The 47,652-nt window shown below is 52.4% G+C and carries 44 protein-coding genes, 2 tRNA genes and 2 pseudogenes (1 of these 48 cut by a window edge); 20 read left to right on the top strand and 28 right to left on the bottom strand.

Annotated elements, in window-relative coordinates:
* Both ACTHTK_RS04875 and ACTHTK_RS04870 read left to right on the top strand, forming a co-directional pair.
* A pseudogene (locus tag ACTHTK_RS04875) lies at nt 1-1,253 on the top strand (sel1 repeat family protein); the annotation flags it as partial.
* 176 nt (nt 1,254-1,429) lie between these two features.
* Nucleotides 1,430-4,717 (top strand): DUF2339 domain-containing protein, encoded by a 3,288-nt coding sequence (locus ACTHTK_RS04870; RefSeq protein WP_440378443.1) that lies wholly within the window; start codon nt 1,430-1,432, stop codon nt 4,715-4,717.
* An 86-nt stretch (nt 4,718-4,803) separates the two neighbouring features.
* Here ACTHTK_RS04870 and ACTHTK_RS04865 read toward each other — a convergent pair whose 3' ends face one another.
* The 4 genes from ACTHTK_RS04865 to dndC are packed head-to-tail and all read right to left on the bottom strand — an operon-like array spanning nt 4,804 to nt 9,806.
* Nucleotides 4,804-6,405 (bottom strand): FtsK/SpoIIIE domain-containing protein, encoded by a 1,602-nt coding sequence (locus ACTHTK_RS04865; protein WP_070587965.1) that lies wholly within the window; start codon nt 6,403-6,405, stop codon nt 4,804-4,806.
* A gap of 11 nt (nt 6,406-6,416) precedes the next feature.
* The gene (locus ACTHTK_RS04860; protein ID WP_440378442.1) at nt 6,417-8,471 is read right to left on the bottom strand and encodes an AAA family ATPase; all 2,055 of its coding nucleotides are present in this window, start codon (nt 8,469-8,471) and stop codon (nt 6,417-6,419) included.
* Between the two features lies 1 nt (nt 8,472).
* Nucleotides 8,473-8,697, bottom strand: coding sequence for a DNA modification system-associated small protein (locus tag ACTHTK_RS04855; protein ID WP_070587968.1), 225 nt, complete (start codon nt 8,695-8,697; stop codon nt 8,473-8,475).
* Nucleotides 8,694-9,806, bottom strand: a complete 1,113-nt coding sequence (dndC, locus tag ACTHTK_RS04850; RefSeq protein ID WP_107723957.1) for a DNA phosphorothioation system sulfurtransferase DndC — start codon at nt 9,804-9,806, stop codon at nt 8,694-8,696. The genes ACTHTK_RS04855 and dndC overlap by 4 nt, the downstream gene beginning before the upstream one ends.
* A 66-nt stretch (nt 9,807-9,872) precedes the next feature.
* Here dndC and ACTHTK_RS04845 point away from each other — a divergent pair, with 66 nt between their 5' ends.
* Together ACTHTK_RS04845 and ACTHTK_RS04840 are read left to right on the top strand one after the other, a co-directional pair.
* Nucleotides 9,873-10,124, top strand: a complete 252-nt coding sequence (locus ACTHTK_RS04845; RefSeq protein WP_004518984.1) for a helix-turn-helix domain-containing protein — start codon at nt 9,873-9,875, stop codon at nt 10,122-10,124.
* Nucleotides 10,121-10,597, top strand: a complete 477-nt coding sequence (locus ACTHTK_RS04840; protein WP_063068390.1) for a hypothetical protein — start codon at nt 10,121-10,123, stop codon at nt 10,595-10,597. The genes ACTHTK_RS04845 and ACTHTK_RS04840 overlap by 4 nt, the downstream gene beginning before the upstream one ends.
* A 255-nt stretch (nt 10,598-10,852) precedes the next feature.
* On the opposite strand, the gene uvrD is transcribed toward ACTHTK_RS04840, so the two are convergent.
* Both uvrD and gap read right to left on the bottom strand, forming a co-directional pair.
* Entirely contained in the window at nt 10,853-13,060 is a 2,208-nt protein-coding gene (gene uvrD, locus ACTHTK_RS04835) for a DNA helicase II (protein ID WP_440378441.1), read from the bottom strand.
* Nucleotides 13,061-13,160: 100 nt separating this feature from the next.
* Entirely contained in the window at nt 13,161-14,189 is a 1,029-nt protein-coding gene (gap, locus tag ACTHTK_RS04830) for a type I glyceraldehyde-3-phosphate dehydrogenase (protein ID WP_440378440.1), read from the bottom strand.
* A gap of 776 nt (nt 14,190-14,965) precedes the next feature.
* On the opposite strand from gap, the gene ACTHTK_RS04825 reads away from it, so the two are divergent.
* From ACTHTK_RS04825 to ACTHTK_RS04815, 3 genes are all read left to right on the top strand, one after another.
* Entirely contained in the window at nt 14,966-16,501 is a 1,536-nt protein-coding gene (locus tag ACTHTK_RS04825; RefSeq protein WP_107723799.1) for a sodium-dependent transporter, read from the top strand.
* Entirely contained in the window at nt 16,501-16,593 is a 93-nt protein-coding gene (locus ACTHTK_RS04820; protein ID WP_036493939.1) for a methionine/alanine import family NSS transporter small subunit, read from the top strand. Before ACTHTK_RS04825 ends, ACTHTK_RS04820 begins: the two co-directional genes overlap by 1 nt.
* Nucleotides 16,594-16,901: 308 nt before the next feature.
* Nucleotides 16,902-17,363 (top strand): hypothetical protein, encoded by a 462-nt coding sequence (locus ACTHTK_RS04815; protein WP_440378439.1) that lies wholly within the window; start codon nt 16,902-16,904, stop codon nt 17,361-17,363.
* Nucleotides 17,364-17,443: 80 nt separating this feature from the next.
* Here ACTHTK_RS04815 and ACTHTK_RS04810 read toward each other — a convergent pair whose 3' ends face one another.
* The gene (locus ACTHTK_RS04810) at nt 17,444-18,139 is read right to left on the bottom strand and encodes an LrgB family protein (RefSeq protein ID WP_003748143.1); all 696 of its coding nucleotides are present in this window, start codon (nt 18,137-18,139) and stop codon (nt 17,444-17,446) included.
* Between the two features lie 15 nt (nt 18,140-18,154).
* The gene (locus ACTHTK_RS04805) at nt 18,155-18,628 is read right to left on the bottom strand and encodes a CidA/LrgA family protein (protein ID WP_004518974.1); all 474 of its coding nucleotides are present in this window, start codon (nt 18,626-18,628) and stop codon (nt 18,155-18,157) included.
* 14 nt (nt 18,629-18,642) lie between these two features.
* On the opposite strand from ACTHTK_RS04805, the gene ACTHTK_RS04800 reads away from it, so the two are divergent.
* Both ACTHTK_RS04800 and mgtE read left to right on the top strand, forming a co-directional pair.
* Nucleotides 18,643-19,536, top strand: coding sequence for a LysR family transcriptional regulator (locus ACTHTK_RS04800; RefSeq protein ID WP_440378438.1), 894 nt, complete (start codon nt 18,643-18,645; stop codon nt 19,534-19,536).
* A 244-nt stretch (nt 19,537-19,780) separates the two neighbouring features.
* Nucleotides 19,781-21,253, top strand: coding sequence for a magnesium transporter (gene mgtE / locus ACTHTK_RS04795; RefSeq protein WP_004518972.1), 1,473 nt, complete (start codon nt 19,781-19,783; stop codon nt 21,251-21,253).
* Nucleotides 21,254-21,402: 149 nt separating this feature from the next.
* Here the strand turns inward: mgtE and ACTHTK_RS04790 are convergent, their stop codons facing one another.
* Nucleotides 21,403-21,669 (bottom strand): SemiSWEET family transporter, encoded by a 267-nt coding sequence (locus ACTHTK_RS04790; RefSeq protein ID WP_004518970.1) that lies wholly within the window; start codon nt 21,667-21,669, stop codon nt 21,403-21,405.
* Nucleotides 21,670-21,887: 218 nt separating this feature from the next.
* Between ACTHTK_RS04790 and ACTHTK_RS04785 the strand changes: the two are divergent.
* A pseudogene (locus ACTHTK_RS04785) lies at nt 21,888-22,417 on the top strand (IS1595 family transposase); the annotation flags it as partial.
* Between the two features lie 20 nt (nt 22,418-22,437).
* On the opposite strand, the gene ACTHTK_RS04780 reads toward ACTHTK_RS04785, so the two are convergent.
* Nucleotides 22,438-22,821, bottom strand: a complete 384-nt coding sequence (locus tag ACTHTK_RS04780) for a hypothetical protein (RefSeq protein WP_004518967.1) — start codon at nt 22,819-22,821, stop codon at nt 22,438-22,440.
* 207 nt (nt 22,822-23,028) lie between these two features.
* Between ACTHTK_RS04780 and thiE the strand changes: the two genes are divergently transcribed.
* From thiE to ACTHTK_RS04765, 3 genes are all read left to right on the top strand, one after another.
* On the top strand, nt 23,029-23,646 hold the full coding sequence (gene thiE / locus ACTHTK_RS04775; RefSeq protein WP_440378437.1) for a thiamine phosphate synthase: 618 nt from the start codon (nt 23,029-23,031) through the stop codon (nt 23,644-23,646).
* Nucleotides 23,647-23,688: 42 nt separating this feature from the next.
* Nucleotides 23,689-23,883 carry a sulfur carrier protein ThiS gene (gene thiS, locus ACTHTK_RS04770; RefSeq protein WP_070814602.1) on the top strand — a complete coding sequence of 65 codons (195 nt, stop codon included), beginning with the start codon at nt 23,689-23,691 and terminating at the stop codon, nt 23,881-23,883.
* A gap of 118 nt (nt 23,884-24,001) precedes the next feature.
* On the top strand, nt 24,002-24,790 hold the full coding sequence (locus ACTHTK_RS04765) for a thiazole synthase (protein WP_049332237.1): 789 nt from the start codon (nt 24,002-24,004) through the stop codon (nt 24,788-24,790).
* 70 nt (nt 24,791-24,860) lie between these two features.
* On the opposite strand, the gene ACTHTK_RS04760 is transcribed toward ACTHTK_RS04765, so the two are convergent.
* The 9 genes from ACTHTK_RS04760 to ACTHTK_RS04720 all read right to left on the bottom strand — a co-directional run bounded on the left by ACTHTK_RS04760 (nt 24,861) and on the right by ACTHTK_RS04720 (nt 30,737).
* Nucleotides 24,861-25,628 (bottom strand): uracil-DNA glycosylase family protein, encoded by a 768-nt coding sequence (locus tag ACTHTK_RS04760; protein ID WP_440378436.1) that lies wholly within the window; start codon nt 25,626-25,628, stop codon nt 24,861-24,863.
* Nucleotides 25,622-26,065, bottom strand: coding sequence for a ribosomal protein S18-alanine N-acetyltransferase (gene rimI / locus ACTHTK_RS04755; protein ID WP_440378435.1), 444 nt, complete (start codon nt 26,063-26,065; stop codon nt 25,622-25,624). The genes ACTHTK_RS04760 and rimI overlap by 7 nt, the downstream gene beginning before the upstream one ends.
* Nucleotides 26,062-26,769: a tRNA (adenosine(37)-N6)-threonylcarbamoyltransferase complex dimerization subunit type 1 TsaB gene (gene tsaB / locus ACTHTK_RS04750; protein ID WP_440378492.1), complete on the bottom strand. Its 708-nt coding sequence runs from the start codon at nt 26,767-26,769 to the stop codon at nt 26,062-26,064. Before tsaB ends, rimI begins: the two co-directional genes overlap by 4 nt.
* 129 nt (nt 26,770-26,898) lie before the next feature.
* Complete coding sequence (locus ACTHTK_RS04745) at nt 26,899-27,573, bottom strand: glutathione S-transferase family protein (RefSeq protein ID WP_440378434.1); 675 nt, start codon at nt 27,571-27,573, stop codon at nt 26,899-26,901.
* A gap of 8 nt (nt 27,574-27,581) precedes the next feature.
* Entirely contained in the window at nt 27,582-27,977 is a 396-nt protein-coding gene (locus ACTHTK_RS04740; protein ID WP_440378433.1) for a hypothetical protein, read from the bottom strand.
* A complete protein-coding gene (locus tag ACTHTK_RS04735; protein ID WP_440378432.1) occupies nt 27,978-29,144 on the bottom strand; it encodes a beta-ketoacyl-ACP synthase III in 1,167 nt (388 codons plus the stop codon). It abuts the gene before it with no gap.
* 19 nt (nt 29,145-29,163) lie between these two features.
* On the bottom strand, nt 29,164-29,466 hold the full coding sequence (locus ACTHTK_RS04730; RefSeq protein ID WP_440378431.1) for a GNAT family N-acetyltransferase: 303 nt from the start codon (nt 29,464-29,466) through the stop codon (nt 29,164-29,166).
* Nucleotides 29,444-30,352 (bottom strand): dialkylrecorsinol condensing enzyme, encoded by a 909-nt coding sequence (locus ACTHTK_RS04725; protein WP_440378430.1) that lies wholly within the window; start codon nt 30,350-30,352, stop codon nt 29,444-29,446. Before ACTHTK_RS04725 ends, ACTHTK_RS04730 begins: the two co-directional genes overlap by 23 nt.
* Nucleotides 30,353-30,661: 309 nt before the next feature.
* A tRNA-Phe gene (locus ACTHTK_RS04720) sits at nt 30,662-30,737 on the bottom strand.
* Nucleotides 30,738-30,941: 204 nt separating this feature from the next.
* Between ACTHTK_RS04720 and ACTHTK_RS04715 the strand changes: the two genes are divergently transcribed.
* Complete coding sequence (locus ACTHTK_RS04715) at nt 30,942-31,502, top strand: hypothetical protein (RefSeq protein WP_049336656.1); 561 nt, start codon at nt 30,942-30,944, stop codon at nt 31,500-31,502.
* 47 nt (nt 31,503-31,549) lie between these two features.
* On the opposite strand, the gene coaD is transcribed toward ACTHTK_RS04715, so the two are convergent.
* The 3 genes from coaD to ACTHTK_RS04700 form a co-directional block, all read right to left on the bottom strand.
* Nucleotides 31,550-32,062 carry a pantetheine-phosphate adenylyltransferase gene (gene coaD, locus ACTHTK_RS04710; RefSeq protein WP_049345008.1) on the bottom strand — a complete coding sequence of 171 codons (513 nt, stop codon included), beginning with the start codon at nt 32,060-32,062 and terminating at the stop codon, nt 31,550-31,552.
* 106 nt (nt 32,063-32,168) lie between these two features.
* Complete coding sequence (locus ACTHTK_RS04705; RefSeq protein WP_107723788.1) at nt 32,169-32,855, bottom strand: Bax inhibitor-1 family protein; 687 nt, start codon at nt 32,853-32,855, stop codon at nt 32,169-32,171.
* Between the two features lie 163 nt (nt 32,856-33,018).
* Complete coding sequence (locus tag ACTHTK_RS04700; protein ID WP_003682648.1) at nt 33,019-33,294, bottom strand: oxidative damage protection protein; 276 nt, start codon at nt 33,292-33,294, stop codon at nt 33,019-33,021.
* A gap of 128 nt (nt 33,295-33,422) precedes the next feature.
* Between ACTHTK_RS04700 and glnE the strand changes: the two genes are divergently transcribed.
* The 5 genes from glnE (at nt 33,423) to ACTHTK_RS04675 (ending at nt 41,091) form a co-directional block, all read left to right on the top strand.
* Nucleotides 33,423-36,107, top strand: a complete 2,685-nt coding sequence (glnE, locus tag ACTHTK_RS04695) for a bifunctional [glutamate--ammonia ligase]-adenylyl-L-tyrosine phosphorylase/[glutamate--ammonia-ligase] adenylyltransferase (RefSeq protein WP_440378429.1) — start codon at nt 33,423-33,425, stop codon at nt 36,105-36,107.
* Nucleotides 36,108-36,389: 282 nt separating this feature from the next.
* Nucleotides 36,390-37,484, top strand: coding sequence for an FAD-dependent oxidoreductase (locus tag ACTHTK_RS04690; RefSeq protein WP_440378428.1), 1,095 nt, complete (start codon nt 36,390-36,392; stop codon nt 37,482-37,484).
* 167 nt (nt 37,485-37,651) lie between these two features.
* Complete coding sequence (gene glyS / locus ACTHTK_RS04685; protein WP_440378427.1) at nt 37,652-39,715, top strand: glycine--tRNA ligase subunit beta; 2,064 nt, start codon at nt 37,652-37,654, stop codon at nt 39,713-39,715.
* A 162-nt stretch (nt 39,716-39,877) separates the two neighbouring features.
* Nucleotides 39,878-40,957 (top strand): iron-sulfur cluster carrier protein ApbC, encoded by a 1,080-nt coding sequence (gene apbC, locus ACTHTK_RS04680; RefSeq protein WP_440378426.1) that lies wholly within the window; start codon nt 39,878-39,880, stop codon nt 40,955-40,957.
* A 58-nt stretch (nt 40,958-41,015) separates the two neighbouring features.
* Nucleotides 41,016-41,091: transfer RNA gene (locus ACTHTK_RS04675), tRNA-Lys, on the top strand.
* A 194-nt stretch (nt 41,092-41,285) separates the two neighbouring features.
* On the opposite strand, the gene ACTHTK_RS04670 is transcribed toward ACTHTK_RS04675, so the two are convergent.
* The 5 genes from ACTHTK_RS04670 to ACTHTK_RS04650 all read right to left on the bottom strand — a co-directional run bounded on the left by ACTHTK_RS04670 (nt 41,286) and on the right by ACTHTK_RS04650 (nt 46,219).
* Nucleotides 41,286-42,539 carry an ABC transporter permease gene (locus ACTHTK_RS04670; protein WP_107723783.1) on the bottom strand — a complete coding sequence of 418 codons (1,254 nt, stop codon included), beginning with the start codon at nt 42,537-42,539 and terminating at the stop codon, nt 41,286-41,288.
* Complete coding sequence (locus ACTHTK_RS04665; RefSeq protein WP_440378425.1) at nt 42,536-43,450, bottom strand: ABC transporter ATP-binding protein; 915 nt, start codon at nt 43,448-43,450, stop codon at nt 42,536-42,538. Before ACTHTK_RS04665 ends, ACTHTK_RS04670 begins: the two co-directional genes overlap by 4 nt.
* Before the next feature lie 27 nt (nt 43,451-43,477).
* The gene (locus tag ACTHTK_RS04660; RefSeq protein ID WP_440378424.1) at nt 43,478-44,221 is read right to left on the bottom strand and encodes an SH3 domain-containing protein; all 744 of its coding nucleotides are present in this window, start codon (nt 44,219-44,221) and stop codon (nt 43,478-43,480) included.
* An 80-nt stretch (nt 44,222-44,301) separates the two neighbouring features.
* The gene (locus ACTHTK_RS04655) at nt 44,302-45,300 is read right to left on the bottom strand and encodes a BtrH N-terminal domain-containing protein (protein WP_440378423.1); all 999 of its coding nucleotides are present in this window, start codon (nt 45,298-45,300) and stop codon (nt 44,302-44,304) included.
* A gap of 70 nt (nt 45,301-45,370) precedes the next feature.
* Nucleotides 45,371-46,219 carry an RnfABCDGE type electron transport complex subunit B gene (locus tag ACTHTK_RS04650; RefSeq protein WP_199903872.1) on the bottom strand — a complete coding sequence of 283 codons (849 nt, stop codon included), beginning with the start codon at nt 46,217-46,219 and terminating at the stop codon, nt 45,371-45,373.
* A 187-nt stretch (nt 46,220-46,406) separates the two neighbouring features.
* Between ACTHTK_RS04650 and ACTHTK_RS04645 the strand changes: the two genes are divergently transcribed.
* On the top strand, nt 46,407-46,874 hold the full coding sequence (locus ACTHTK_RS04645) for a YchJ family protein (protein WP_107723778.1): 468 nt from the start codon (nt 46,407-46,409) through the stop codon (nt 46,872-46,874).
* Nucleotides 46,875-47,138: 264 nt separating this feature from the next.
* On the opposite strand, the gene ACTHTK_RS04640 is transcribed toward ACTHTK_RS04645, so the two are convergent.
* Nucleotides 47,139-47,652, bottom strand: the 3' portion of a protein-coding gene (locus tag ACTHTK_RS04640) for an inositol monophosphatase family protein (RefSeq protein ID WP_440378422.1). It continues 275 nt past the right edge of the window; only the last 514 of its 789 coding nucleotides appear in the window; its start codon lies beyond the right edge, outside the window; it ends in the stop codon at nt 47,139-47,141.

Below are 47,652 nucleotides of genomic sequence, written 5' to 3'. Positions count from 1 at the left end.
AGCGGTTGCGCCTTGCCAAACAGTTGGAGGGTGAAAACGGTATCCAGAAACAGAACAATGCCCAATCTTGGCTAGGTCGTTGCTATTTTGAACAAGCGAAGAAAGCCGAAGGCAAGGGTTTAGATAATAAAGAGAGAATTTCTTTTCAGCAAAGAAAATGGCAAAGATATTTTGACTGGAAAGTGAGGAAAATACAGGAAGATTTATCTAAAACCGATGTGAAAAGAAGCTTAACTAGAGTTATATCGGCTATTCTAGCAGTTTTAAATATTACGCCTAGAGAATTGGGAGCAATTCCCATTGCACATTACACTTCGTCTGTTGTATGTGAAAAATTATTTAGTATCGGTAGTGATAAAGAGACTAGTCCGATGAGGATGGGTAGCTCCACTTATATGAACGACCCTACTGAAGGAGAAGGGCTGTTAGAGTTGCTGAATCTTCAGGATTTAGAATTGGATAATAAGGTTGATTGCCCTGTTTATAATGCTTTCTTTACCTGCTTTTCCAGTCGTGTCAACGATTTGAACCAGTTCCGTCTGTATGGTAAAGAAAATGGTGTGGAGGCATCGGGCTGTTGTCTCGTATTTAATAAAAGAAGGCGTTGGTTGAAAGATCCAGACATTTCAGCTTCATTTCGAAGTCTTACAGACACATCGAATGAATCCACTGAAATATCAGCAGGAGTGTCAGACTTAGTAGATGCTAACTTGCCGCTTTATCAGGTGGCTTATATTGCTTATCCAGATGAATATATTGCTGAAGAAAAATGCAAAATTTGGTTATTGAATAAAAACAACCTAAAATTTGGCATTCGATTAAAGCCTGTAGGGGAAAATCCAAGTTGGCATCAACTTCGTATGGGAAAGCTTGAAGAAGCATTGAGGCAGTTAATTAAAAGTTTCAAGGGTAAAGCTAAAATTGATGATGAAGACAAAAAAGCTTTGGAATATATCCGCTATCTGTTTAAAGATTTTGCTTTCCGCGACGAGGAAGAGTTTCGCCTGCTGAAAATTGAACAAATTGGTTCTAAAGAAATTGAATATTGTCAGGATACAAAATCTGTCTATCTGCCTTACGCTGATATACGCGATATTGTTGATGAAGTAATTTTGGGGACGAATTACGAAAAGAGTGGAAATCATCGCAAGGCTGAAGTGTTTCAGCACTTAATGCGCAAGCATTATCCAAATGTTAAAGTGTCCCGCTCATCGTTGCCGATCAATGCCAATCCGCCGATTAAGAAGGATTAATCAATCCAAGGCCGTCTGAAAATCCCTAAACATTTTCAGACGGCCTTTTTCTATGCTGATTTTCTATATTCTATTCGCCGTATGCTTTTATTCTCGGCCTTTTGTCTCTTTTTTTCATGAATAATGTTGCCGGTGTTACAATCGGCATATTCTTATTGTTATCAAACAGGTGTTTTATGCAGTTTTTCGGCCTGCTTATTCCTATTATTATCGGCTATTTTGTTGATGAGATGTTCACCGGCGTCATTATTGGGTCGTTGTTTTGGCTGGTTGCTTGGTCGATTGCGAAACAACGCCAAGAAGAGCGTTTGGCTGAATCTGCTACGGCAGGCGACAGGATGCAAAAGCTGGAGCAGGAAATCGAGCTGCTAAAACAGCGTTTGTCGGTGTTGGAGCATGAGGTTGTCCGTGATGAGGCGAAGGTAGGGCAGGGGCTTGAGGTTCGGCCTGTTGCCGATGTTCAGACGGCCTCTGAGCCGCTTCATGTTCGGGTTGAGCCTGAGGCGGAAGCTGCGCCTGTTAAGCAGAAAATTGAAGAGGTGTTTGCCCCTTCTTTTTCTATACCTATTGATCTTGTACCTACCAAAGCTTCTGCTTCATCTGAGCCTGTTGTGGAAGAAGTTGTCGAGGCGGTTGCTCCGGTTGCTGCTAAACAAGAAGAGCTGCTTAAGGAAGAGGCTGTTGTTGCTTCGATGCCGTCTGAAAGCGAAGAGGCGCCATCGCGTCAATTCGTTATCCATAAAGATAAGGTGGAAGGCGGAGAGTATAAGTTTTCCGACAATCCGATTGTCGCTTGGTTCTTGCGCGGCAATCCGCTGTTAAAAACCGGTATTGTGGTGCTGTTCCTCGGCTTGGCGTTTTTACTGCGCTATGCTTCCGAGCGGGTTCATGTGCCGGTGGAGTTGCGTTATCTGACTGTGGCTGGCGCGGGTTTGGCGGCGGTGGTCGGCGGCTGGAAGCTGCAAAGCCGTAAGCGTGAATATGGCTTGGTGTTGCAGGGTTTCGGCGTGGCGGTGATGTATTTGACGGCGTTGGCGGCGTTGAAACTGCATCCGCTGCTGCCTGTGTCGGTCGTGTTCGGGCTGATGGTGGCGATGGTTGTGCTGATGGCGTGGCTGGCGGTAAGGCAGAATGCGCAGATTATGGCGCAGGTTGCTTTAATCGGCGGTATGGCCGCGCCTTTGCTGACTTCAGACGGCAGCGGCAATTATTTGGTGCTGTTTTCTTATCTTGCCCTGCTCAACGGCGGTGTGGCCGCGATTGCTTGGTTTAAGGCATGGCGTCAGCTGAACCTGACGGGTTTTGTTGCTACTTTTGCCATTGCCGCGCTGTGGGGCATGCGAAGTTATACGCCGCAACATTTCGCCACTACCGAGCCTTTCTTGATTTACCACTGGCTGCTCTATACCTTTATCGCGTATCTGTTCGCACGCCGTAAGCTGACGGAAAACAGCGAAGACGGCGTTACGCCGATTGCCGACAATGCGACTTTGGAAGAAATCGGCAAGAGTATTTATACACACGGCCTGCGCGTGCATGTCCTCGACCATACTTTATTGTTTGGCACGATGGCGGCGGCGTTCGGCCTGCAATACCGCATGGTGGAGTATTGGCCGTCTGCGGATGCGCTTTCCGCATTGGGTTTTGCCGCTGTTTACGGACTGGCCGCGCTGCTGCTGAAACGTCAGCAGGGGCTGTATATTTTGCGTCAGGCATTTTTTGCGTTGGCGGTGTTGTTCCTCACGATTGCCGTTCCGCTTTATTTTGAACCAAGCAATACAGTTATTTTGTGGAGTGCCGAATCCGCGCTGGTTTATTTCTTCGGTCTGCGCCAACAGCGTCCGCATATCCGTTTGGGTGCGCTGATGGTTTATCTCTTGGCGGCGCTGATTCAGTTGGGCAATTATCAGGGCTTCGGCACGGATACCGTTCTGGAAGGGCAGTGGTTTACAACGGTTGTGGTGTTGCTTGGCGGAGCGGCGATTTATTTGCTGTGGTATTTCTCGCGTCGCGAAGGTTCGGCGCAATGGGAAAAATCCGTTCAGACGGCCGTGTTGTCTGCCGCCTTGCTGTACATCTCTATTTTGCCTTTGCTCTTCTTGGCCGAGCGCGGCAGCATTGTCGCTCTTTCCGCTTTGGCGGCGGCGTGGGCATTCTGTCGGCGCAAACACGAGCCGAATGTGTTTATCACATTTACCTTGGGCAATGTATTGTTCGCCCTGTTGCTGCAAGCCGGTATTATTTATGAATCCCAAGGTTTCCTGAGCCATCTGTACCTTATTGCCGCTACGCCTTTGCTGTTTGCGGCTGCCTACGCGCTGCAATATCCACGCGTGTCGGTTGCAACCGAAAAGCCGGAAGGAAACGAGGTTTACTTTGCGCAGGTTACAGGCTGGATCATCCTGCTTACTGCGTTGGCAACAGGCAGCTATGCCCTCTATATGCAATGGACAGGCGAGGAAACCCTGTTTACCCAGTTGTGGTTGTGGCCGATATTTGCCGGCCTGCTGCTGTTTGCCAAACGTTTGAAATGGGAAGAGCTTCTGCAAACCAATTTGGCATTCTTGCCATTGTTTGGCCTGCATTTCCTCTCCTACCATACCGAGCATGCGGTGACAGCCGCCGCAGCCTTGCCGCTTGTGGCCGCTACCGTATTGAACTTCATCATTCTGAACAACTATCCGCGCCATGATCTGGCTTGGTTGCATAAACTCAATATCACGATACTCGGCGTGCTGTGGACGCTTTGGACGGCGCTGTATGTCGGCGAGCGTTTTTACGGCGTTTGGGCGCAGCTTTCGTGGCTTGTCGTGCCTTTGGCGATGTGGATTGTTTTCCATACGCAACGCCACCGCGAATTTTTCAGACGGCATCAAGCCATTTATCAGCATTTTGCTATGCCGTTGTGCGCCCTTGCCGCTGCCTGTTGGATGCTGTGGACCAACTTCTCCACGCCGTTCCAACCTTCGCCGTTGCCGTATATTCCCGTGCTTAACCCATTGGAACTCGCCTGCGCCGGTATGCTTTGGTTTGCCCTGAAATCCCTGCCTGAAGCCTTACCGCCCGAGCTTCGCCGTACCACGGCAACCGCAGTCGCCGCCTTGGCATTTATGCTGATCAGCGCAGGCGTGATGCGCGTATGGCATTTCTACGATGGCATCACTTGGCGTCTCGACATCATGCTGCAATCCTTCGGCCTGCAAGCCAGCCTCTCCGTCGTTTGGGCAGTAACCGCCATCATCTTGATGGTACTCGGCAACCGCCGCACACAGCGTTCCTACTGGATGACAGGCGCGACGCTGATGGGCATCGTGGTCGTCAAACTCTTCCTGATCGAGCTTTCCAACAGCGGCGGTATCGAGCGCATTGCCTCCTTCATCATCGTCGGCCTGCTGCTGCTTCTGGTCGGCTGGTTTGCCCCCGTTCCGCCCAAAGCAGAGAATGATGGTGAACCTAAAGCCTAATCACTAATCCCCAAAGGAAAAGGCCGTCTGAAACCCCATTTAAGTTTCAGACGGCCTGAGACCTTTGCAAAGGATGGTTGAACAAATTATACATTATACCCGTGCAGAAAACGTGCTGCTTCATTGTTCCATTTGACCAAATGATCGCCTTTGGCCGTCAGGTTTTCAGCACCGCGCTCGCCCAAGATAATCTCGGAAGACTGGCGTTTGCCTGTTTTCAACGCAACTTTGGTCGGCAGGTTGTCACGTAGGCGGCCGCTGAGTGTTTTCGCATCGGGGCGTTGCGTTGCCAATAACAGATACATTCCTGCGGAGCGCGCTTTTTGTGCCAGCCGTACCAAATGCCCTTCTGCGTCACTGCTGACATCGATAAGGTCGGCCAGTTCGTCAATCACGATAACAACATATTTTGGACGGGCGTGCTGTGGGACTTCTGCAATATCCTTTGCAGCGTATTCGTCCATCAGGCGGTATCGTTTATCCATCTCGTCAGCAAAAGACGACAATATTTCAGCAGCTTCTTCCGCATCGCTGACTATGCGCCCCTGCCATAAATTCGGACGGTCTTTGAAGGCGGCGAAATCCGCAGAAACTTTGCAATAACACACGACGATTTCCGTTTCATTCTGAGGAGCGAGTTCGAACAGGGAAGCCAGCATTGAGCGCACCAGTACCGATTTCCCAGCCCCCGTTTCCCCGCCTACCATCACATGCGGCGCGGTGGCAAAATCTTGAAACACGGGTTCGCCGCGTTCGTCCAAACCGATACACACTGGCAATCTGAATTGCTGTGCCGATGCGCGGTATTGCTGTAAGGCCGTCTGAAACTCACTTTGCCCGTATTGCCGCCAAGTGTCTTGCGGGCGCAGGATATTGATGTGCCATGTATTGGCTTCGCCGCGTATGCGTCCGCAGCGCATTTCGTCATCGCCGATGCCTAATTCGGAGCAAATCTGGCTGTGGTATTTTTCCAAATCCACATAGCGGTCGAACTGCACGCGCAGGCAGTCGTAGCGTACGCCGCCGTATTCTGGTTGTATCGTGCCGCCCTTGCCGACTGTTTTGTCCAGTGCGGTTTTGAGTTTGATGCAGGTTTGTTCTTCCATAGCGGAAGCGGCCGGGTGCAGGCTGCCTGAAACGGCCTGTGTAGCACCGTCCGAACCACCGTCTCTGTGTTGCGCCGCCAAGCCGGCCAGTTCGTCAAAGAATATTTTTTTGGCTTCCACGATGCTGCCGTCACAGTAGTCCAAGGCTTTCCGGTAACGTTCCTCCAGCAGTTTCGCGCCGTTGTGCCATGCCAGTTGGATGTAGGTAAACAGGTCTTTTTTGGTGAATTTCTGTTCCGGCACTTCATCAAACATGCGCTGGCTGATGTAGGCTAGCCAAAATTTTTCTTCGCCTTTTTTGCCGTTTTGATTAAAGCAAGTGTTGAACGATGCGATTTCCAAACCACCGTCCATGCCGGGTTTCTTTTCCCAATCTTTGATATTTATATTTTTGGTTTTGGCAAAGCAGAAGGCGATGCACAGCCGCGCCCATTCATGGTTCTGCATTTTAGGCAGCACGCCGTCGCTTTCGAGCCGTTTTAGGATTTTGGCCGCTTCACCGCTGGATTTGATGTGGGTGTTTTCAGTCAGCGTTACCCAGTATTTGTCATTGCAGATTTTGTCGTCGTCCAATTCGTACATAGCGTTTCCCTTTATTCAAAATAGGCGTGCGGAGTAACGGTGGCGCATTTTCCACCGCCTTGCAGGATTTGAGAACGGATAAGGTAGCTCTTGCCGATGCATCCTTGTGCGTTGAGCTTTTGATAGGTTTCGGAATCGATTTCGGCACTCTGCACCAGAATAATCACTTGGCGGTTTAAATTCATCCAGTATTGCACTAGGTTGTCGCAATGGCGCGTGTCCAAAGATGTGAGCGGGGTATCGACCACGAAGGGAACTTGGTAATCGGTAATTTCAGCCAATGCGACAATCAGGGTCAGAACCAGTATTTTCTTTTCACCGTGGGAAAGCGGCTGGAAGTCGATAGCCATGCCGTTTTGACTGTACAGCGACAGGTTGCCATTTTCGTCGATTTCGATGTCGTCGATTTGTTTGTCATGGGCGATTTTCTTGTGCAGGCTGTTTACGGTTTTGCGGAATGCATCCAGTTTACTGCGGCGTAGTTGCACGGCCAAGTCGTCTATCAGGCGGCACACGGCCTCGGCACGCTCGGCCTTTTGCTGTTTGGGCAGGCTGTCTATCAGTGCCTGTTGCAGGGTTTCCCATTCGGTTTTCAGGCGGTTGACTTCGGTTTGGCTGCGCTCGATGCTGTTTTGCACGCCGCCGAGTTTTTGGTTGGCTTCGGCCAGCTCTTTCTGAACACGCTCCAATTCTTCGCGCAGGCGGTCGGAATCGACAAGCCTGTCTTTCTGCTGTTCGTAGCAGCGTTTCAGTTCGGCCAGTGTGGTTTCCTGGCGATTTTTCTCTTTGTTTAGGCTGCCGAGGTCGTTGTCAGGCGATGTGATGCGGGCGATGTTTTCGAAGGCAGCCTGAAAGCATGAATCGTCCAAGTAATTGTGCTGCATGGGGTCAGATGCATCTGGCGGCAGTTTATCGAACAGAACGTTCCATGATTCGTTCAGAGCACGTTTGAGCAGTTCGTCTTTCAGGATTTTCGGCGTCAGTAGTTCCAGCGTGTTGGGATTGTTGGAAAACGCTTGCCAGAATTCTTCCAACCGGTGCGCGTTCTGCTCTTTGCCCTGCTCGTGCAGCAGGCGGCGGTAATCACCGTGAAGCTGCGTTTTCAGGGCGGTGATATCGCTTTCAGGCAGTAGGGCAAGCGGCAAGGCTAACAAGGCTGCCTGAATGTTTTGGTTCAGTTGGGCGGTTTCGGCTTCACATTGTTCGATTTGGGCAATCAGCTCTTTGGAATGCTGAGTGCTGCCCGCGCCCCGCAACCGCATCTGCAAGTCGTCCTGCCGAGCTTCGGTTTCCTGCTTCTGCCGCTGCCACTGTTGCAGGGTTTCGGTATGACGCGCCAACTCTTCAGAGGCAGCCTGAAAACGGCGTTCGGCTTCAGAAAGCTGCTCTTTTTGCCTGCCACCCGCCTTTTCGCTGTATAGCTTCTGCCCGTATTCTCTCACCTCTGCCTGCAAGGCTTTAAGCAGGTCGATGCCCAAAAGTTTGTTCAGTGCGCCGCTCATCCAGCCGCCCGCACCAAACTGCTTGGCGATATTGACCAATTGTTCGCCATCAAAAAAGAAAAAAGCAGAATATTCTGACGGCAGGCCGTAATCTTCCAAATATTCTTGGATTTCTTCACCGTCTATAGGTTTTTTCAGGCCGTCTTTGCCTATGTAATACAAAAGCAGCTGGTTGCTTTCTTCCTGATAGAGGCCCAAATGGTCGAAATACCATTTACGAACAATACGGATACCCCGTTCGCCAAAGGCATAGCTTTCCATCAAATCCATTTCCAGCACTATTTCATAAGAGCGCGCAAAGGCGGCAGTGGCTTCCTTATATAAGGACTGACTGATGAAATCGCGGTATTTGAATCTGCTGTCGACCAAACCGGCACGCTGGAAATTGTCAATCGCGTCTTTGTCATACAGGCACAGATATATCGCTTCCAGCAGCGTAGTTTTGCCGTGCCCGTTTTCCGCCCCGACCAAAATCAGGTTTCGCCCTTTTTCAGGCGGGGGAAATTCAAATTCAGCTTCGGCGTAGGACTTGAAATTCTTCAGTTTTATTCGCTTGATATACACCTTATTTCCCCCATAAATCCTGTTGTTCGAAGATTTTGTCCAGCTTCTGCTTCATGCCGCCGTATTTGTCACCCTTGCGCCGCACCTGGCGCGCCCAAGCAAGAAGCTCCGCCGCCGCTTCCATTTTGACATTGTGTTTTTTTGCGGCCACTTCCAGCAAATGGCGCGCGTCGTGGTCGCGCCACAGCAGTAGGTCGGCAATTTGTGCTTCGGTTTCCGGGTTCATCGTCTGTCTCCTTGTTTCAAAATATCTTCCGTCCAAATCTGTTTGATTAGGTCGATTTCGTCCTGCGAAATCAGTTCTTCGCCGAAAGCAGCCTGCACTTTTAGCAGCTTCGCCAGCATTTCCTGCCGCGCCGTTATGGTGAACGGGCCGGGGATGTGTTTGCCGCCTTTGAACGTAAGTTTTCCGTTGCGCCGTTCGGCCTGGCGGTATTCGGGTTTGTTGCGGATGTCCACCAGCCAGTCGCGGTATTCAATTAACGGTGCAAATTCGGTTTTCCCCGCATCCACAAATCCTTGCAGGCTTCTATCTTTATTGACCACCGTACACGTCCAACAGCCGAAACGGCTAGAGTTGGTGCCACAGCCAGGGGCTTCTTCCTGCGACAGTACAATCGGGCATTCGCCGCCAGCGGCTTCGCGGTAGAGCTTGATTAAATCGCTGTGTGCGCCTCCCCAGGGCGGGTCGTTGGCAGCAAGGAATTCCCACACGTCGTCGGTACTCAAATCGACAATCGGTCGGTACACCAACGCGTTTTTCAAATCACTGTGCGGGGTCAGATTGCTGTTTTCCAAGTTTTGGTGGCTTTCGATACTTGCTTTGCGGGTGGCAGATTCGTCTTTGCGCACGCCCAGTACGATGATGGCTTTGCCGTTTTCGTTTACTTTTTGCAGGATGTAGCCGCTAGTAGGCTGGATTTTCAGGCGGTCGGTGCACCAGCGCATTGAGCGGTTGGGCGTGGGGTAGCCTTTGCCGATGAGTAGCGTCCAAAAGGTGTCCTGCAATTTCGGCACGGTGATTTCGCCGCTGACGGGCAGCCTGAAAATTTCAGCGGCACGCAGAATTTCTGCCAAAGATTGGCGCATGTGTTTCACTACCAGCGGGCTTTCCACCAGCGTGTCGTTGGAAATGAAGAACACCTGCCGCGTCCGCAGCATCGGCGGCAGCGAAAGCAGCATGTCAAACACCAAATGGGCGACAAGGGTGCTGTCCTTGCCGCCTGAAAAGGTAACAATCCAAGGGTAGTGCTGCGTTTCGCTCAAATATTCTTCAGTGATGTTTTGGCGTATAGCGTCGAACGGGTTGGCAGGGTGTATGGGTATTACGGTCATTTTATACATATTTCTTATTTGCACCTAAAACAGGTGCATGCGTGATTGTACCTAAAATCGGAGCGCATGAGAAATATTCGTTTGTCGGTACACTCTGCCGAACACACCTATTTGCGACAACTCCTTATCCGCAGAAGATTGGATTTGGGGTTGTCGCAGCGTGCATTGGCGGAACGGATGAATGTGGTGCATTCGTTCGTAGGAAAAGTGGAAACAGGTGACAGGCGGCTGGATATCTTTGAGTTTATTGATTATTGCCGCGCATTGAATTGGCAACCGGAGGAGGTATTGCAAAGTTTGCAGAAGGAAGCGGTATGAAAGATTTGGCAGCATTATTAAAATATGCGGAACAATTCCGCAGCCTGCATACAAGTTTTACACAAGCAAACAACCGTGCCCCGCATAAATTCATCCTTCTATACAGTTTATGCCTGCTGTATGAATCAGGCAGCCTGCACACAGAAAAAATTGATTTTTCGGATACGCTTTTGGAAGAATGGCAGGCAATATTCAGACAGCAATGGCAGCGGTGGGTGGCAAACGCATACCACCAAGAAAATTTCGGCATGCCGCTCTACCACATGAGGACCGAGCCGTTTTGGTATTTTTGTGTCAAACCTGGTATGGAAGATGCATTCGAACAAAAAAACCGCATGAAGGCTTTATCCAGCCTGCGTCAAACTGTTTCGGGCGTAGAAATCGATGCACTACTCGCACGGCTGCTTCGGCAGGCCGAAACGCGGGTGGTGCTGCAGGATGTGCTGTTGGCACAATTGTTTGAAATCTTATGAGCAGGGAAACGAGTGAAATTTAAAGTGCAGGCTGCTTTTTCATCGCCCCAAAAGCAGCAGCCGTAGGTCGGATTCTCGAATCCGACATTTTCCAACAGCGTTTTTTTCGGAAACGATAGACGCGTCAATGTTTTTGTTGGATACGAGTATCCAACCTACATTTCTACTTCTGGATTCCCGCCTGCGAGGGAATGACGGCGGAGGTTTCGGCAAAATTGCTCCTCCCGTTTTCAGACGGCCTCTGCCATCTCCCTTCTACATCTCTTCCAGTTTTGCAAACTTGGTGTCCAACTCTTTCACGCCCTGTTTGCCGAAGTTGATGGTCAGTCGGGCGGATTCGCCTTTGTCCACGGCATCGATGATGACTCCGGTGCCGAATTTGGCGTGGCGGACATTTTGGCCGATGCGGAAGCCTGCGTAGGTTTGCGGCTGTTTGAAGTTATCGATGATTTTGTCCCGTTGTACGGTGGTTTGGCGCGTGCTGCCGTAGCTGTCGTAGGCGGGTTTTTTGACCGACAGGTAGTGCAATACTTCGGGTGGGATTTCTTCGACGAAGCGGGAGACGATGCCGAATTGGGTTTGTCCGTGCAGCATGCGTTGTTGCGCCATGGTGATGTAGAGGCGTTTGCGGGCGCGGGTGATGGCGACGTACATGAGGCGGCGTTCTTCTTCGAGGCCGCCACGTTCGGCAAGGCTCATTTCGCTGGGGAAGCGGCCTTCTTCCATGCCGGTGAGGAAGACGGCGTTAAATTCCAAGCCTTTGGAGGCGTGGACGGTCATGAGTTGGACGGCTTTTTCGCCTGCGCCTGCTTGGTTTTCGCCGGATTCGAGGGCGGCGTTGCTGAGGAAGGCGAGGATGGGGAAGGCGGGGTCGTCTGAAATGTTTTCAGGCAGGGTTTCAAAGTTGCTGTCTTCGGGTTTGAACTCGATGGCGGCGTTGACGAGTTCGTCGAGGTTGTCGAGGCGGTCTTGGTTGTCGCCTTTTTGGGTTTGGTAGTGTTCGGTCAGGCCGCTGTCTTTGAGGATGCCGACGATGATTTCGGACAGTGGCATTTGTCCGACTTGGTTGCGCAGTGCTTCAATCAGGCGGACGAAGGCGGCGATTTTGGTGGCTTTTGCGCCGGCATTGCAGGCTGCCTGCCAGAGGGTGATGCCTTGTTCGTTTGAGGCCGTCTGAAGGTTTTCGATGGTGCGTGCGCCGATGCCGCGCGGTGGGAAGTTAATCACGCGCAAGAGGGCGTTGTCGTCGTCGGGATTGACGGCGAGGCGCAGGTAGGCGAGCGCGTGTTTGATTTCTTGGCGTTCGTAAAAGCGCAGGCCGCCGTAGATTTTGTAGGGGATGCCGCTGCGGAACAGGCTTTGTTCGATGACGCGCGATTGGGCGTTGCTGCGGTAGAGGACGGCGATTTCGTCCAAATCCCAGCCTTCGCGTTCGAGGGCTTGGGTTTCGTCCACGATGAATTGGGCTTCTTCGAGGTCGGTAAAGGCGGAGTAGTAGCGGATTTTGTCGCCTGCTTCTGCGTCGGTGCGCAGGTTTTTGCCGAGGCGTTCGTCGTTGTTTTCGATGACGGCGTTGGCGGCGGCGAGGATGTTGCCGACGGAGCGGTAGTTTTGTTCGAGTTTGACGGGCGCGTCGATGTGGAATTCTTCCATCAGCGCGGTCATGTTGCCGACGTTTGCACCGCGGAAACGGTAGATACTTTGGTCGTCGTCGCCGACAGCAAAGACGGCGGCGTTATTGCCGGCAATCAGTTTCAGCCATGCGTATTGCAGTTTGTTGGTGTCTTGGAACTCGTCGACCAGAATGTGGTTGAAGCGGTTTTGGTAGTGTTGGCGCAGGATTTCGTTGTTTTGCAGCATTTCGTAGCTGCGGAGCATGAGTTCGGCGAAATCGACCACGCCTTCGCATTGGCAGATTTTGTCGTATTCGGCGTAGCACTCAATCATGCGGCGTGTGTGCGGATCGGGCGCGCTCAAGACGGAAGCGCGCAAGCCTGATTCTTTTTGCGCGTTGATAAAGCCTTGCAGCGAACGCGGCGCGATGATTTCTTCGGCGATGTTGAGGCTTTTGAGCAGGCGTTTGATCAGGGAAAGCTGGTCGCCGCTGTCGAGGATTTGGAAGGAAGAGGGCAGGCCTGCATCGCGGTGGTGCAGGCGTAAAAAGCGGTGGCAGAGGCCGTGGAACGTGCCGAGCCACATGGCGCGGACGTTGACTGGAATCATTGCGCCCAAACGGGTTTGCATTTCTTTGGCGGCTTTGTTGGTAAACGTTACCGCCATAATGCTGTGCACGCTGGCTTGTCCGCTTTGCAACAGCCAGGCGATACGCGTGGTCAGCACGCGCGTTTTGCCGCTGCCTGCGCCTGCCAAAACGAGGGCGGATTGCGGCGGCCAGGTTACGGCGGAGAGTTGTTCGGGGTTTAAGCCTTGCAGGAGGTTGGGGGCGGATTCGTTGGGAAACATGAAGAGGCCGTCTGAAAATAAATGGGAATGCGATATTTTAAAGGAAATACAAAAGGCCGTCTGAAAAGATGTTTCAGACGGCCTTTGTGTTGGAAGCCGATTAGAACGGACGTACTTCCAAACCGAACATACGGCGAGCGGTGTTCAGCATTTGGCAGCTGAAGCCCCACTCGTTGTCGTACCATGCGAACACTTTAACCATTTTGCCTGCGGTGACTTTGGTCAGCGTAGAGTCGAATGTGCTGGCTTGGGTAGTGTGGTTGAAATCCATGGAAACCAGTGGCAGGGTATTGTAGGCCAATACGCCTTTCAGACGGCCTTCTTCGGAAGCGGCTTTCATCAGAGCGTTGATTTCTTCGGCGGAAGTGTCGCGACCTGCTTGGAAGCTCAGGTCAACCAAGGAAACGTTGACGGTCGGTACGCGGATGGCGAGGCCGTCCAGTTTGCCTTTCAGGTCTGGCAATACCAAACCGACGGCTTTTGCTGCGCCGGTTTTGGTCGGAATCATGTTTTCCACGCCGCTACGCGCACGGCGCAGGTCTTTGTGGCGTACGTCGGTTACCGTTTGGTCGTTGGTCAGCGCGTGGATGGTGGTCATCACGCCGTTTACGATACCGATGTTTTCGTTCAACACTTTGGCAACAGGCGCCAGGCAGTTGGTGGTACAAGACGCGTTGGAGATAACGGTCATGTCGTTGGTAATTACGTCGTCGTTTACGCCGTAAACGATGGTTGCATCAACGTCATCGCCTCCGGGAGCAGAAATCAGCACTTTTTTCGCGCCGCTTTCCAAGTGGATTTTGGCTTTCTCTTTGCTGGTGAACGCGCCGGTACATTCCATTACTAGGTCAACGCCCAATTCGCCCCATGGCAATTCGGCTGGGTTGCGGGTAGAGAAGTAAGGGATTTTTTTACCGTCGATGATGAGGTGTTTCTCATCGTGGGAAACTTCAGAGTTGAAGCGGCCGTGAACAGTGTCGAATTTGGTCAGGTGAGCATTGGTCTCGATGCTGCCGCTGGCATTGATGGCAACGATGTCGAGTTGGTCTTGCAGTTTGTAGTCGAAAATAGCGCGCACTACTTGGCGGCCGATGCGGCCGTAACCGTTGATGGCAACTTTGATACCCATGGCTTTTCCTCTTCTTTTGGGTTTGGGTTGTGGATTGAATGGCGGCAATTATAGCAAAAATGTAGTGTTGTGTAATTAATGTTTTATTGAAAAATTTAGGTTCGATTATTTTTGATTGTAGATGATTAGAGTAGAAATGCAGGTTTAAATTTAATGTTATTTAATATTTTTTGAAATTTTATTTTTATTAATTCCATTTTTTGGTGTTTTATGTTCGTTTTAAATCATGGTAATGAAGGAAACGGGAAAAGGCGGATTGTTTTTGTTTATATTAAACGGAATTTTGGGACGGTTTCTTGATTACAACATGCAACAGTGAAATTTTCAGACGGCCCGGATTGGACGGAAGGAAAACAGGCCGTCTGAAACATTTTGATGACGGGGGATTTGAATGCGTTGGGTTGCCGCTTTTCCTTACTGGATAAGGAAAAGGCGGTTTGCGGCGAGGGCGGCTGTCAGTGGGAAGGGGAGGGAAAAACGGGGCTTGGGTGTTGCGTTTGGCTTGTATATAAAGAAGTGTATGAAGATTTTAGTCGTAGTGCATGAAGATTTTCCTTGCGATTTTAATGCAATACTGACTTGCCAACAGTGTTAAATTTTTTTACGATAAGGTCAGATTATGTTTGCATGGCCATAAGCGGTGCATTCTTTAAATACCGGATATTATCCTTGTCCGAATATCTATTTTAACCGGCCGGTTTGTCCGGCCTGATTTCTAAATATATACGCGCAAGGCCGGGAGGCCTTGACGACACTCGATTTTTAAGAGGTTCATTGTGTCAAATTCTCAATCCAGCGAACGCGCGACGTTTAGCAGTCGCCGTGCCTTTATGTTTGCCGCCATCGGCTCGGCCGTGGGCTTAGGCAACATTTGGCGTTTCCCTTACATCGCCTTCGACAACGGCGGCGGTGCTTTCGTCCTCCCTTATTTGGTTGCGCTGTTGACGGCGGGTATTCCGCTGTTGCTGCTCGACTATGCCATCGGCCACCGTTACCGCGGCTCGCCACCTTTGGCTTTCCGCCGCCTCGGCCGTTTGTTTGAGCCGATGGGTTGGTGGAACTTCCTGACCAACGTCATCATCTGTATCTACTACGCCGTGATTGTCGGCTGGGCGGCAAGCTATGCCTATTATTCTTTGACTTCGGCATGGGGTGCGGATCCGCAGGCATTCTTCTTCAAAGACTTCCTGCAAATGGCCGATGCCAAAGACTTGGGCTTGGATTTTGTTGGCAAAGTTGCCGGTCCGTTGATTGCCGTGTGGGTGTTTACGCTGGCGATTATGGCTTTGGGCGTGCAAAAAGGCGTAGCCGGTGCATCCACATTCTTCATGCCTTTGTTGGTGGTGATGTTTGTCATCATGGTGGGCATTGCGCTGACACTGCCGGGTGCGGCAAAAGGTTTGGACGCTTTGTTTACGCCTGACTGGAGCCGCTTGGCGGATCCGAAAGTCTGGGTAGCCGCATATGGCCAGATCTTCTTCTCGCTCTCCATCTGCTTCGGCATCATGATTACTTATTCTTCTTACCTGAAGAAAAAAACCGACTTGGGCGGCACAGGCTTGGTTGTCGGCTTTGCCAACAGCAGCTTCGAGTTGCTCGCCGGTATCGGCGTATTCGCAGCATTGGGCTTTATGGCGCACGCGGCAGGCAAAGAAGTCAGCGAAGTGGCATCCAACGGTATCGGTTTGGCGTTTATTGCGTTCCCGACCATCATTAACCAAGCGCCGATGGGTGCGTTGATTGGTGTATTGTTCTTCGGCTCGCTGGTGTTTGCCGGTGTAACTTCCATGATTTCCATCGTTGAAGTGATTGTGGCCGCGATTCAAGACAAAATGAACATCGGCCGTGTCAGCGCAACGCTGATTGCAGGCGTTCCCATGGCGATTATTTCCACCTTGCTGTTCGGTACGACCACCGGCCTGCCTGTGTTGGACGTATTGGACAAATTCATCAATACTTACGGCATTGTGGCTTCCGGTTTTGTTTACGTTTTGGCGATTGTCTTGTTGAACAAGCTGCCGGAACTGCGCAACCACTTGAACGCGCTGTCTTCCATCCGTGTCGGCAAAGTGTGGACCGCCAGCGTGGTGGTTACTGTCGCTATGCTCGGCTATATGCTTTATCAGGATACTGCCGGCCTCTTAAAAGAGAATTACAGCGGCTATCCTGACAGCTTCCTCAATATCTTCGGTTGGGGTATGGTGGGCGCCATCCTCGTATTGTCAGTCTTGCTGTCGTTCTTGCCGTGGAAACACGGTCAGGGCTTCAACGTCAAAGACGAACATGAACACGAACGTGAAGGAGAAGAATAATGAGCACTTCAGCTATTGTCATGATGCTTGTCGCACTGATTGTCATTTGGGGCGGATTCATCGTCTCCGTCCTGCGCCTGCCTAAAGAATAAGGCTTGAGCAAATGAAAAGGCCGTCTGAAAGTCATTTTTCAGACGGCCTTTTTGCCGCATGGCAAGGGGACGGAAGAGGGGGAATCATCTTGGTGGACGGCATGGGCGAGATTTTTAATAATGGATGACCAGGTATGATGTATAAATTATATCTATTTGTTTTAAAAAGATTTAAATCCGATTATCGTGTTAATAAACCGTTGTTCCCTTCAATCTTTGCCCGCTGTTTTCTTTGTTTTAGAATAAAGTCCGCAATGCCTTTATGAGGCATTAGGTACAGTATCCGTTTATTTGTTAAGGAGAATTTTATGGCTAAAGTACATCAACCAAGTAAAGAAGGTGATTCTGAAGATTTTGTTATCCGCCTCGATCCGCGCGAATGGGACGGTACTTTTTCAGGAGAAGGCAAAGGTCCTAATGACAGCTATGATGATGACCATACCATCCGCCTCGATCCGCGCGAATGGGATGGCACTTTTTCAGGAGAAGGCAAAGGGCCTAATGACGGCTATGATGATGACCATATCATCCGCCTTGATCCGCGTGAGTGGGAAGGTTTCGAGCCTGCGCAGCCGGCCGCGAAGCCGATATTGGAATCCAAAGCTTTCGATGGTGATGAACTTTTGAGCCGTGCGTTTGGTGAGGCTGATCCTCTTGATTCTTCTGTCGGTCTTTCCTCAGACAATGCGACCTATTCAAGCAATGGTACAGGTTCATCTGCGTTGGATACCATTCATGATTTAGCAGAGGCTTCTATTTTCAAACTGTAATCGTTCCATAATATAAAAGGCCGTCTGAAACCAATATATGTTTCAGACGGCCTTTTTGTGTATGGTCATCAGGACGAAGCCTAACTCATCATCCAAATTACCAAATGCACCATGGTCGGGCCAAACAATACCATAAACAGTCCGGCCAAAATCATGGTCAGGCTGGCCATCACGCCTTCGGTTTCGTGGCGTTGTCCGGCGCGCGATGTGCCGAAGCCGTGGGCGGCATTGCCGAATGCCACGCCGTTGGCGGTGTGGAAACGGATGCGGGTGAAGGCCAAAAACAGGTCGCCGAATATCATGCCGACAAAGCCGGTGATGATGGTGAACAGGGAAACGAGCGAGGCTGAACCGTGGATTTCGCTGGCGAGGACGACGGCAAACGGCGTGGAGATGGAGCGCGCCATTAGGCTGTTGGTTACTTCGTTGTTGAAGTGGAACATATGGCTCATGAGGAATGCGCTGACTACGCCGACAAACATGCCCACCATAATGGCGATGGAGAGGATGGGCAGCTGGCGGCGGATGACTTCGCGGTTTTCATAAATGGGGACGGCAAAGGCAACGGTAACCGGAGTGAGCAGGAAGACGATGCCTTGGGTATATTTGTGGTAGGTGTCGTAATTGACGCCGAATGCCAGCAGCAGGAGGATGGTGCTGACGGAGACGGTAACGACGGGGGAGAAAATCATTAAGGGTTTTTTGCGGTGGATTTTTTTGGCAACGACATAGGCAAAGCAAGTCCAGATGAAGCAGGCGAGGGCAGTGTAGTCCATTTTTATTCTCTATTTTTAGGAGTGGAGTTTTTTGTAGAGGCGGCGTTTCCAGCGGTAGCAGAAATCGAGAGTCAGGGCGGTGCTGATCATCACGAGCGCGGTGCCGACGGCGATGGTCAAAATCAGCTGCCAACCTTCGGACATCAGCAGGTCTTGATATTGCAAGACGGAAACCATGATGGGGATGAAGAAAAAGACGAGTTCGCCCAATGCCCATTTTGCGCCGCGATCAACCATGCCCGGGCGGATGATGCCGAGCCCTAAAAGGGCGAGCATGAGGAACAAGCCCAATACGCCTGAAGAAACAGGCAGATGCGTGAAGCGGACGATAAGGTCGGAGACGCCCCATACTGCGCCGATGATGGCAAGCTGCAAGGCCGTCTGAAAAAATCTGGTGAGGGAATCCATGATATGGGTGTGTGTTGAATGAAAGGCTTGATTATAGAAACCTAATTTCTGCATAATATGAATTATTAAACGAATAATCATGCCTTAGAGGAATAATGGATTTCAAAAGCCTGCATTGTTTTGCCGAACTCATCCGCCTGCAAAGTTTTTCGGCCACGGCTTCCGCGTTGAATTTGACGCAGCCGACGGTCAGCAAAATCATCCAGTCTTTGGAAGAAGAATTGGGCGTGCCGCTTTTGTGCAGAGAAAACGGACGCAAAAAGCGGCAGGTGCAGCCGACCGCAATCGGCGAAGAAGTCTATCGCCATGCGTTAAACCTTTTACACGAACGCGATTTGCTGCTGGCCCGCGTTGACGATTACCGCCATGTCAAAAGCGGGACGCTGCGTTTGGGTTTGGCCTTGTTCGGCAGCGATTTGCTCAGTCATGCGCTGTTTGATTTCCACCAAAAATGGCCGGACATAGAATTGTCGTTTTTGGAACAAGGTTCGCTCGCCATCGAGCAATCCCTGCGCAACAACGAACTCGATGCCGGGCAGCTGCTCGCGCCGGTTCACGAAGACTTCGACAGCATCACGTTGTGCGACTATCCGCTGGTGGTCTTGATGCCGAAAAATCGGGCGAGACACGATGCGCTGACGCTCAAAAGCCTGCAACACGAGCCCTTCATCCTTTTTGGTGCAGGCTTTTCCCTCAACGAAACCATTCAGACGGCCTGCCGCAATCAAGGTTTTACGCCCAATGTTGTCTGCCGTACCGGACAATGGAATTTGGTTGCCGACATGGTGGCGCACAATATGGGCATTGCCCTGTTACCCGAATACTATGCCCGAAAAATCAATCCCGATGTCTTTGCCGCCATTCCTTTGGTCGAACCCGAAATCCGTTGGCAGCTCACCATGGCATGGAAGAAACACCAACGCCCGACGCCGGCCTTAAGGGCTTGGTTGGCCGTGGTCAGGGAAGCGTTCGGCAGGCGAAACAAATAAAATCAAATCATCAGGCCGTCTGAAAAAAAGGGTGTCGCTATCACCCGGTTTCAGACGGCCTTTCCCGTTAAAAATGGTAAAACGGCCTAAAAAAGAGTAGAATATGCACCGTTTACAACTCTGCGCCTCTCAGCAGGCTCGAATTATGGACCTTCCCAGTTCGCCTTTGAACTTCCCATCAGACACACAACAACCATAATCATCCCGCCGAAATGCCTTCCCGCGTCCGGCGGGCGGAGCATTTATGAGCATCGAACAAACCCCTCCGAATCTCGACCATACCCCCGACAATGAAGCGGTGGAAGACCGCATTTCTGACGATCGAATCTCTGACGATATCGACCGCATCCACGCCTTATGCGAAATCCTCGAGCCGTCCTTCGAACAAATCGAAGCAGGCGTGCCGATTGAAGACGAAAGCCTGCGCGACAAGTTCACCGAGCTGACCGTCCTCTTGGCCGAATTGCACCCTGCCGACGTGGCCGCCGTCTTGGAATCCCTGCCGCCGCGCGAGCGTAACATCGTCTGGCTTTTGGTCGCTCCGGAAGACGACGGCGAAGTGTTGTTGGAAGTATCCGACGCTGTACGCGAAACGCTGATCGAGTCCATGGACAAAGACGAGCTGTTGGCCGCCGTCGATGATTTGGACGCGGACGAATTGGCAGAGCTGGCAGACGACCTGCCGCACCAAGTGGTGTACGAAGCGCTGCAAACGCGTGATGAAGAAGAACGCGAGCAGGTCAAAGCGGCGATGTCTTACGAAGACAACCAAGTCGGCGCGATTATGGACTTTGAATTGGTCAGCATCCGCGCCGATGTGGCGTGTGAAGTCGTATTGCGCTACTTGCGCCGTTTCGACAGCCTGCCCGACCATACCGACAAGATTTTCGTGGTCGATGAAAACGACGTGTTGCAAGGCGTGCTGCCCATCCGCAAACTCTTGGTCGCCGACCCCGAAGACATGGTGGCGGACGTAATGGCCACCGATGTCGTGCGCTTCCGTCCGGAAGACGACGTGGAAGAAGCGGCGCAGGCGTTTGAGCGTTATGACTTGGTGACCGCGCCGGTTGTCGATGAAAACAAAAAGTTGATCGGCAGGATCACCATTGACGAAATGGTGGACGTGATCCGTGAAGAATCCGAAGCCGACATGTTTAACATGGCCGGTTTGCAAGAAGAAGAAGACTTGTTCGCCCCGATTTGGGACTCGGTGAAAAACCGCTGGATGTGGCTCGCCATCAACCTGTGTACCGCCTTTATCGCCAGCCGCGTAATTGGCGCATTTGAAGGCAGTATCGAGAAAATCGTCGCACTGGCCGCGCTGATGCCTATCGTCGCCGGCATCGGCGGCAACTCCGGCAACCAAACCATCACCATGATTGTCCGCGCCATGGCGATGGGACAAATGACCAGCACGCAGGCAGGCCGCCTGCTGAAAAAAGAAGTCGGCGTCGCCCTCGTCAACGGCATTATTTGGGGCACGGTAATGGGCGTGATTTCATGGCTGCTCTACGGCAACATCGGCATCGGTTTGGTCATGGTGGCCGCGATGACCTTGAACCTTTTGCTGGCCGCGACCGTCGGCGTCCTCATTCCCGTCATGATGGACAAAGCCGGACGCGACCCGGCATTGGGCAGCTCGGTGCTGATTACCGCGGTTACCGACTCCGGCGGCTTCCTGATTTTCTTGGGATTAGCAACCATGTTCCTGTTGTAATAGGAAAAAAAAGACGTGTTCGATACGTCCTTTTCAAACCGTTTAAAAGGCCGTCTGAAATTTCAATTTTCAGACGGCCTTTGCTGTTTTTTAAAGCTTTACATCATGAGGGCGTTTAGTTTTGGGGCTGACGTAGATTAGCCCCTTGTTTAAAGCGAAGTCAGAAAAGTCAGAAATCCCAATATCACGCCGACTGCGTTGGGTATAATCAGAATCCAGTCTTTCCGGGGTTCTTTGCTCCAACCGTATAAAACCCAAATCAGACAGGATACTGCTGCAAACAGGGGTTGCCACGGCTGCGCCTTTGCCCCTTGCATATTGGCGATAATTTGGGGGATATAGGCGACAAATACGAAAATACCTATTGCCGCTCCTATGCTGCCGACAACGGTATTGAATTTTGCTTTGCTTATCATGCTGGTAAGTCTCCTTTTAATATGAAAATCGAGGCGGTAGATAATATGGGCAGGCTGATTCAGCCGAGGGAACAGCCGCAGCCGCAATGATGTTCGTGGCCTTGGCCATGTTCGTCCGAATCTTCGGCAAGCAGGGCTTCGTAGTCGCCGCTTTCAATCAGGCTGACCAGTTCTGCCGGACTTTCCGCGCCTTCTACCTAGTCGCAGGATAAATAACTCTATTCTACCGCAAAATATGTATGTCATCATCCATCATTTGGCCTTGGCTGCCGATGAGGTTTTCGAGGGCTCTGTCGAGCTGGACGAAAGCTATTTCGGCGGACAGCGTAAAGGCAGACGTGGTCGAGGTGCGGCAGGAAAAGTGGTTGTCTTCGGCATTCTGAAACGCAACGGACGGGTCTATACCGTTGTGGTGGATAATGCCAAGTCTGAAACGTTATTCCCTGTCATCAAAAAGAAAATCATGCCGGACAGCATTGTTTACACGGATAGCCTGAGCAGCTATGATAAGTTGGACGTGAGCGGTTTTATCCATTACCGCATCAACCATTCCAAGGAATTTGTCGACCGTCAGAACCACATTAACGGCATTGAGAATTTTTGGAATCAGGCAAAACGTTTCTTGCGAAAATACAACGGAATCGATCGCAAATCTTTCCCGCTGTTCTTGAAAGAATGCGAATTTCGATTTAACTTCGGCACACCGTCTCAACAGCTTAAAATCCTGCGAGATTGGTGTGGAATTTAGGGCTAATCTACGTCAGCCCCTTAGTTTTTGATGACGTTTACGGCGTAATGGGCAGTAGTGTTACGGCGGGCTTGGGCGCGCATCATATAGACCTGCACTTTATATTTGCCCGATTGGGTAGCGATACCGTCAAATTTATCGCCTTGTGCCGAACCGTTAAATACGGCTTCATCGTCTTTGGGTGCCCATACGTTGAAATAGGCGTTAGGGCTGCCGGTTTTACTGATGCGCAGGCGGTCGCCCTTGCGTACGGAGAACAAATGCTCGGCGGTTTGATAGCCGGTGATTTTGCCGGAAAAACGCTGCTTGGTTTGTTTGTGTGCCGAAGCTGGTTTTGAAGCTTCCGCTTTAGGCGTGGCGGCATTTGAATAAGTGGTAAACAGTAAGGGAAGGGCGGCTAACAAGAGAAATTTTTTTCATGGGTTGGGTCTCCGAATGTGGGGCGCCAATATGGCACTCATTTTGATAACCCATCAGTATGTTCATATTTTTATAAAGCCAAAGCCGAATAGGGCAATATTCATTTTTTCAATCAGGCCGTCTGAAAACAAATATTATTCAGACGGCCTTTTCTGATAATATAACAACGAATTATTCCTTTCGGAGCCGTTATGACCTTCCCGCCACTCAAATCTCCCCTGAAATTTTACGCCGTTGTTCCCACTGCTGACTGGGTCGAGCGCATGGTCAAAGCAGGTGCCGACACGGTGCAACTGCGCTGTAAAATCCTGCATGGCGACGAGTTGAAACGTGAAATCGAACGTTGCGTCGCCGCCTGTCAAAACAGCGCAACCCAGCTTTTCATCAACGACCACTGGCGCGAAGCGATAGAAGCGGGCGCATACGGCGTGCATCTCGGACAGGAAGACATGGACACCGCCGACCTTGCCGCGATTGAAGCCGCCGGTTTGCGCTTGGGCTTGAGTACGCACTCCGTTGCCGAACTCGACCGCGCCTTGTCCGTACACCCCAGCTATGTCGCCAGTGGCGCGATTTTCCCGACTACGACCAAACAAATGCCGACCGCGCCGCAAGGTTTGGACAAACTGCGCGAATACGTCAGACAGGCACGCGGTACGCCCGTCGTTGCCATCGGCGGCATCGATTTGAACAATGCCGAAGCCGTACTTGCCACCGGCGTTTCCTCACTCGCCGTTGTCCGCGCCGTGACCGAAGCGGAAAATCCCGAAGCGGTGGTTAAAGCGTTTCAGGCTTTGTGGAATGAATAAGGCCGTCTGAAAATAAGAAGTCTGACAAGAGGAGCAAACATCATGAAGATTATATTGAACAATGAAACCATCACATTAAACGGCACAACCGTTGCCGACCTTATTGCCCAAACCGTGCCGCAAAAGCCTTTTGCCGTCGCCGTGAATACTGGATTTGTCGCCAAAGGCGCGTATGCGGAAACGGTTTTGAACGAAAACGACAAAGTCGATATCGTGCGGCCGGTAGTCGGCGGCTAGGCGGTTTGCAATCAACAGGTCGGGTATTTGCGCCCGACTTTTGCCTGTTTGAATATCGGGCAGGGTTGCCCGATTGCCTTATGCTTAAAATCTAAAAAACAATACAAAGGAATCCATCATGTTTACCCTATACGGAGAAACTTTCCCTTCACGGCTGCTGCTCGGTACGGCTGCTTATCCGACGCCGGAAATCCTCAAGCAGTCTGTCCAAATCGCGCAACCGGCGATGATTACCGTTTCATTGCGCCGCGCCGGCAGCGGCGGCGAAGCGCACGGGCAGGGTTTTTGGTCGTTGTTGGAAGAAATGGGTGTGCCTGTGTTGCCCAATACCGCAGGCTGTCAAAGCGTGCAGGAAGCTGTGACCACTGCGCAAATGGCGCGCGAAGTGTTTGATACCGATTGGATCAAGCTCGAACTTATCGGCGATGATGACACGTTGCAGCCGGATGTGTTCCAACTGGTTGAAGCGGCGGAAATCCTGATTAAAGACGGCTTCAAAGTGCTGCCTTATTGCACCGAAGATTTGATTGCCTGCCGCAGATTGCTTGATGCAGGCTGTCAGGCGTTGATGCCGTGGGCGGCGCCGATTGGCACGGGTTTGGGCGCGGTTCACGCCTATGCGCTGAAAGTCCTGCGCGAACGTCTGCCCGATACGCCGTTGATTATCGACGCGGGCTTGGGTTTGCCTTCGCAGGCGGCGCAAGTGATGGAATGGGGTTTTGACGGCGTGTTGCTGAATACCGCCGTTTCCCGTAGTGGCGATCCGGTCAATATGGCACGCGCTTTTGCGCTTGCGGTCGAGTCCGGTCGTCTGGCTTATGAGGCGGAACCTGTGGAGGCGCGTGAGAAAGCGCGCGCCAGTACGCCGACGGTGGGTCAGCCTTTCTGGCATTCGGCGGAATATTGATAAACATTAGGGCGTGTCGAACACGCCCTTTTTTGTTGGTGAAAACTTGATTTCAGATTGAACAGAATGTTCAGACGGCCTTGGCCAAAAGCTGTTTCAGTGGCTTTAAGATTTGCCATGCCTGCGCTTTGAGTTGCGGCTGCATCAGCAGGCGGGCGGGGTGGGGAATGACGAAATGCGGCCGCTCTGCACACAATTCGTTCATCAGCCCGAGCATGTCGGGGCTGTCGAAGATTTTGCCGAGAAATAAGACTGCGCGCGCTTGCGAAGCGGTCAGCTCGTTTTGCATTTCGGCAAGCTCGGAGTGGATGTGTTCGGCATCGGGCAGGGCGGTGAACACGGGCGCGGTTTTGACCCATGCGGTTTTATGCGCCTGCTCGGGCTTGAGGCCGATGGCGGCGAGGATGTTGTCGAGAAGCGTGCCGACGTCGCCGCTAAACAGCGTACCGTGCAGGCTATCTTCGGTGGACGGGCAAATGCTGACCACCATGATTTCAGACGGCCTGATGGTTACGTCAAGACGGGGCAGATTGTCTGAATGCGCGGCTTTTTCTGTTTTTGCCGGTGTTTCGGCAATGGCTTTGGGTGATGCTTCGGGAGCGCGGACAGCAGGTTTGGCCGTTTGCGCTGTGGCAATGGCGGCAGTGCGTGCCTGATTGGCACCTGCGGATAAAGTACGCACGGCTTGCGCGGTATCGGCAGCAATGGCTTTGGGGCGGACGGGTGCGGCTGATGCTGCGGTTTGAGGCGCGGCATGGATGATTTTGGCGTTTTGGTTCAGCCACATCGGGCCCAAGCCCAAGGCTTCGTGCAGGTGCAGGTAGCGGCTGCTTAACATGATTTCTCCATCAATACGGCATCTTCGCTGCCACCGTCGGGCAGGACGTAGTAGTTTTTGCGGCGGCCGCAGGTTTGGAAGCCGTGTTTGCGGTAGAGCCGTTGCGCGGTTTCATTGTTTGCGCGGACTTCGAGCAGCAATCGGGTTGCGCCTTGCTGTTGCACTGCGTTTTGCCAGTGTTGCAGCAAGGCGGACCCAATGCCTTGGCGGCGGTATTCGGGCGCGACGGCAATCAGGTGCAGCTCGGATTCGTCAAATACGGTTTGCCATACGATAAAGCCGGTAATTTGGTGGTCTGCCTGGCTGAGCCAAACGCTGTCGGGATGGTGTTGAACCGCTGACTCAAACTGCTGCGCCGTCCACGACGAAGGATTGCCTTGTGCGTCGATGGAGGCAAGGATGGGGCAGTCGGCAAGTACGGCTGGGCGCAGGTTCACGGTTTGGCCTTTTGTTGGGCTTGCTCTTGCGCGGTCAGGGCAATTTTGTTGCGGACGTAGAGCAGCTCGGCGTGCGCTGCGTCAGCAGCAGGATAGCGGCCGCTGTGGGCAAGTTTGAGATAGTCGGCGGCGGTCGGCATATCGGCCTGACCGTCAAAAGGCGGCTTGTCGGCGAGGGCAAAGGCATTGCCGATGCCGCCGGTAGGCGTTTTGCCTTCGGGCGCGGCAATGGCGGCGGCTTTGCCAACCGTATAGTCGCTCAAGCGGACGTGGTTTTGCGTATCAAACCATGCGTAGAACACTTCGCCCATACGCGCATCGGTGGCCGCCAGTACGCAGCTTGATGGCGGTAGCAGCGAAGCTGTGGCATCGAGGCAGGGAATGCCGATCATGGGCGTGTCAAACGGTGTGGCCAAACCTTGTGCAACCGCCGCGCCGATACGCAGGCCGGTAAATGCGCCGGGGCCTTGTGCATAAACGATGCAGCCCAAATCGGCAGCCGTGATGCCCACTTCTTTGAAGAGGCATTCGATTTGCGGCAGGATTTGTTCGGATTGCTTGGTGCCGACGTTTTCGTGGAACAGGTAGATTTCGCCTTGATGTTCCAATGCGATAGACAAAAAGGATGTGCTGGTGTCGATGGCAAGAGTCGGGCGGTTGTCGGTTGGCATGGTGTTATTTTTTAGAAAGATATGGATTGCCATTATAGTGGAACAGCGAGGGGGAACAAAGCACTCGGGCGGCGCTTGGGTAAAAACGCCGTTTACCGCAAAGCTGTTCGATAAGTGAACCAAGGTTTCAGGCCGTCTGAAAACGTTTCAGACGGCCTTGTTTTATTTGTCGAGTTTCAATAAAGGCGAACCTGCTTTTTCAACGGCGCGGCGGTAGGCTTTATGCGCTTCGATGCGTTGCAAATAAGCGCGGATATTGGGGTAATCGGCAAAATCGAAGCGGTCGGCCGCGGCTTGCAGCGGATAGCTCATCATGATGTCGGCACCGCTGAGGCTGTTGCCGACCAACCATTCGCGGTTTTCCAACTCGCTGTCGATATGGGCAAGATGCAGCGCGGCTTGCGGATGGATAAAGCTGCTTTTGACGCTGCCGCTGATTTTGCGGGCAATCGGTTTGACGAAAAACGGCATGGGCGCGCTTTCAATTCGGCGGAACACCAGTCCGAGCAGCAATAACGGCATCAGCGAACCTTCGGCATAATGCAGCCAGCGTTGATATTGCCAGTATTCGCGGCTGCCGCGTTCGGGCATCAGACGGCCGTTGCCGTAGGTTTGAATCAGATAGTCGGTAATCGCGCCGCTTTCCGCCAAGATAAAGCCGTTATCATCCAATAAAGGCGATTTGCCCAAGGGATGGATGGTTTTGAGTTCGTCAGGGGCGAGCAAAATGTCGGGATGGCGGCGGTAGGTTTGTAGACGGTAAGGCGTACCGAGGATTTCAAGCAGCCAAACAATGCGCAGGGCGCGGGATTGGTCGAGCGAATGCAGGGTAATCATGAGGGGCTTTAAATATTGGTTTGTTTGAGGCCGTCTATGCTGATTTGGCAGGCATCGGCGTATTTTTGCAGGGTTTTGGCCGATAGTTTGACGAATACTTCGGGGCGGAAATGCCGCCGCAGCTGCCATTTCCATACGCCTGCCGCCATGGCTAAGCCGGTTTCATCATAACGGCAGCGGAACATATGGTAGTACAGCGGCGAATATTCGCCTTTTTCGACGGCTTCGCGCGCGGCCTGCGTTTGGGCATCGAGTTCACACACCGCCATTTCGGTGGCGTAGGCTTCGTCCTGCCAACCGTTGCTGGTGGCCGCTTCGTAGTGGCCGTCGCGGGTGCCGTAGATGACTTTGCGGTGGCCGTGGTAGCTGGCGCTGTTGTCTTGAGGAATGTCGTCAATCTTCATTCAGACGGCCTTTACTGCTTCCAAAAGCATGAAACATGTTGAAAAACGGCCGCTTTCCGGAACGTAACACAGGATTTTTTGGCCGTGTTCGATGGGAAAGGTGCGCATAAATTCTTCAAGGATGATGTAAATCGAGGCCGAACCCGTGTTGCCCTTACTGTGCAGATTGGTAAACCATTTTTCCTGCGGAATGTCGAAGCCGATGTTTTTCAGGCCGTCTGAAAGGCGGTCGCGGAAAAAGCCGGAAGAGTAGTGTGGCAGGAACCAATCGATTTCTTCGGCGCGGATGCCGTGTTTGGCGGCGATTTGGGAGAGGGGTTTTTCCACTGTATAGCGGACGATGTTTTCGTTCAGCAGTTTGACGTCTTGTTTGACCGCCATCAGGCTGTGGCGGCGGCCGTAATCGGCATCGGCGTGTTTCCAGCCTTCAAATACGCCGTCGCGGAATTCTGCGCCGGCATACATGCAGGGCGGCATTTCGTTGGCGTAGGAAAGCAGGTCTATCCAATGGATTTTCAGGCTGAGGCCGTCTGAATTGGGGCGGTCGGACAGATACACCGCGCCTGCGCCGTCAGACAGCATCCAGCGCAAAAAGTCTTTTTCAAACCCGATTTCGGGGGACGCGTTTTCCAGTTTTTTATGGTCGGTTTCACTTTGGAATACTTCGCCGCGCATGACCGCCGAGGCGTTTTCGGAAGCAACGGAAACCGCATGTGCGTGTTCGCCGGTGCGTACGGCGTTGTAAGCGTGTTTCATCGCCGCCACACCTGCCGCGCATACGCCTGCCATGCTGAACACTTCGCAAGGCGGCATATCCAGCAAACCATGCACCATCACGCCGTGTCCGGGCATGGTTTGGTCGGGATAGGAAGTGGCGCATGCCAGGCTGCCGATGGCTTCTGCTGGAACGCCTTGGGCAAACAGTCCGTTGACCGCTTCGGCAGCCAATTCGGCATTGGTGTGCGTCGTCCGGCGACTTTCGGGATCGATGGCGTAATGGCGCGACAAAATACCGTTGGAACGCAAAATCATACGGCGCACGCGTGAAGGTACATCGCCTGCCATGCCGAGGACGGCTTCCATTTCGTCATTGCCGACGGGGGCATTGGGCAGGAAGGCAGAAACGCGGTTGAGATAAACGTCTTTGAGTGTGTTATTCGATGTCATGATGTGTTTGTCAAAATATTCAACCGATAAACCGCGCCGCGTAGTCGCAGCTTGCAGTCAACGGGATGTAGTGTGTTTCGGCGTACTCCATCAGCGCGCTCACCAGCAGTTTGGCAATGCCGCGATGACGGAAGTTGGGCGAGACCTCGGTATGGTTTACGTCCCAGCCGCCGTTGTGTTCGGTATAGCTGATATAGCCTGCTTCCAAACCGTCAATGTCGATTTGAAAGCGACGGCGTTCGGGGTAGTGGATAACTTCGGGCATGATGGATTCCTGGTTTGAAGCCGTCTGAAACAGATTATCTGCCTGACGGTTGTTCATAATAGTCCGCCAGCTTTTTCAGACGGCCTTTGAGCAGCGGATGCAGCAGTTTTTTCAAAATTACACTGATGGGTAAAACCACCAAAATCATCGCCAATAAAAAGACGATGTAGAAGCACAACAAGGCACGGCGCAAGAGCGGAGAAATACGGCCTGCCGCCATCAAAAGCTTGCCCCAGATGAAGAAGCTGCGACCGGCGGCGCGTTCGCTGAAAATCAGTTTTTCATTCACTGTCGCCGCACCCATATTTTGAAACAGGGTTTCGTCCAAAGGCTGTTGGTTCAATAGTGTATCGCGCAATTTCGTCCCAAACCGCGCCGCATCCGCCAATTCTTCTTCAGCAATGCCGGCGGAGGGCAGGGAGCGGAAATAGCGTTTGTCGCCGGTCAGCATCCATGCGGGCGTGGTAATGAAACTTGCCGCGCTGTTGCAGTCATCGATTTTTACGATGTTGCCGATGAGTTTGGCGCCGTTTTGTTTCAGCAAAGATTTCATTTTTTCCTGCGCGCCCAGCCACATATTGCGGCAGCCGATAAGCGTGATGACCGGTTTGCCGTCTAACAGGCGGCGCGTTTCTTCGCGTTGCAAAAAGGCGGTAATCGGTTGCGAAGGAGAGAGGAACCAAACGGTGTAGGCAATAACCACCACATCGTAATCTTCGGATGGAATTTGCGGTGGCAGAATCGGGGCGGGTTTTAAATGGACGGTTTCAGGAAAAGTATCGAAAAAACGCCAAAACGGCCATGGAAACGGAAATGCCTGCTCCGGTACGATATTGACGCAATCGACCTGTATCCCGGCTGTTTGCAACGGCGCGGCAAAATTTCGCGCCAGGCTGGAGAGCTGCCCCGTTTGCGAGTAATGCATAATCAGCACTTTTTTCATTATCTTCCCTGCAATGAGTAAGTTATGGTTGGTTTGGACGGTATTATATAGTAAACCGACCTGCCTTGAACTTTATTCATATTCAGTATGTTCACGAAGGTTTCAACCGATTTGGATGGAAGCGCCGTATTCTGTCGGAATGGAGCGGAGAAGCGGATTTTTATGCCATGCCAACATGAACAACGGCCGTCTGAAATTTTTCAGACGGCCTTGTGTGGAAATCGGGACGCATGGTCTGGAACGGGATTTGCGCTTAAAACATGCGTGCAAATTGTATAGACAAAAAAATAACCGCTTCAATGCGGTTGGTGGTGGCCAGAGGCGGAATCGAACCGCCGACACACGGATTTTCAATCCGTTGCTCTACCAACTGAGCTATCTGGCCTTCGCGTGTTTCGTTGCGAGATGTGAATTAAACCAAATTTCGTTGCCTTGTGCAAGCGTTTGTAGGCTTTATTTTTGAGGCGGTAAATTAAGATTTTGTTTTGTATTGAATTATTTTTCGTTTTAATTGGCGGTTTTTAGGTTTGCTGGTTTGATTTTCAGACGGCCTAAGATACAATCGGCTTTTTTGCTTTGGATTTATGCCATGCTGTATGTGTTTGTTCGTGATATGTGGGATGTTTTGCGTTTGCGCTATCGTTCGCCGGAGACGTATTTGTATTCACCTTTGGTGATGGCGGCGGTGTTGCTGCTGTTGGGTGTGGTGAACGCGGCCAGCATGTCGCCTTTGTTTGGCAGTGGCGCGGCGGCGGTGTGCCTGTCGGTGATTTTGGTGATTGTGAAATGGTTGGTGTTGAGCCGCTCGATGCGCAAGGTGCTGCATTATTACGGTGCGCCCCGGTTGCCTTTGTGGGGCTTTATTTTGGTGTCTGAGGCTTTGCTGCTGCCGCTGTTGCTGGTGTTGTATGTGCCGGCGTTGGCTGCGTTTGCGCTGCTGTGGCAGGCTTGGGTTTTTGTGGTGCAGGTACGCGGTTTGATGTGGATGGGGAATGCGACGGTAGGCCGTGTTTTGGTGGGCTATCTGTTGTATGGTATCGGCGTGCTGTGTGTGGGTACGGTGATTTTGATGCTGTTTATTGCCGCCGGTTGGTTGGACATGGAAACGTTGAATCAAAACCTGCAGGCGTTGACGTCTGCCCGTAAATAATCAATGAAAATTGGAAGGCCGTCTGAAATGTTCGGACGGCCTTTGTTTTATGTGTTTGTTTCGTGGTCTTGCAGGATTTTTTGATAGACGGGGTCGGGGAGGTAGCGGCCTATCATGTCGCGCCAGCCTTGTGGGCCGACCAGGCCTTTGACCATGGTGGAGGATACTTCGGCTATTTCGCGCGGCGGCATCAGGAAGACGGTGGAGATTTCGGGGGCGATGTCGCTGTTGATGTAGCGCATCGAGCGTTCGTATTCGTAGTCGGCGGCGGAACGGATGCCGCGGACGATAAAATTGGCTTTGGCTTCGCGGGCATAATCGACCAAAAAGCGGTTTTCAAACACGCTGATGCGGACATTGGGGAAGGGGTGGGTAATGGCATCGAGCATGGCGCGGCGTTCTTCTATGGTGTAGGTGCTGCGCTTTTCGGGATTGGTGCCGATGGCGACAATGAGTTCGTCAAAGAGGGATTGGGCTTCCTGTATCATCCACAGGTGGCCGAGGGTGGGAGGGTCGAAGCTGCCTGCGTACACTGCACGGCGCGGAGTGGTCGTGGTCATTTTGGGTTGGGAATGGGGTTTGTGTACGTTCAGGATAGGGGAGTTTGCCGGTGATGTCAAAAATCAAAAAGGCCGTCTGAAATTTCAGACGGCCTTTGCGGCTTTATCAGTCGTCACCGCTAATAGAGATGAGGATTCTCAAGAGGCTGCTGAAAATGTTGTAGATGGAGATGAAGATGGTCAGCGCCGCGCTGATGTGGCTGTCTTCACCACCGTCGATAACGGCACGCACCTGCCACATAATCATCAGGGAACTGAAGACAACGAAGCCGGCCGCGATGGTCAGGCTCAGGGCAGGGATGTTGAGGAAGATGTTGGCCACAACGGCAATCATGAGCACGATGGCGCCGGCACCGAGGAAGCTGCCGAGTTTGTTCATGTTCATTGTGGTGCGGCGTGCCATAGCGGACATGGTGAAGAATACACCGGCGGTCATGGCGGCGGCTGTGCCGACGATTTGCGCGCCGTTGTTAATAGACAGGGTGTATTGCAACATAGGGCTAATGGCAAGGCCCATACCGAAAGTGAAGATCATCAACAGGGCTACGCCGACGTTGCTGTAACGGTTTTTCTCGATCAGGAAGGTCATGCCGTAGAAAAAGCCGAAGAAGGCGGCCAGGGCAACATAGTATGAACCGAACATGGCGAAAATGTTAAAGCCTGTTTTGGCGGAAAAGAATGCGCCGGCAATGGCAGGAATGAAAGACAGGCCGAGCAGGCGGTAGGTTTTTTGCAGGACGGTATTTTTGGCAACCGAGCCTTGCGAGGTATAGTCGTAAACGTCGTTTTGCATGGCGTTTGCTCCAGTGTGGATTGAAATAAATGAAATTTGGATTCTAACAGAGAATCATGGGTTTGTATGATTTATCTGTTCTATTTGCCTAATATGCGGGGCAATCGGGAATTTTAAAGGCCGTCTGAAAATCGGGTTTCAGACGGCCTTGGCTTTTCAATGCTTATTTAGGCTCTTGCGGAACGTAGCCTTGTACGGCATCTGCTCCGTCGCCGAAGAAGTATTGTTCCATCTGCTGGGCGAGGTATTCGCGCGCGCGCGGATCGGCAAGGCTTAAGCGGTTTTCGTTGATCAGCATGGTTTGGTGACGGGTCCAAGCCATCCATGCTTCTTGGGAAACGTTTTCAAAAATGCGTTTGCCCAATTCGTTGGGCAGCGGCGGAAATTTCATGCCTTCGGCTTCTTTGCCGAGTTTGACGCAGTGAACCATACGGGTCATGGTGGTTTCCTTATGTGGGGTTGCAAAGGTTGGTATTTTAGCCGATTGCACGGATAGGGGAAAGCGTGGGTTTCAGACGGCCTGAAACCTTGCTATGATGGTCTTTTCTGTTTATTCAGGCAAAGATTATGAACCGCCTCGATACTGCCCGCCGTTATTCCCTTTTTCTCGCCCGCCAGCTCGACAACGGCAAACTCAAGCCTGAAATTTTCCTGCCCATGTTGGACAAGGTTTTGACCGAAGCTGATTTTCAAGCTTTTGCCGATTGGGACAAAATCCGCGCGGAAGAAAACGAGGAAGAATTGGCGCGGCAGTTGCGCGAGTTGCGCCGCTATGTCGTGTCGCAGATTATCGTGCGCGATATAAACCGCATCAGCGATTTGAACGAAGTAACCCGCACGATTACGCTGTTTGCCGATTTTGCCGTCAATACCGCATTGGACTTTTCCTACGCCTATTATCGGGATATGTACGGCACGCCGATCGGGCGTTATACGAAATCGCCGCAGCATTTGAGCGTGGTAGCGATGGGCAAGGCGGGCGGCTATGAGTTGAACGTGTCTTCCGACATCGATTTGATTTTCGTCTATCCCGAATCGGGCGACACCGACGGCAGGCGCGAACGGGGGAATCAGGAGTTTTTCACCAAAGTCGGGCAGAAATTGATTGCATTGTTGAACGACATTACCGCCGACGGGCAGGTGTTCCGCGTCGATATGCGGCTGCGGCCGGACGGCGATTCGGGCGCGCTGGTGTTGAGTGAAACCGCGCTGGAGCAATATCTGATTACACAGGGGCGCGAATGGGAGCGTTATGCGTGGTGCAAAGGCCGCGTGGTTACGCCGTATCCGAACGACATCAAATCGCTGGTGCGCCCCTTTGTGTTCCGCAAATATCTGGATTACAGCGCGTATGAAGCGATGCGCAACCTGCACCGCCAAATCCGCAGCGAAGTCAGCAAAAAAGGTATGGCGGACAACATCAAACTCGGCGCGGGCGGCATCCGCGAAGTCGAATTTATCGCCCAAATTTTCCAAATGATACGCGGCGGACAAATGCGCGCGCTGCAACTGAAAGGCACGCAGGAAACGCTGAAGAAACTTGCCGAGCTGGGCATCATGCCGTCTGAAAACGTCGAAACCCTGCTGGCCGCCTACCGATTCCTGCGCGACGTCGAACACCGCCTGCAATACTGGGACGACCAGCAAACCCAAACTCTGCCCACCTCGCCCGAACAGCAACAACTGCTCGCCGAAAGCATGGGTTTCGACAGCTATGCTGCTTTTTCAGACGGCCTCAATGTGCATCGGAACAAAGTCAATCAGTTGTTCAACGAAATTTTGAGTGAACCCGAAGAGCAAACGCAAAGCAACAGCGAATGGCAATGGGCATGGCAGGAAAAACCCGATGAAGAAGAACGGCTAGGCCGTCTGAAAGAATATGGGTTTGATGCCGAAACCATCGCCACGCGGCTTGACCAAATCCGCAACGGCCATAAATACCGCCACCTTTCCGCCCACGCCCAGCCGCGTTTCGACGCCATTGTGCCGCTGTTGGTACAGGCGGCGGCCGAGCAACCCAACCCGACCGACACATTAATGCGGCTGTTTGACTTTCTCGAAAACATCAGCCGCCGCTCCGCCTATCTCGCCTTCCTCAACGAACATCCGCAAACCTTGGCTCATCTGGCACAAATCATGAGCCAAAGCTCATGGGTGGCGGCGTATCTGAGCAAATATCCGATTTTGCTGGACGAACTCATCAGCACGCAGCTTTTGGATACCGCGTTCGACTGGCCGGCCCTTGCCGCCTCACTTTCAAACGATCTCAAAGCCTGCGGCGGCGACACCGAAGCACAAATGGACACACTGCGCCATTTCCAACACGCCCAAGTCTTCCGCCTAGCCGTTCAAGACCTTGCCGGATTGTGGACGGTAGAATCACTTTCCGACCAGCTCTCCGCACTTGCCGACACCATCCTTGCCGCCGCCCTGCCGTGCGCGTGGGCGGATATGCCCAAAAAACACCGTGATGCGCCGCAATTTGCCATCATCGGCTACGGCAGACTGGGCGGTAAAGAGCTCAGCTATTCCTCCGATCTCGACTTGGTCTATCTTTATGACGACCCTCATCCCGATGCAGGCGACGTGTACAGCCGCCTCGCCCGCCGCCTAACCAACTGGCTTTCCGCCGCTACCGGCGCAGGCAGCCTCTACGAAACCGACCTGCGCCTGCGTCCCAACGGCGATGCAGGTTTCCTCGCCCACAGCATCGCTGCCTTTGAAAAATACCAACGTGAAAACGCATGGACATGGGAACACCAGTCCCTCACCCGCGCCCGTTTTATCTGCGGTACGCCTGATGTTCAGATGGCCTTCGATCGTATCCGTACTGAGATGCTGACCGCTGAACGCGACCAAACCGTTTTAGCAGGCGAAATCATCGAAATGCGCGAAAAAATGTTTCCCACCCACCCGCCTGCCGACAGCAACGTCAAATACGCGCGCGGCGGCGTGGTCGATGTTGAATTTATCGTCCAATATCTGATACTTGCCCATGCCCGCCAGTATCCGCAACTCCTCGATAACTACGGCAACATCGCCCTATTGAACATCGCCGCCGACTGCGGCCTCATCGACAAAACCCTCGCCGAACAAAGCCGCACCGCCTACCGCTTCTACCGCCAGCAGCAACACAACACCAAACTGCGCGATGCCAAAAAAACCGAAGTAACGGACGAGTTGCTGACCCACTACGGCAATGTGCGAAAACTATGGCAGGAAGTATTCGGGGCAGAAGTGAAGTTCGGATAAGCAGGCAGGCGTATTTAACGCGTCAATATAATTTGATTTGCCGTCGCAACACACTCACTTCAAATAGTAGGTTTTATGTAAGGAAGATATTTTTATAAAAGCTGATTGGCAGCTTGAAGCGGTAACTGTCGGGTATAGAGGGAAGCTTTTTGTTTGCGTATTACTGATTCAGTTTGAGCATGGTATGCAAAAACTGTTCTCATTTTGTGTCGATATTGTGATATAGCAAAACAAGTTCTAAAATATGCTGCTTATTTATATATTAAAAACAAGGAGAAACTGATGTCTAAGGTTACGGTACTCGGTGGCGGTCTGTCGGGCCGTCTGATGGCGTTCCAACTGGCAGAGCAGGGCATTTCGGTCGAGTTGTTTGAGAAAGGCGAACGCAACGGCGCGCAAGCCGCCGCTTATGTTGCCGCGGCCATGCTGGCGCCGTCTGCCGAAGCGGTGGAGGCAACGCCCGAAGTCATCCGTTTGGGCAAACAAAGCATTGCGCTTTGGCGCGCGATTGTCGGCCGCCTGAATACGCCGGTGATGATACAGGAAAACGGCAGCCTGATTGTCTGGCACACGCAGGACAAGCCGCTTTCTGCCGAGTTTGCCCGTCATTTGAAGCGCGGCGGCGTGGCGGAACATGAAACCATACGTTGGAACGCGGATGAAATCGCAGCCAACGAGCCGCAACTGGCAGGGCGGTTTTCAGACGGCCTGTATCTGCCGACAGAAGGGCAGTTGGACGGACGGCAGGTATTGAATGCGTTGGCCGATGCTTTGGAGTCGATGAATGTAGCGTGTCATTGGTCGTGCGAACGCGAAGTCGAAGATTTGGCAGCGCAATACGATTGGGTCATTGACTGCCGCGGTTATGGTGCAAAGAGCGCGTGGAACAGGCCGTCTGAAAGCGTTTTGCGCGGCGTTCGCGGCGAAGTGGCGCGCGTTTACGCCCCCGAAATTGAGCTGTCCCGCCCCGTGCGTCTGCTGCATCCGCGCTATCCTTTGTATATCGCGCCGAAGGAAAACCATATTTTTGTGATTGGTGCGACCCAAATCGAAAGCGAAAGCCAAGCGCCGGCCAGCGTGCGTTCCGGTTTGGAACTTTTGTCCGCGCTGTACGCCGTGCATCCGGCATTTGGCGAGGCAAACCTTTTGGAACTGACCACCGGCCTGCGCCCGACTTTAAACCACCACAACCCCGAAATCCGCTTCAACCGCGAACGCCGCCTGATTGAAGTCAACGGCCTGTTCCGCCACGGCTTTATGATTTCCCCGGCCGTTACCGGCGCGGCCGTGCGTTTGGCCGGTGCGCTGTTTGCCGGAAGCGACATTCCCGAATACGACGAAACCAGTGGTTTGCCGTATATCCGCGCTGCGAATTGAAGCTGTTGCGGACGAAGTGGCTTGAAAATCGGGCAAATTGTTTGTGAAAGACAGCCACAGGCCGTCTGAAAATGATAAAATCGCCGTCAATTCAATTAACCTTGCGTCTGAAAACCGCATGATGCCGTATTCAGACGTCAACCAATTTCCTATTTAACGATAAGCACATGACAACCCAAACCCTTTTAATCGAACTTCTCACTGAAGAACTCCCGCCAAAAGCCCTCAATAATTTGGGCAACCATTTTGCCGCTTCCGTTGCCGAAGGCTTGGAAAAGGCGCAACTGATTGACGGCGCAGCCGAATACACTGCCTACGCTTCTCCGCGCCGTTTGGCCGTTCAAGTCAAAAACGTGAAAGCCGTTCAAGCCGATCAAAAAATTGTGAAAAAAGGCCCTGCCGTGGCGAATACCATGAAAGACGGTGCGCCGACTAAGGCTTTGGAAGGTTTTGCGCGCGGTGCGGGTGCGAAAATCGAAGACTTGACCATCGTCCACGACGGCAAGCAAGACGTGTACGCCTACGAATACGTCCAAACCGGCAAACCGCTGGGCGGGCTCTTGGAAGATATTATCAATCAAGCGGTTAAGAAACTGCCGATTCCGAAAGTGATGCGTTGGGGCAGCAGCACGTTTACCTTCGTGCGCCCTGTTCACGGGCTGATCGTGCTGCACGGCGGCGACATCGTAAACGTCAACGTCTTGGGCCTGCAAAGCGGCAACAAAACATTGGGTCACCGTTTCCTCTCCAGTGGCGAAATCGCCATTGAAAATGCCGACAGCTACGCCGCACAAATGCGCGAGCAAGGCAAAGTGGAAGCATCGTTTGCCGAACGCAAAGCCGCCATTCAGACGGCCTTGAACGAGCAGGCAGGCCGTCTGAACGCGACCGTTGCCGCCGATGAAGCATTGTTGGACGAAGTGACCGCATTGGTCGAATGGCCTGTGGTATTGGAAGCCGGTTTTGAAGAACACTTCCTCGCCGTACCGCAGGAATGTTTGATTCTGACCATGCAGCAAAACCAAAAATACTTCCCGCTGCTCGACCAAAACGGCAAGTTGATGAACCGCTTCCTGCTGGTGTCCAATCTGCAAACCGAAGATTCGTCACACATCATCCAAGGCAACGAACGCGTTTTGCGCGCGCGCCTGTCTGATGCCGAGTTCTTCTACAAACAAGACCAAAAAGCGACTTTGGAAAGCCGCCTGCCGAAATTGTCCAGCGTGGTTTACCACAACAAAATCGGTTCGCAAGCCGAGCGCATCGAACGCCTGCAAAGCATTGCCGCCCATATCGCCAAAGCTTTGGGTGCGGATGCCGCCGCAGCCGAGCGCGCCGCACGTTTGGCCAAAGCCGACTTGGTAACCGAAATGGTCGGCGAGTTCCCCGAACTGCAAGGCACCATGGGTAAATACTATGCCCGCTTGGACGGCGAAACCGAAGAAATCGCCGAAGCCATCGAGCAACATTACCAACCGCGTTTTGCCGGCGACAACCTGCCAAAGGGCAAAGTGGCAACCGCCGTTGCTTTGGCCGATAAACTGGAAACCTTGGTCGGCATTTGGGGCATCGGCCTGATTCCGACCGGCGACAAAGACCCATACGCCCTGCGCCGTGCCGCCTTGGGTATTTTGCGTATGCTGATGCAGTACGGTTTGGACGTAAACGAACTGATTCAGACGGCCTTCAACAGCTTCCCGCAAGGTTTGCTCAACGAGAAAACGCCGTCTGAAACCGCCGACTTCATGCAGGCGCGTTTGGCCGTGTTGCTGCAAAACGATTATCCGCAAGACATCGTTGCCGCCGTATTGGCGAAACAGCCGCGCCGTTTGGACGACGTAGTGGCCAAACTGCAGGCCGTTGCCGCGTTCAAACAGCTGCCCGAAGCCGCCGCATTGGCCGCAGCCAACAAACGCGTGCAAAACCTGCTGAAAAAAGCCGATGCCGAGTTGGGCGCGGTTAACGAAAGCCTGTTGCAACAAGACGAAGAAAAAGCCCTGTATGCTGCCGCGCAAGGTTTGCAGCCGAAAATTGCCGCCGCCGTTGCCGAAGGCAATTTCCAAACTGCTTTGTCCGAACTGGCTTCCGTCAAGCCGCAAGTCGATGCATTCTTCGACGGCGTGATGGTTATGGCTGAAGATGCCGCCGTGAAGCAAAACCGTTTGAACCTGCTGAACCGCTTGGCAGAACAAATGAACGCAGTTGCCGACATTGCGCTCTTGAGCGAATAAGGCCGCGTTTCAGTTGCCCCTCTTTTCAGGCTGCCCGATGTTTCAGGCAGCCTGAAGTTTTTCGGGCGTATCCCTTACATGGCGTTCAAGGGTATAATTTGGCAGATTTGTCGCACGACAAATCGCGCACATAAACAATTTCCCACATTCAAGAGGCAGATTATGAATATCCCAGCCATCCGAACCGCACTCGATGCCGTGTTGATTCCCACCACAATACGCACTTTGGGCAGCGAAAAAGCCGTTTCGCTTCTGGAAGAGCATTCAGACGGCCTGCATATCGGCCTGAAATTCGCGTTCCCAGTTGCCCATATTGCCGCAGACATTGCCAACGCCGTTCAAGAAGCCGTCATTTCGCATACCGGCGATACCCACATTCACTTGAGTATCGATACCGAAATCGGTACGCATAAAGTTCAACCCGGCGTAGCAACCATCAAAGGCGTGAAAAACATTATCGCCGTTGCATCGGGCAAAGGCGGCGTCGGCAAATCAACGACCACTGCCAACCTTGCCACCGCAATGGCCAGAATGGGCGCGCGCGTCGGCGTACTCGATGCCGACCTGTACGGCCCAAGCCAGCCCACCATGCTCGGCGTACAAGACCGCAAATCCGACCAACAAAACAAAAAACTCATTCCCGTTGAAGCCGAAAGCGGCATTCAAGTGATGTCCATCGGTTTTCTGGTCGATACCGACCAAGCCGTCGTTTGGCGCGGCCCGATGGTCAGCCAAGCCTTGCAACAGCTTATGTTCCAAAGCGAATGGGACAATGTCGATTATCTCTTCATTGACCTGCCGCCCGGTACCGGCGATATCCAATTGACCCTGTCGCAAAAAATCCCCGTAACCGGCTCCGTTGTCGTCACCACGCCGCAAGACATCGCCCTGATTGATGCACGCAAAGCCGTGGATATGTTCAACAAAGTCAATATTCCGATTTTGGGCGTTTTGGAAAACATGTCTGTCCATATTTGCACCAACTGCGGCCATGCTGAAGCAATCTTTGGCGCAGAAGGCGGTAAAAACCTGGCAGAGCGTTTGAACGTACCATTGCTCGGCCAGCTTCCGTTGAGCCTGCCTGTACGCGAAGCCATGGACAGCGGTACATCTTCGGCCTTGTTTGAAAACAACCAAACTATCGCCGACATCTACACCGAAGCCGCCTTCCAAATTGCACTGGCCATTGCCGATAAAGGCAAAGACTTCAGCAGCCGCTTCCCGAAAATCGTCGTCGAATAAAAAAGTTTAAAAAAGTGTTGACAGCTGTGTGCCCCATCTCTATAATGCACAGCTTATCGGGTCGTTAGCTCAGTCGGTAGAGCAGCGGACTTTTAATCCGTTGGTCGAGCGTTCGAATCGCTCACGACCCACCAAATATAAAAACCTGCTTTGAAAAAAAGCAGGTTTTTTTGCGTTTGAATTTTGGTATTTTGTTGAGTATATTTTGTTATTGAAACAATCCATAGCATATCAAGCATCAGGCCGTCTGAAAGATAATTTCAGACGGCCTGAAGTTTTATAGGAATGGTTTTGAGAAATAAGTTTTCTACTTCGGGCAGACAAACGTTTAAAACCTTACCTGCGTCTGCAACTGCCTACGATAAACCAATACGGCAGCAGTCAGTGTGGTAAAAGAGAATGCAGACAATAAGAGCAGATACTGGCCGATTCCATTCAAGCCGCTGCGGTTGAGCAGTAATTCCTGAAAAGCCTTCAAGCCCCAAGCCATCGGGGAAATCCAAGTAAGTTGCTGCATGGTTTCGGGCATGACGTGAGCAGGCACCATAATGCCGCCGATTGCCGCCATCAGGATAATGCCGCCGCCGCCGAGGACGACGGCGTGTTCGGTGGATTTGGAGCAGACGCTGATTAATAGCGCGTAGCCAAGGGCGGAGGCACTGACGGCAGCGGACAGCAACGCGTAGGGAACAAGGCTGCCGTTGAGTATGAGGGCGGGTACGCCGATTTCGGGTAATAGGTAGCGGCCGAGCAGCAGCATTCCGACAAACTGAAGCTGGTTAATCAGGAAATAGGGAACGAGTTTGGCGGCAATCAGGCCGGACGCGGAGGCGCGGGCGAGACGCAGGCGGGTGATGGTGTTGGTCTGGCGTTCCAGCGCCATAACGTTCGACAGCGGTATCATGATGAAAAACATACCGAAAATCAGCCATGCGGGAACGCTGTGTTGTACGGCGTTGGGTTTTTCCACCGTGCCGCTGCCTGCACTCAGATAGTGTTCTTCCAGCATTTTTTTATCTAAAAAGCTGCGCACGGCGGCGAATTGTTCGTCGTTTTTTTCATCGACTTTTTTCTGGATGTCTTTACGGATGGAGCGGGGCAGTTTTTTATTGTCGATTTTGATGCCGTCGTTGTTGTCGAAATAGGCGTCTAGCCGCGTTTCGGTGTAGTGCTGCTGCAAAACGCCTTTGACAGCCGCCAGCCATGAAGGCTCGGTATCGGGCGGTACATAGATTTGCAGGGCTTTGTCGTCGGCGATTTTGCCGGAAGCGGGGTTCGGGTTGTGCAGCACCAGTTGAAAACGCTTGTCGTGTAGGCCGTTTTGCGCGTCGGTCAGTTTTTCAGACGGCGTCCGCGTAACATGAATCTGCTCTTTTTCCAGAGCGGCGGCCAGCGCGGTATTGATACTGTCGTTTGTTGCACCAACCAGCGCGATACGGCTGTCAGTGTGCGGATCTTGGTCGCGGCTTAGCGCCAACGACATAATCAGCATGAAGGCGATGGGCATCACAAACAACACGGCCAAACCGTGCAGGTCGCGGCAGAGCAGTTTGAGTTCTTTGAGGAGGGAGGAAATCGTCATTGTGGGTTTTGCTTATCTGTTGCCGGTTCATCTTTGCGCAGGAAATCAAGGTAAAACGTTTCCAGCGAACCGTGTCCCTGCTGGAAGTAGCGGATTTGCGCGCCGCTTTGTTGCAGGGCGGCGTAAACGGCGGCGGCATCGTGTGTCGTTTCCATCATGCCGCGGTTGTCCACTTGCTTGGCACCCAAAGCAGCCAGCGTTTGAGGCGGCAGCGGCGGTTCGACGGTAAAGCGCACGACACCGGTTTGTGTACTCAGAAGCTCGTCCAAACCGCCGTGGTACACCAGCTTGCCGTGTTGCAGCAGCGCGATTTTGCCGCAAAGCTGTTCGATTTCCGACAGATAGTGCGAGGTATAAACCACCGTTACCCCCTGCCGCGTCAAATCCGCCACGCTGTCGAGGATAAAGCGGCGCGACTGCGGGTCGATGCCGACCGTGATTTCGTCGAGAAACACCAATTGCGGCGTGTTAATCAGGCCGATGGCAAAATTCAGACGACGTTTAAGCCCACCCGAAAGATGCTTTGCCGCTTTGTTTTTATGGACGGTCAGGTCGGTCTGTTCCAACAGCGCGTTCAGACGGCCTTTGTCGCGTACTTTGTAAAGCGAGGCGAAAAACAGCAGGTTGTCCCACACAGAAAGCTGCGGATAAAACGCGAAATCCTGCGGCACTAAACCGATTTTCTGCCGCTCGCTGCGGCTTAACAGGCGCAAAGGTTTGCCGTCAAACAAAATTTCGCCCTGCCGCACTTCCTGCAAGCCGGCCAAAAGCGACATCAGCGTTGTTTTTCCCGCACCGTTGTGGCCGAGCAGCCCCAAACATTCGCCGTCGGCAATGTCGAACGACACATTGTCCAGTGCGGCAGTTTCGGCCTTGGGATAACGGTGGGAGAGGGATTGGATTTGAATCATGGTTTCAGACGGCCTTTCGAGCGATATTTAAATCGCAGCACCCCATAAATAACGGCGCTGGAATTTGCCGTCCTTAAATATAAAGCAGACGCCGAAAGGATCGCCGTCTGAACCTTGTCTGCCAAACAGATAAAGCGTCTTATCATTGCCGCGGTAATAGGCTTCCCAGCCTTGATATACATTGCTGCCGCGTGCGGTGGCGGCAAAATCTGGTGAGAACAGTCCTTGCAGTTCGGCAGTGGGAACCGCTTGACCGTTTAGCGTGATACGCTCAAGCGCGAACACGCTTTGGGGAATGTCGTAGTCTGTACCATAGAACGGCTTGCCTTGATAGAGCCGCGCGGTGTATTTGTCTTTGCTGATGCCCGAGAAATCACTGCGTTTTGGGTGAATGCGGCGGGCTACGATGTGTACCTTTTGACCGTTGCCGGACAAAGTCAGCGTATCGTCATGACCGGATTGTTCGCGCAGGCGGACGAAGTTTTTGTTGGAGGCGGGAAATATCAGACGGCTGTAATGGATGAAACCGTAGTCTTCTGCGGCAGGTTGTTGCAGCTGGGCAGTACAGAAACTCAGGCTGCCTTCACCGCCGTCACCCAAACATTCCAACGGTGTGCCGTTGGGGATTTTTGCCAAAACTTTGGCTTTCAAATCGGGGCTTTCGCGTAAGTTGGTGTGTCCGTCGGCATCATGAACCAAGGCAAAGCCGTTCGGCGGCGCGGCATGGGTTAAGGCGGAACACAAGAATAAGACAGTAGCTAGGTAACGCATTTTTTATTTCTTTTAGTTTTCAGACGGCCTGAATGTCAAAATAATTTACGGTAGATTAATCTGGATCGAATAAATCCTGATTATTTCAACAATCCCCGCCACAAAGCTTCTTCATCATCCGCAATTTTGCGCAGAAATTCGGCGATGTTGCGGCAGCCGTTTTCGAACGGTTTTTTGCACTGTTTCACGCACATGGCTGCGAATTGGCGCCATTGGTCGCCGATGGCGGTCATTTGTTCTGAGGCCGTCTGAAATGCAGGTTCGTTGCAGATATGGGCGGCTTGTTCGAGGAAGTAGGCGTAGATATAGCGGAAACCTGCGCCGCCGGTACCGATTTCTTCCTGCATCCGCACCAAATGGCCGAGAAACAGTTTTTGGTATTTGTCGTTTTGTTTGGCAGGCAGGGATTCGATTTTTTTGGCCAGCGTGCGGATGCCTTTGACGCCGATGAAAAAGACCGGTGCGAGCATATGTTTGGCGTTTTTGCGTATGGCTTTGCGGATAATGGCAGGCAAGTCTGCCATGATTTTTTCAGACGGCCTGTTGTCTTCCAAGGTGTACATCATGCCTTTTGCCGCCAATACGCCTTTGGCAAAGCGCGCCCGTTGCAAATCTTCGGCGGCGCAGCGTTGTACGGTTTCAAATACGGGGTCGCTGATGAGGTAGTCGTTGCCGTCTTTGCCGTACACCAAAAGGTTGTGTGCGTTGAAATGGAAGCGCATTTGCGGCGGGAAGTAGGGCAGCCAGAAGACGGAGGTTTGCAAACCGGCCAGTTTGCCTGAAGACAGCGCGGTATCCAATGCGGCTTGTCCGCTTTGTGCGTCGGAAAATTTGCGGACGGATAATTTCAGCCCCAATGCTTTGCAGGTGTTTTTGATGATGCTGCGCGGCGCGGTACGGTAAGAAACCAGCGGCATGCCGTTTAATTTGATCAGCGGCATCCAGACAAATGTCAGCGCATGGGCAATGCCGAAAATCATGGCTTCATCTAAATTGTGGCCATGGTATTTGAGCAGGGTGGACATCACACCGCTTTCGCAATGGGCGGTATGCTGGTGTGGAAATTCTTGTGTGGTCATAAAGTTATTGGTTTTCGTGCAATGTTTTCAGATGGCCTGATGCGGTCGGAATGGTTTGTTGTTTTGGAAATCAGCGGGCTTCTTTGGCCGCTTCCTGCTCGGCTTTGTGACGGCGCAGAAATTCGATGGCGGCGGCTTTTTCGGCTTCGTTGCCGTATTTGGCATCACGTTGGGCGCGGCGCAGTTCGGCGCGTTCTTTAGCTTCTTCGATTTGTTGCGCTTTGAAGTCTTCGCGGTTGTCGGAGGAGACGAGTTTATCCTGTTGTGATTGCGCTTTTGCCATGGCTTTGGCAATCAAATCCATGGGGTTGAATGCGGCGCTTGGTGCGGCTGTTTGGGTTTGTGCCTGTGCGGCCTGTTTGGCTTTGACGGCGGCTTCGCGTTGCGCCAGCAGGGCTTTGCGTTCGGCATCGTCGCGCTGTTTGCGCGCGGTATGGCGTTCGAAACGGCTTTGTGCGTGTTCGGCGGCGGCAAAGCGCGGTTCGGCAGAGGTGCTGAAACGGCGTGCGGACGGCAGGAAGGGCTGCGATACGGGAACCATGTCGATGCAGTCGACGGGGCAGGGGGTAACGCACAAGCCGCAGCCGGTGCATTCGTCGCTGATGACGGTGTGCATCAGTTTGGACGCGCCCATAATGGCATCGACAGGGCAGGCGCGGATGCAGGCGGTACAGCCGATGCAGACGGCTTCGTCAATCAGGGCTACGGCTTTGATTTGTGTTTTTGCCGGAGCGAGGTATGGCTTGCCCAACAGGTTGGCAATGTCTTTCATGACGGTTTCCCCACCCGGCGCGCACAGGTTTACCGGCGCTTCTCCTGCCGACAGGGCGCGCGCATAGGGTAAGCAGCCTTCATAGCCGCACTCACGGCATTGGGTTTGCGGCAACAGGCGGCTGATGCTTTGGATGGGAATGGTCATCATGGATAGTCAAAATCGAAAAGACGCATTATATCAGATTGTTGCGTTTATTTTGACGAAACCCGCTTTGCTTATTTTAGCGAAACTCGCTACGCTCGTTTTGGCGAAACTCGTTACACTCGTTTTCAGACGGCCTGAGTCGGGTTTGCGTTATAATTTTGAAATGGATTTATTCGGATAATTAGGAATGACGGCTACACTTTGCCCCTGTCAGTCGGGGCGTGTTTATACGGAATGTTGCGCACCGTTTCATGCGCGTGAGGCGGCGGCTTCGACGGCGGAAGAGTTGATGCGCTCGCGTTACAGCGCGTATGTTTTGCAGGAAATCGACTATATCGTGGACACGACCGTCCCTGCGCAGCAGAATTTGTTGGACAAGCAGGATTTGGCGGCATGGAGTAAGCAGACGCAGTGGTCGGGATTGAAGGTTATCCGTCATGTGCCGTTTGGCAAGCTGCATGCTTTGGTCGAGTTTGAGGCGTATTTTGAAGAGAACGGGCAAACTGAGTGCCATCATGAATTGTCGGCGTTTGTGAAAATAGACGGGCGTTGGTACTTTATTGATCCGACCGTTGCTTTGCCGACGATGAAACAGCCTTGTTTGTGCGGTTCTGGCAAAAAGTTTAAGGCGTGTTGCGGACAGTTTTTCAAATAGTAATGTAAACAGGCCGTCTGAACGTTCAGACGGCCTGAGCTGTTTTTTCAGATAAAAAAAACCATTCATACTAAGGGAGAAGTATGAATGGCCAATACATTGCGGGAAAACGTCTTACTTGCTGCACCGCCCAAAAGGGATGAAAGAGCGGTGTTGTGTCAGCGATTGATATTCTACCGTTTTTAGTATTAAATGCTGTTAAGAAGTGAAATAATTTCAATAAGTTGCAAGATAATCGTGATTTTTTGAAGATAAACGGTATTTTTACTGATTTTCGCGAATCCATTTCACCCATTGTTGAAACAGCTCGGGTTGCAATGCGGCTATGACGGAACGCTTGAATACATGTTCGCCGCTCCAAAAATCGTCGCCCTCCAAAGTGGTCAGACAGCCGCCGGCTTCTTCAAAAATCAATGCGCCGGCAGCGTAGTCCCACAGCTTTTGTCCGCCGTGGATGTAAATATCGTAGCGGCCGCTGGCAAGGTAGCACCAATCGAGCGTGCTGCTGCCCATGCTGCGGATTGTGCCGAATGGGGCAAGGGTATTCATGCGGCTGGCGAGTTTGCCCGAACGCAGGTATTTGATTTCCACGCCGGCAATGGATTCGTTGAGTTTTTTGTTTTCCGAACGCAGCGGCAGCGGCGTGCCGTTGAGGAATGCGCCTTTGCCGCGTTCGGCGTAGAAACATTCGCCGCTGACCGGATTGTAAATCACGCCCAATTCGGCGTGGCCGTTTTTAACCAGCGCGACGGATACGGCAAAATGCGGCAAACCGTTG

Source organism: Neisseria sp. P0006.S009, from assembly GCF_051962915.1.
Lineage (GTDB): Bacteria > Pseudomonadota > Gammaproteobacteria > Burkholderiales > Neisseriaceae > Neisseria > Neisseria subflava_E.
Note: the sequence above shows the minus strand (reverse complement) of the source record. Positions and strands in the feature narration are given on the sequence as shown.

What these genes read in the sequence shown, in the direction of transcription:
- ACTHTK_RS04870 (WP_440378443.1), top strand. Translation starts at nt 1,430, where the DNA reads ATGCAGTTTTTCGGCCTGCTTATTCCTATTATTATCGGCTATTTTGTT.
- ACTHTK_RS04865 (WP_070587965.1), bottom strand. Translation starts at nt 6,405, where the DNA reads ATGTACGAATTGGACGACGACAAAATCTGCAATGACAAATACTGGGTA.
- ACTHTK_RS04855 (WP_070587968.1), bottom strand. Translation starts at nt 8,697, where the DNA reads ATGAACCCGGAAACCGAAGCACAAATTGCCGACCTACTGCTGTGGCGC.
- dndC (WP_107723957.1), bottom strand. Translation starts at nt 9,806, where the DNA reads ATGACCGTAATACCCATACACCCTGCCAACCCGTTCGACGCTATACGC.
- ACTHTK_RS04845 (WP_004518984.1), top strand. Translation starts at nt 9,873, where the DNA reads ATGAGAAATATTCGTTTGTCGGTACACTCTGCCGAACACACCTATTTG.
- ACTHTK_RS04840 (WP_063068390.1), top strand. Translation starts at nt 10,121, where the DNA reads ATGAAAGATTTGGCAGCATTATTAAAATATGCGGAACAATTCCGCAGC.
- uvrD (WP_440378441.1), bottom strand. Translation starts at nt 13,060, where the DNA reads ATGTTTCCCAACGAATCCGCCCCCAACCTCCTGCAAGGCTTAAACCCC.
- gap (WP_440378440.1), bottom strand. Translation starts at nt 14,189, where the DNA reads ATGGGTATCAAAGTTGCCATCAACGGTTACGGCCGCATCGGCCGCCAA.
- ACTHTK_RS04820 (WP_036493939.1), top strand. Translation starts at nt 16,501, where the DNA reads ATGAGCACTTCAGCTATTGTCATGATGCTTGTCGCACTGATTGTCATT.
- ACTHTK_RS04815 (WP_440378439.1), top strand. Translation starts at nt 16,902, where the DNA reads ATGGCTAAAGTACATCAACCAAGTAAAGAAGGTGATTCTGAAGATTTT.
- ACTHTK_RS04810 (WP_003748143.1), bottom strand. Translation starts at nt 18,139, where the DNA reads ATGGACTACACTGCCCTCGCCTGCTTCATCTGGACTTGCTTTGCCTAT.
- ACTHTK_RS04805 (WP_004518974.1), bottom strand. Translation starts at nt 18,628, where the DNA reads ATGATTATTCGTTTAATAATTCATATTATGCAGAAATTAGGTTTCTAT.
- ACTHTK_RS04800 (WP_440378438.1), top strand. Translation starts at nt 18,643, where the DNA reads ATGGATTTCAAAAGCCTGCATTGTTTTGCCGAACTCATCCGCCTGCAA.
- mgtE (WP_004518972.1), top strand. Translation starts at nt 19,781, where the DNA reads ATGAGCATCGAACAAACCCCTCCGAATCTCGACCATACCCCCGACAAT.
- ACTHTK_RS04790 (WP_004518970.1), bottom strand. Translation starts at nt 21,669, where the DNA reads ATGATAAGCAAAGCAAAATTCAATACCGTTGTCGGCAGCATAGGAGCG.
- thiE (WP_440378437.1), top strand. Translation starts at nt 23,029, where the DNA reads ATGACCTTCCCGCCACTCAAATCTCCCCTGAAATTTTACGCCGTTGTT.
- thiS (WP_070814602.1), top strand. Translation starts at nt 23,689, where the DNA reads ATGAAGATTATATTGAACAATGAAACCATCACATTAAACGGCACAACC.
- ACTHTK_RS04765 (WP_049332237.1), top strand. Translation starts at nt 24,002, where the DNA reads ATGTTTACCCTATACGGAGAAACTTTCCCTTCACGGCTGCTGCTCGGT.
- ACTHTK_RS04760 (WP_440378436.1), bottom strand. Translation starts at nt 25,628, where the DNA reads ATGTTAAGCAGCCGCTACCTGCACCTGCACGAAGCCTTGGGCTTGGGC.
- tsaB (WP_440378492.1), bottom strand. Translation starts at nt 26,769, where the DNA reads ATGGCAATCCATATCTTTCTAAAAAATAACACCATGCCAACCGACAAC.
- ACTHTK_RS04745 (WP_440378434.1), bottom strand. Translation starts at nt 27,573, where the DNA reads ATGATTACCCTGCATTCGCTCGACCAATCCCGCGCCCTGCGCATTGTT.
- ACTHTK_RS04740 (WP_440378433.1), bottom strand. Translation starts at nt 27,977, where the DNA reads ATGAAGATTGACGACATTCCTCAAGACAACAGCGCCAGCTACCACGGC.
- ACTHTK_RS04735 (WP_440378432.1), bottom strand. Translation starts at nt 29,144, where the DNA reads ATGACATCGAATAACACACTCAAAGACGTTTATCTCAACCGCGTTTCT.
- ACTHTK_RS04730 (WP_440378431.1), bottom strand. Translation starts at nt 29,466, where the DNA reads ATGAACAACCGTCAGGCAGATAATCTGTTTCAGACGGCTTCAAACCAG.
- ACTHTK_RS04725 (WP_440378430.1), bottom strand. Translation starts at nt 30,352, where the DNA reads ATGAAAAAAGTGCTGATTATGCATTACTCGCAAACGGGGCAGCTCTCC.
- ACTHTK_RS04715 (WP_049336656.1), top strand. Translation starts at nt 30,942, where the DNA reads ATGCTGTATGTGTTTGTTCGTGATATGTGGGATGTTTTGCGTTTGCGC.
- coaD (WP_049345008.1), bottom strand. Translation starts at nt 32,062, where the DNA reads ATGACCACGACCACTCCGCGCCGTGCAGTGTACGCAGGCAGCTTCGAC.
- ACTHTK_RS04705 (WP_107723788.1), bottom strand. Translation starts at nt 32,855, where the DNA reads ATGCAAAACGACGTTTACGACTATACCTCGCAAGGCTCGGTTGCCAAA.
- ACTHTK_RS04700 (WP_003682648.1), bottom strand. Translation starts at nt 33,294, where the DNA reads ATGACCCGTATGGTTCACTGCGTCAAACTCGGCAAAGAAGCCGAAGGC.
- glnE (WP_440378429.1), top strand. Translation starts at nt 33,423, where the DNA reads ATGAACCGCCTCGATACTGCCCGCCGTTATTCCCTTTTTCTCGCCCGC.
- ACTHTK_RS04690 (WP_440378428.1), top strand. Translation starts at nt 36,390, where the DNA reads ATGTCTAAGGTTACGGTACTCGGTGGCGGTCTGTCGGGCCGTCTGATG.
- glyS (WP_440378427.1), top strand. Translation starts at nt 37,652, where the DNA reads ATGACAACCCAAACCCTTTTAATCGAACTTCTCACTGAAGAACTCCCG.
- apbC (WP_440378426.1), top strand. Translation starts at nt 39,878, where the DNA reads ATGAATATCCCAGCCATCCGAACCGCACTCGATGCCGTGTTGATTCCC.
- ACTHTK_RS04670 (WP_107723783.1), bottom strand. Translation starts at nt 42,539, where the DNA reads ATGACGATTTCCTCCCTCCTCAAAGAACTCAAACTGCTCTGCCGCGAC.
- ACTHTK_RS04665 (WP_440378425.1), bottom strand. Translation starts at nt 43,450, where the DNA reads ATGATTCAAATCCAATCCCTCTCCCACCGTTATCCCAAGGCCGAAACT.
- ACTHTK_RS04660 (WP_440378424.1), bottom strand. Translation starts at nt 44,221, where the DNA reads ATGCGTTACCTAGCTACTGTCTTATTCTTGTGTTCCGCCTTAACCCAT.
- ACTHTK_RS04655 (WP_440378423.1), bottom strand. Translation starts at nt 45,300, where the DNA reads ATGACCACACAAGAATTTCCACACCAGCATACCGCCCATTGCGAAAGC.
- ACTHTK_RS04650 (WP_199903872.1), bottom strand. Translation starts at nt 46,219, where the DNA reads ATGACCATTCCCATCCAAAGCATCAGCCGCCTGTTGCCGCAAACCCAA.
- ACTHTK_RS04645 (WP_107723778.1), top strand. Translation starts at nt 46,407, where the DNA reads ATGACGGCTACACTTTGCCCCTGTCAGTCGGGGCGTGTTTATACGGAA.